Annotated in this window: 56 protein-coding genes and 1 riboswitch (1 of these 57 running past the window's edge); of the genes, 54 read left to right on the forward strand and 2 right to left on the reverse strand. The window is 47.8% G+C overall.

Annotated elements, in window-relative coordinates; translation table 11 throughout:
* Window positions 1-275: 275 nt before the first annotated feature.
* On the forward strand, window positions 276-716 hold the full coding sequence (locus GUA98_RS27465; RefSeq protein ID WP_236146670.1) for a hypothetical protein: 441 nt from the start codon (window positions 276-278) through the stop codon (window positions 714-716).
* A gap of 646 nt (window positions 717-1,362) precedes the next feature.
* Here the strand turns inward: GUA98_RS27465 and GUA98_RS27470 are convergent.
* Window positions 1,363-1,887: a hypothetical protein gene (locus GUA98_RS27470; protein ID WP_153976412.1), complete on the reverse strand. Its 525-nt coding sequence runs from the start codon at window positions 1,885-1,887 to the stop codon at window positions 1,363-1,365.
* A 454-nt stretch (window positions 1,888-2,341) separates the two neighbouring features.
* Here GUA98_RS27470 and GUA98_RS27475 point away from each other — a divergent pair, with 454 nt between their 5' ends.
* From GUA98_RS27475 to rsmI, 12 genes are all read left to right on the forward strand, one after another.
* Window positions 2,342-2,527, forward strand: a complete 186-nt coding sequence (locus GUA98_RS27475) for a sigma factor G inhibitor Gin (RefSeq protein WP_095293335.1) — start codon at window positions 2,342-2,344, stop codon at window positions 2,525-2,527.
* A 282-nt stretch (window positions 2,528-2,809) separates the two neighbouring features.
* Complete coding sequence (locus GUA98_RS27480) at window positions 2,810-4,489, forward strand: aminotransferase class I/II-fold pyridoxal phosphate-dependent enzyme (protein ID WP_193725058.1); 1,680 nt, start codon at window positions 2,810-2,812, stop codon at window positions 4,487-4,489.
* A 213-nt stretch (window positions 4,490-4,702) separates the two neighbouring features.
* The gene (locus GUA98_RS30320; protein WP_227780169.1) at window positions 4,703-5,074 is read left to right on the forward strand and encodes a CidA/LrgA family protein; all 372 of its coding nucleotides are present in this window, start codon (window positions 4,703-4,705) and stop codon (window positions 5,072-5,074) included.
* Window positions 5,050-5,742 carry an LrgB family protein gene (locus GUA98_RS27490; RefSeq protein ID WP_193725059.1) on the forward strand — a complete coding sequence of 231 codons (693 nt, stop codon included), beginning with the start codon at window positions 5,050-5,052 and terminating at the stop codon, window positions 5,740-5,742. The genes GUA98_RS30320 and GUA98_RS27490 overlap by 25 nt, the downstream gene beginning before the upstream one ends.
* Window positions 5,743-5,969: 227 nt before the next feature.
* Complete coding sequence (tmk, locus tag GUA98_RS27495; RefSeq protein WP_153976416.1) at window positions 5,970-6,617, forward strand: dTMP kinase; 648 nt, start codon at window positions 5,970-5,972, stop codon at window positions 6,615-6,617.
* 59 nt (window positions 6,618-6,676) lie between these two features.
* Complete coding sequence (locus tag GUA98_RS27500; RefSeq protein WP_017691391.1) at window positions 6,677-7,006, forward strand: cyclic-di-AMP receptor; 330 nt, start codon at window positions 6,677-6,679, stop codon at window positions 7,004-7,006.
* 284 nt (window positions 7,007-7,290) lie between these two features.
* Entirely contained in the window at window positions 7,291-7,734 is a 444-nt protein-coding gene (locus tag GUA98_RS27505; protein ID WP_153976417.1) for a YaaR family protein, read from the forward strand.
* Window positions 7,735-7,743: 9 nt separating this feature from the next.
* Window positions 7,744-8,715 carry a DNA polymerase III subunit delta' gene (gene holB / locus GUA98_RS27510; protein WP_095293341.1) on the forward strand — a complete coding sequence of 324 codons (972 nt, stop codon included), beginning with the start codon at window positions 7,744-7,746 and terminating at the stop codon, window positions 8,713-8,715.
* A 118-nt stretch (window positions 8,716-8,833) separates the two neighbouring features.
* Window positions 8,834-9,634, forward strand: a complete 801-nt coding sequence (locus GUA98_RS27515; protein WP_095293342.1) for a stage 0 sporulation family protein — start codon at window positions 8,834-8,836, stop codon at window positions 9,632-9,634.
* A 28-nt stretch (window positions 9,635-9,662) separates the two neighbouring features.
* Complete coding sequence (yabA, locus tag GUA98_RS27520) at window positions 9,663-10,031, forward strand: DNA replication initiation control protein YabA (RefSeq protein ID WP_095293343.1); 369 nt, start codon at window positions 9,663-9,665, stop codon at window positions 10,029-10,031.
* Window positions 10,032-10,130: 99 nt separating this feature from the next.
* Window positions 10,131-10,919, forward strand: a complete 789-nt coding sequence (locus GUA98_RS27525) for a tRNA1(Val) (adenine(37)-N6)-methyltransferase (RefSeq protein WP_193725060.1) — start codon at window positions 10,131-10,133, stop codon at window positions 10,917-10,919.
* Window positions 10,920-11,801 (forward strand): 16S rRNA (cytidine(1402)-2'-O)-methyltransferase, encoded by an 882-nt coding sequence (gene rsmI, locus GUA98_RS27530; protein ID WP_193725061.1) that lies wholly within the window; start codon window positions 10,920-10,922, stop codon window positions 11,799-11,801.
* Between the two features lie 280 nt (window positions 11,802-12,081).
* Here the strand turns inward: rsmI and GUA98_RS27535 are convergent, their stop codons facing one another.
* On the reverse strand, window positions 12,082-12,336 hold the full coding sequence (locus GUA98_RS27535) for an AbrB/MazE/SpoVT family DNA-binding domain-containing protein (RefSeq protein ID WP_024633700.1): 255 nt from the start codon (window positions 12,334-12,336) through the stop codon (window positions 12,082-12,084).
* 318 nt (window positions 12,337-12,654) lie between these two features.
* Here GUA98_RS27535 and GUA98_RS27540 point away from each other — a divergent pair, with 318 nt between their 5' ends.
* The 41 genes from GUA98_RS27540 to GUA98_RS27740 form a co-directional block, all read left to right on the forward strand.
* Window positions 12,655-13,932 carry an HD domain-containing protein gene (locus tag GUA98_RS27540; protein WP_193725062.1) on the forward strand — a complete coding sequence of 426 codons (1,278 nt, stop codon included), beginning with the start codon at window positions 12,655-12,657 and terminating at the stop codon, window positions 13,930-13,932.
* Between the two features lie 311 nt (window positions 13,933-14,243).
* On the forward strand, window positions 14,244-15,014 hold the full coding sequence (locus GUA98_RS27545) for a TatD family hydrolase (protein WP_193725063.1): 771 nt from the start codon (window positions 14,244-14,246) through the stop codon (window positions 15,012-15,014).
* Between the two features lie 242 nt (window positions 15,015-15,256).
* A riboswitch (cyclic di-AMP (ydaO/yuaA leader) is annotated at window positions 15,257-15,510 on the forward strand.
* A gap of 271 nt (window positions 15,511-15,781) precedes the next feature.
* Entirely contained in the window at window positions 15,782-16,966 is a 1,185-nt protein-coding gene (locus tag GUA98_RS27550; RefSeq protein WP_153976422.1) for a 3D domain-containing protein, read from the forward strand.
* Between the two features lie 152 nt (window positions 16,967-17,118).
* A complete protein-coding gene (rnmV, locus tag GUA98_RS27555; protein WP_153976423.1) occupies window positions 17,119-17,664 on the forward strand; it encodes a ribonuclease M5 in 546 nt (181 codons plus the stop codon).
* Between the two features lie 13 nt (window positions 17,665-17,677).
* Window positions 17,678-18,571 carry a 16S rRNA (adenine(1518)-N(6)/adenine(1519)-N(6))-dimethyltransferase RsmA gene (gene rsmA / locus GUA98_RS27560; protein ID WP_415753063.1) on the forward strand — a complete coding sequence of 298 codons (894 nt, stop codon included), beginning with the start codon at window positions 17,678-17,680 and terminating at the stop codon, window positions 18,569-18,571.
* 62 nt (window positions 18,572-18,633) lie between these two features.
* On the forward strand, window positions 18,634-19,530 hold the full coding sequence (gene yabG, locus GUA98_RS27565; protein ID WP_153976424.1) for a sporulation peptidase YabG: 897 nt from the start codon (window positions 18,634-18,636) through the stop codon (window positions 19,528-19,530).
* Window positions 19,531-19,683: 153 nt separating this feature from the next.
* Window positions 19,684-19,959 carry a biofilm formation stimulator Veg gene (gene veg, locus GUA98_RS27570; protein ID WP_095293350.1) on the forward strand — a complete coding sequence of 92 codons (276 nt, stop codon included), beginning with the start codon at window positions 19,684-19,686 and terminating at the stop codon, window positions 19,957-19,959.
* Between the two features lie 235 nt (window positions 19,960-20,194).
* A complete protein-coding gene (locus tag GUA98_RS27575) occupies window positions 20,195-20,371 on the forward strand; it encodes a small, acid-soluble spore protein, alpha/beta type (protein WP_153976425.1) in 177 nt (58 codons plus the stop codon).
* Between the two features lie 148 nt (window positions 20,372-20,519).
* Window positions 20,520-21,374, forward strand: a complete 855-nt coding sequence (gene ispE, locus GUA98_RS27580) for a 4-(cytidine 5'-diphospho)-2-C-methyl-D-erythritol kinase (protein ID WP_153980510.1) — start codon at window positions 20,520-20,522, stop codon at window positions 21,372-21,374.
* A gap of 98 nt (window positions 21,375-21,472) precedes the next feature.
* The gene (gene purR, locus GUA98_RS27585) at window positions 21,473-22,300 is read left to right on the forward strand and encodes a pur operon repressor (RefSeq protein WP_095293352.1); all 828 of its coding nucleotides are present in this window, start codon (window positions 21,473-21,475) and stop codon (window positions 22,298-22,300) included.
* Between the two features lie 189 nt (window positions 22,301-22,489).
* Window positions 22,490-22,774 (forward strand): septation regulator SpoVG, encoded by a 285-nt coding sequence (spoVG, locus tag GUA98_RS27590; protein WP_017691372.1) that lies wholly within the window; start codon window positions 22,490-22,492, stop codon window positions 22,772-22,774.
* 399 nt (window positions 22,775-23,173) lie between these two features.
* Window positions 23,174-24,565, forward strand: a complete 1,392-nt coding sequence (gene glmU / locus GUA98_RS27595) for a bifunctional UDP-N-acetylglucosamine diphosphorylase/glucosamine-1-phosphate N-acetyltransferase GlmU (protein WP_164764365.1) — start codon at window positions 23,174-23,176, stop codon at window positions 24,563-24,565.
* Between the two features lie 100 nt (window positions 24,566-24,665).
* The gene (locus GUA98_RS27600) at window positions 24,666-25,619 is read left to right on the forward strand and encodes a ribose-phosphate diphosphokinase (RefSeq protein ID WP_017691370.1); all 954 of its coding nucleotides are present in this window, start codon (window positions 24,666-24,668) and stop codon (window positions 25,617-25,619) included.
* Window positions 25,620-25,761: 142 nt separating this feature from the next.
* Window positions 25,762-25,947: a hypothetical protein gene (locus GUA98_RS29860; protein WP_227780168.1), complete on the forward strand. Its 186-nt coding sequence runs from the start codon at window positions 25,762-25,764 to the stop codon at window positions 25,945-25,947.
* Between the two features lie 115 nt (window positions 25,948-26,062).
* Window positions 26,063-26,623 carry an aminoacyl-tRNA hydrolase gene (pth, locus tag GUA98_RS27610; RefSeq protein WP_095293354.1) on the forward strand — a complete coding sequence of 187 codons (561 nt, stop codon included), beginning with the start codon at window positions 26,063-26,065 and terminating at the stop codon, window positions 26,621-26,623.
* Window positions 26,624-26,723: 100 nt separating this feature from the next.
* A complete protein-coding gene (locus GUA98_RS27615; protein WP_095362254.1) occupies window positions 26,724-26,954 on the forward strand; it encodes an anti-sigma-F factor Fin family protein in 231 nt (76 codons plus the stop codon).
* A 276-nt stretch (window positions 26,955-27,230) separates the two neighbouring features.
* A complete protein-coding gene (mfd, locus tag GUA98_RS27620; protein WP_193725065.1) occupies window positions 27,231-30,758 on the forward strand; it encodes a transcription-repair coupling factor in 3,528 nt (1,175 codons plus the stop codon).
* Entirely contained in the window at window positions 30,742-31,917 is a 1,176-nt protein-coding gene (locus GUA98_RS27625) for a peptidylprolyl isomerase (protein WP_193725066.1), read from the forward strand. The genes mfd and GUA98_RS27625 overlap by 17 nt, the downstream gene beginning before the upstream one ends.
* A 281-nt stretch (window positions 31,918-32,198) precedes the next feature.
* Entirely contained in the window at window positions 32,199-32,741 is a 543-nt protein-coding gene (spoVT, locus tag GUA98_RS27630) for a stage V sporulation protein T (RefSeq protein ID WP_095293358.1), read from the forward strand.
* A 204-nt stretch (window positions 32,742-32,945) separates the two neighbouring features.
* The gene (locus GUA98_RS27635) at window positions 32,946-34,655 is read left to right on the forward strand and encodes a polysaccharide biosynthesis protein (RefSeq protein ID WP_193725067.1); all 1,710 of its coding nucleotides are present in this window, start codon (window positions 32,946-32,948) and stop codon (window positions 34,653-34,655) included.
* 150 nt (window positions 34,656-34,805) lie between these two features.
* Window positions 34,806-36,302, forward strand: a complete 1,497-nt coding sequence (mazG, locus tag GUA98_RS27640; RefSeq protein WP_193725068.1) for a nucleoside triphosphate pyrophosphohydrolase — start codon at window positions 34,806-34,808, stop codon at window positions 36,300-36,302.
* 309 nt (window positions 36,303-36,611) lie between these two features.
* On the forward strand, window positions 36,612-36,884 hold the full coding sequence (locus GUA98_RS27645; RefSeq protein WP_017691362.1) for an HU family DNA-binding protein: 273 nt from the start codon (window positions 36,612-36,614) through the stop codon (window positions 36,882-36,884).
* Window positions 36,884-37,162: an RNA-binding S4 domain-containing protein gene (locus tag GUA98_RS27650; RefSeq protein WP_095293361.1), complete on the forward strand. Its 279-nt coding sequence runs from the start codon at window positions 36,884-36,886 to the stop codon at window positions 37,160-37,162. Before GUA98_RS27645 ends, GUA98_RS27650 begins: the two co-directional genes overlap by 1 nt.
* 173 nt (window positions 37,163-37,335) lie before the next feature.
* A complete protein-coding gene (gene yabP / locus GUA98_RS27655; RefSeq protein ID WP_193725069.1) occupies window positions 37,336-37,620 on the forward strand; it encodes a sporulation protein YabP in 285 nt (94 codons plus the stop codon).
* On the forward strand, window positions 37,617-38,186 hold the full coding sequence (gene yabQ, locus GUA98_RS27660) for a spore cortex biosynthesis protein YabQ (RefSeq protein WP_095293363.1): 570 nt from the start codon (window positions 37,617-37,619) through the stop codon (window positions 38,184-38,186). Before yabP ends, yabQ begins: the two co-directional genes overlap by 4 nt.
* Before the next feature lie 12 nt (window positions 38,187-38,198).
* On the forward strand, window positions 38,199-38,534 hold the full coding sequence (locus GUA98_RS27665) for an FtsB family cell division protein (protein WP_153976432.1): 336 nt from the start codon (window positions 38,199-38,201) through the stop codon (window positions 38,532-38,534).
* Between the two features lie 199 nt (window positions 38,535-38,733).
* Entirely contained in the window at window positions 38,734-39,258 is a 525-nt protein-coding gene (locus GUA98_RS27670; protein ID WP_095293365.1) for a S1 domain-containing RNA-binding protein, read from the forward strand.
* A 529-nt stretch (window positions 39,259-39,787) separates the two neighbouring features.
* The gene (gene spoIIE, locus GUA98_RS27675; protein WP_193725070.1) at window positions 39,788-42,295 is read left to right on the forward strand and encodes a stage II sporulation protein E; all 2,508 of its coding nucleotides are present in this window, start codon (window positions 39,788-39,790) and stop codon (window positions 42,293-42,295) included.
* 85 nt (window positions 42,296-42,380) lie between these two features.
* Complete coding sequence (locus tag GUA98_RS27680; protein WP_095293366.1) at window positions 42,381-43,133, forward strand: VWA domain-containing protein; 753 nt, start codon at window positions 42,381-42,383, stop codon at window positions 43,131-43,133.
* Window positions 43,117-44,064 (forward strand): serine/threonine protein kinase, encoded by a 948-nt coding sequence (locus GUA98_RS27685; protein ID WP_193725071.1) that lies wholly within the window; start codon window positions 43,117-43,119, stop codon window positions 44,062-44,064. Before GUA98_RS27680 ends, GUA98_RS27685 begins: the two co-directional genes overlap by 17 nt.
* A 44-nt stretch (window positions 44,065-44,108) precedes the next feature.
* Complete coding sequence (tilS, locus tag GUA98_RS27690; RefSeq protein WP_193725072.1) at window positions 44,109-45,548, forward strand: tRNA lysidine(34) synthetase TilS; 1,440 nt, start codon at window positions 44,109-44,111, stop codon at window positions 45,546-45,548.
* A 52-nt stretch (window positions 45,549-45,600) separates the two neighbouring features.
* Window positions 45,601-46,140: a hypoxanthine phosphoribosyltransferase gene (hpt, locus tag GUA98_RS27695; protein WP_095293369.1), complete on the forward strand. Its 540-nt coding sequence runs from the start codon at window positions 45,601-45,603 to the stop codon at window positions 46,138-46,140.
* A gap of 101 nt (window positions 46,141-46,241) precedes the next feature.
* Entirely contained in the window at window positions 46,242-48,287 is a 2,046-nt protein-coding gene (gene ftsH, locus GUA98_RS27700) for an ATP-dependent zinc metalloprotease FtsH (RefSeq protein WP_127540874.1), read from the forward strand.
* A 293-nt stretch (window positions 48,288-48,580) separates the two neighbouring features.
* Window positions 48,581-49,519 (forward strand): quinolinate synthase NadA, encoded by a 939-nt coding sequence (gene nadA, locus GUA98_RS27705; RefSeq protein WP_095362242.1) that lies wholly within the window; start codon window positions 48,581-48,583, stop codon window positions 49,517-49,519.
* A gap of 35 nt (window positions 49,520-49,554) precedes the next feature.
* A complete protein-coding gene (gene nadB / locus GUA98_RS27710) occupies window positions 49,555-51,174 on the forward strand; it encodes an L-aspartate oxidase (protein WP_193725073.1) in 1,620 nt (539 codons plus the stop codon).
* Entirely contained in the window at window positions 51,171-52,037 is an 867-nt protein-coding gene (nadC, locus tag GUA98_RS27715; RefSeq protein WP_193725074.1) for a carboxylating nicotinate-nucleotide diphosphorylase, read from the forward strand. Before nadB ends, nadC begins: the two co-directional genes overlap by 4 nt.
* 6 nt (window positions 52,038-52,043) lie before the next feature.
* Window positions 52,044-52,814, forward strand: a complete 771-nt coding sequence (locus GUA98_RS27720) for a type III pantothenate kinase (RefSeq protein ID WP_193725075.1) — start codon at window positions 52,044-52,046, stop codon at window positions 52,812-52,814.
* A 157-nt stretch (window positions 52,815-52,971) separates the two neighbouring features.
* Entirely contained in the window at window positions 52,972-53,859 is an 888-nt protein-coding gene (gene hslO / locus GUA98_RS27725; protein ID WP_193725076.1) for an Hsp33 family molecular chaperone HslO, read from the forward strand.
* Window positions 53,860-53,882: 23 nt separating this feature from the next.
* Window positions 53,883-54,833 carry a peptidyl-prolyl cis-trans isomerase gene (locus tag GUA98_RS27730; RefSeq protein ID WP_193725077.1) on the forward strand — a complete coding sequence of 317 codons (951 nt, stop codon included), beginning with the start codon at window positions 53,883-53,885 and terminating at the stop codon, window positions 54,831-54,833.
* Window positions 54,834-55,181: 348 nt separating this feature from the next.
* The gene (gene cysK, locus GUA98_RS27735) at window positions 55,182-56,120 is read left to right on the forward strand and encodes a cysteine synthase A (RefSeq protein WP_127540883.1); all 939 of its coding nucleotides are present in this window, start codon (window positions 55,182-55,184) and stop codon (window positions 56,118-56,120) included.
* Between the two features lie 140 nt (window positions 56,121-56,260).
* Window positions 56,261-57,671: the 5' portion of an anthranilate synthase component I family protein gene (locus GUA98_RS27740; protein WP_193725078.1), read on the forward strand. The gene runs 161 nt beyond the window's last position; only the first 1,411 of its 1,572 coding nucleotides appear in the window; its start codon is at window positions 56,261-56,263; the stop codon falls past the right edge of the window.

The following is a 57,671-nucleotide window of genomic DNA, read 5'->3' on the forward strand; positions in this document are numbered from 1 at the left end:
ACACGACCGTTAAGCCCTCTAGCGCCGATGGTACTTGGACCGAAGGGTCCTGGGAGAGTAGGACGCTGCCAAGCAAAGAACCACTGCCGAAGATACTCGGTGGTGGTTTTTATTTGTTTTTAAAGCTGTATTAAGCGAATGCAAGCGTCAACAGAAGGTAACAGTATTGTTACAGAATATAAGTAGGAAATCAGTATAATAGGACTATGTTAAATATGCTAAAAGTACCTGACCACAGAGCTGTGAAATGTGCAGCTGTGAAAAGGAGGGTGTGTGTGTTAAGTTGGCGGAGACTTGGGCTTTATTCATTTCTTATGATTGGTTTGTTGGGTGTGCTTACAGGATGCGGTGATGCTGGACCTTCCTGGACTTCATATGAAGGCGCAGTCAACGAGAAGAGTTTCCCTGTACCGAAAGTAGCGAATAAATCGGACCAATCCGGAAACAATTCGGAGATGGACTATGTTCGATATACATTGTCTGGTATTAGTGAAAGTACCAGCTTGCCTGAAGTATATCTAGACGAGATTAAAAGCTGGGGCTGGACGGAGACACAAGCCAAGAGTACATCAAATACCTCAAACTCTCTTCGTGTGTTTGCTAAAGAGGGGCATATTGTGCATCTAGCTGTACATGATGGATTCTTTACGCTAATGGTACCTCGGAATGATACTGCGACAACAACGGTGAAATCCCTTGCTGATGATGAAGAGTAAGAGTACGGTTTGTTTTGTAACATTGTAATGTTCAGACGATACAAGTTCCCGTAAGCCTACGGGGGCTTTTTTTATTTCATTGATGAGAAGATACTGTGCGTTGCTGTAGAAGTCTAATGGAGTCCTTTCTAGAACCTGGCCTAAGATAAGATGAGTTGAGTTTCATGAGCTGCCTAGATTCTGCATGTACTACCAGGGGCTCCATGGAATTTGGTACTCCTATATTAGAGGGAGGGGGTTAAAGCAGCATTTATGAGCTTGTACGGATCTCAGTTATGGGAGAGCAAGACACTAGATAATGCGTAAAGACATGAACTGAGAATAGGTTTGCGGCGAAGAGAAGTAGGTATACTGCTTAATGGGGTACCGTTTAAACGGCTACAATGTCTGATCAATAGATAGAGGATGGAAACGGGAATAAAATATGTGGGGATAACCTTGATAGCTTGTACCCATGCTGTGGATAAAAGGAAGGCAACCCAGAACGAACAAAGGTTATCCACTGTGGATAACCTTGTTCGTTGTTAAAGAGTAGGAGAATGCTCGATGGCTTACGAAGATCATAGTTCATTTCCTAAGTCAAGTTGGAGCATGTTTTATGTATTGCACTCGTGCATATTGCTGTTTCATAAAAGAGGTAAAGGCGTTATTGCAGATAGTACGAAACGTCCTCTTCATTTAGTTTAATTAATCCGTCTTTGCGTTCACGTGAGAGAATCATAACCACGTACAGACGAGGGAAGAGCAACCACAGATGCCAGAAAATCAGTGATAGCGTGAAGGACAGCGGAGACCAGATCAAGCAAACCGTAATGATACATAGTCCAATCCAGCTCATGTTCAAATGTACTCTGACAAACATACGGTAGCTAAAGTGCTGATCCGGAATATAACCTAGCCAAGGCATGTGGAAGTTCCAGCGCCAGCGTTTGGCATAAGAGGCACGAACCAGAAGCAATACGGTTCTGGCAATGACGTAATGAATCCATAGGGTGATCGGCCCTGCCAGCAGAAAAAAGAAGAGGCCGGTCCAGGAGAATGCCAGTAAATTAAAGAAGAGCATAATGATAGGCAAGCTCAGATAGCTGTAGATGACACTGCGGGCAATAGCCTTTTTTTTCAGAAGCCGGTATTGATAAAATGTAGCTTTATTCTCCGGTTCAGCGGTCATACGATTACAAATCCTCCTTCTGGGATCACGTTTCGGGTGTGGACGTATGCTTTTACGTTGTTGTCATGCAAATGATCCATATGCGTATAGGAACCTTGGAAGCGCTATAGGGATGATGTACAAGTTTAGGAGCAGGAGACCTCATACAAGTATATCCACGAACATCCTGGCTGTCAGGTTCTGATGTATTATATATCGGCTGAAAATCAAAGTTTTTTTAAGATTATAGAATATTAGTTTTTAGTCATAAGAGGGAGGATATAACCATACGGGAAGCATCCGTGCAGAAAAGTACGAGCGGTATGCGATTTGTTGAACTTTTGAATCGGTACAGACACCCAATGGGGGGTGGGCGAATATATATATTTTACAGAAAGAAAGCACTATGAAAAGGTTTAAAATAATAGAAACTGTGCAATACTGATAGTAAACGTAAAACAAGGTGGGATGGTTGATGGAAGAACATACCGAACACACATGTATTATCTGCGAACAGAAAAAAAGAGAAGGCATTTTTATTGTATCTGAATTTATATGCGATGCTTGCGAAGCAGAGATGGTTCATACTGATGCACAGGATGCCAAATACAATTATTTTATACACCAAATGAAACAGATTTGGGTGCAAAAAAACGCATAATGACCATAAGCCGAAACATTCATTGATGTAGGTGTATTCAGGGGCCCATAGGGCCTTTTTCTGTTTTATATGGGGGATTGTAAAACAGAGGATCAGGAAGAGCCGTGGATTCGGAAAAAAGACTGATATAATAAAAATGAGGAGCAGAATAAGAGTAATCTTGTGCTTTTCACTGAATACCTAATTGAGAGAGGGACAGTTCGCAAAAGAGCCCTTATTATAATAGGAAGTTAAAGAGCAAACGTGAATCCAAATTTAATGATTATATAGGAAGGTAATTCTATGAAATACAAACCATATCATGCTCCTTTGTACGAGGCTCTGCTTCATTACAAGGAGTCGGGGAATCGTTCTTTTCATGTGCCTGGGCATAAGAATGGACAAGCTTATCGAAGTTGGATGAATCCAGAAAATAGGAAGCAGCACGGAAGTGCTGACGTTATGCCAACGGAGGCCTTTTTGGGCATGATGCAGATAGATGTAACGGAAATAACCGGTACGGATGATCTGCATCATCCAGAAGGAGTGATACTAGGAGCTCAACAGCTGGCTGCTGATTGTTTTGGTGCGGAGGAGAGCTTCTTCCTTGTGGGAGGAAGTACGGCTGGTAATTTGGCTATGCTGCTTACAGTGTGTGATGAGCCAAACAGCATCGTACTAGTACAACGTAATGTACATAAATCAGTCATTCATGGGCTGATGCTTGCTGGCGCCAGAGCTGTGTTTCTAGAGCCTCATGTTGATCCATCCAGCGGACTTGCCGTTATGCCGTCGGTAAAGACGGTTGAGGCTGCTGTCCAGGCATATCCTGAGGCCAAGGGAGTACTTGTTACTTTGCCGAATTATTACGGCATGGGCGCTGATCTGATGCCCATAGCCGACATATGTCACGCTGCTGGCATGCCACTGCTCGTGGACGAAGCGCATGGCGCGCATTATGGACTGCATCCAGATTTGCCTGCTTCAGCCTTGTCATGCGGAGCGGACGGGGTGGTGCAGTCGACCCATAAGATGCTGTCTGCCTTCACCATGGGAGCCATGCTGCACATTCAGGGACCGTTGTTGAATCGGTCCCTGCTGAGGCTGCGCCTGGCCATGGTGCAGAGCTCAAGCCCATCATACCCGGTGATGGCTTCGCTAGATCTTGCGCGCCGGCTGCTGCATGTGCAGGGCGCAGACACCTTCACGGCGGGGCTTGCCGCCGTGGATGCCTTCAAGCGCGGCCTTGCAGAGCTGCCGCGCTTTCAGCTGCTGCAGCCTGTGCAGGCGCTGCAGCAAGAGCCGCCAGCCGAGGCAGAGCCGGCTGCTGGCGGTAACATGGCCGCCGATGCATCGGGGCGGCCGACAACACCTCCCGCGGCGGCGATGCCATCTGCCGCGGGCTATACCGCTCAGGACCCGTTCAAAGCCGTCATATATGACGGGGCGGGGGTACTGAGCGGTTATGGGCTGCAGCAGCAGCTGGAAGCATACGGCTGCGTGCCCGAGATGAGCGACGAACGGTACGTCGTCCTGCTCTTCAGCCTTGGCTCAACGTTAAGTGACGCTGAGCACCTGCTGCATGCGTTAGAGCACATTAGTCAGGCTAATGAGAATGAGCTTAGGCAAGGCTTGAATGAGTCATCAGCGCAAGCTGCGAAGAAGGCAGTTCACTATATTTCCACGTGGAACAATTTACAAGATACGTCCGTGGAGACCGTCTCAGAGCCTATTTCGTTTTCCTTGCAATCTATATCAGAAAAAGATACAGCAGAAGTTAAACTGGAACACTGTGCAGGCTATCGATCCGCTGAGATGATTATTCCTTATCCTCCTGGAATCCCAATTCTATATGCCGGGGAACGAATAAGTCCTGCTGCAGTAAAACGTATACAGCTTCTGAGGGACGAAGGTGCGAGGTTTCATGGCGCAGCGGATGGTACTCTTCGATCATTGAAGATCATAAAGGAAGGGCAGAAGTGAAGTTAAACCAAAAAGTGTGGGGATGATACTTACTACTCATTACGTACTCACTAACTTTATTCACTAACTCTTTCTTTCATTAACTCATCACTCAATCATTCTATTATTCGTAACATCTAAGACATCATGTGCGGTCTGAACATAAGAAAGAAGGGAATTATTTTGGATATTCCGATAAAGAAATATACAGGAATAGTCCTGCAAGTCATGTTAATGTATGGCTTTTATTGGATAGGAACCTGGATACAGTCTATATTACATCTACCTTTAACAGGCAGCATTGTGGGCATGCTGCTATTGTTCATGGTCATTCAAATGGGTTGGATCAGAATCAGCTGGGGAAATGAAGGTTCATCCTGGCTCCAGTCCAATCTGCAGTTATTGTTTATCCCACCTACGGTAGGCATCATTAATCACTTTGATTTTTTTACTGCAAGTACAATCCTGCTTGTGTTGGGATTGATCCTCAGTACCCTAATCACTTGCTTGCTATCTGCCAAAATTGGTGAGTGGCTCATGACGTGGATAAGATCGCATCGAGACAAGAAGGAGGCGATCCCATGTCAACATTCATCATCGGAATAGCTATGATTGCTCTGACTGTGGCCTTGTATATCCCGGCGACTCGTTTATATAAGCGGATAAAGTGGCCTATTCTCATGCCAGTACTCACAACAACGGCAGTCATTGTAGTCATTCTGCTTATTACAGGAATTAATCTAGATACCTATATGCTGGGTGGCAAATGGATACAGGATCTTCTGGGGCCTGCGGTCGTTTCCTTAGCCTTCCCTTTATCCAAACACATGGATGTGCTGAAACGGAACGTCATTCCCATTCTGGGTGGTACGCTTGGAGGAAGCATCGTAGGGATGTTTACCGGAGCATCGGTAGCTCTGCTGCTTGGTTACCCCAAAGATATCGTGATCGCCTTACTGCCAAAGTCAGTCACTACACCTGTTGCCATCCAGTTGGCAGATCAGGCAGGAGGCAATGCTTCATTTACGTCCTTATTTGTAATGATTGCCGGTTTTTCGGGGATTTTACTTGGGCCGCTGATGATGAAATGGATTCGAATAAAGGATAATAGTGCCTATGGCATTGGACTCGGTTCAGCTTCTCATGCACTTGGTATGGCCAGATCTTTTGAATATGGCGAGAATGCTGTAGCATTAAGCTCCGTCTCCATGATTGTCAGTGCGATAGCCGGATCATTGTTCCTTCCCTTATGGGTATCCATTATCTATGGTTGACCGGTTATCTCTATTGAAAATATTGGCGGAATAGCTGACCGCTATCGCTTGATCATGTATAGTATTATAGTAAGAAGCTTGTACAATATGGCCCAAGCGACGATACCATGATCATGAACATACACCTCTGGGCGTGTCATTTCATAATCTGAAGTAGAAAGATCAGAGCCATATAACATTCACAGCAGAGTAAGATGCCATTATCGACATAGAAAGCAGGGAAGCATATGCAGGGCAGAGGTAAATTCATTACGTTGGAGGGGGGAGAAGGGTCCGGTAAAACGACGATGATCAGCAGATTGGGTTCTTACTTCGAGGAACAGGGTATACCTTACGTAGTTACTCGGGAACCTGGCGGGATCGAGATCGCGGAGAAAATACGTGCTATTATCCTTGACCCTCTCCATACGGCAATGGATGCGCGTACCGAAGCACTGCTCTATGCAGCTGCACGCAGCCAGCATTTAGCCGAGAAAGTGGAACCGGCGCTCAAGGAAGGCAAGACGGTCATCTGCGACCGCTTTGTCGACAGCAGTCTGGCATATCAAGGTTATGCACGCGGGCTCGGAATAGAGAATGTCTGGGCCATTAACCGGTTCGCAATAGGTGAGCTCATGCCGGATGTTACACTATATCTGGACATCGAGCCTGAAGCAGGTCTTGCCCGGATCGATGCCCATGATGGACGTGAGGTAAACCGTCTCGATCTAGAGAGTCTGGAATTCCATCGTAAGGTTAGGGAAGGGTACTTCCTTTTAAAGGAACAATTCCCGGAACGAATCCAGGTTATTGATGCTTCCAGACAGCCTGATGAAGTCGCAGCAGCATTGATTTTGTCGCTGGAGACAGGGATTTTGAAGGATTTTGGCGAGTAATTGTCTAATATATAGACAGGGCATTTCTAAGGTGCTTATTCTGAAGGAGGTTATGCAGGATGAAACTGATTGTTGCGATTATACAGGATAAAGACAGCAACCGATTATCCAGCGCATTGGTCAAAGCTAATTTTCGGGCAACGAAATTGGCCAGTACCGGTGGATTTTTGAAGGCAGGCAACACGACGTTTATGATCGGTGTCGATGATGGTCAAGTCGAGTCCGTAATGAATGTCATTCGCAGCAGCTGTAAGGTTCGTGAACAGCTCGTGACTCCGGTCACACCGATGAGCGGAACAACCGACTCTTACCTGCCGCTGCCTGTTGAAGTCCAAGTGGGCGGAGCTACTGTGTTTGTTCTGCCAGTGGATCGTTTTGAACACTTCTAATCATGCGTTTTGTGTCTATGATGCAAAATGATTGCTAGTGTTCTTAGGCGACTTATATGCGTCCTTCCTGATAGCAGGAATCGGCGCTTTCCGTCCGAAATTAGGCCATCTTATGAAGGGAATGCTTTCTTTCGGGCGGAAGTTGATTACCAAGCAGGTTAATGGTGGCAAGTTTTATCTACCATTATATATAGAGACTCATACAAGGGTATCTTCCACGCACAGGCGCAGCGCGCACTGTGCTGATGGTCGATGGTCTACTATAATAGAAAGCGGGCATATCGATGAAAATCAATCCTGGATTTAGACCGATGCAGAGCGGAATCAATTCTACTGACTCCAGTTCCAAACCGGTTCAATCCAAAAGCTTCTCTGACATGATGAACCACCAGGGCGAACGAGCCTCACAAGCCGAGCTTAACCGCCGACTAAGTGAAATTCAGATGCAGGGCGATCGCTTGGCTCGTTCCATGACGATTCGTGAACTGAAAGCATACAAGCAGCTTGTCAAAAGATTTCTGGAAGAAACGGTTCGCCGGGGTGTATCCATGAAAGAGACCAGAGGATGGGATCGACGGGGCAGAGGCAAAAGATACAAGTTAATTGATGAAATCGACTCTGCGCTGTTATCCATGGCTGATGAACTGCTCGAAACAGAAGAAGGTAAAATCACGTTATTACAACAAGTAGGAGAAATTCGGGGAATGCTTATTAATTTAAGCTTCTGAGGAGGAAGTATGTCCTTTCAACAAATTATGGGTCAGCAGGCAGCCAAGCAGATGTTGCAGAGCAGCTTGAGACGCCAGGCAATCAGCCATGCGTATTTGTTTAGCGGGCCAGCGGGCAGCGGGCAGCTGAAGACAGCGGTCACGTTTGCCAAAGCCATATTCTGTACAGAGCTTGAAGATGATGCCTGCGGACAATGTCTGGAGTGCCGTAAGGTCGAGCATGGTAATCATCCGGATTTAACGATGCTTGCACCAGATGGAAACAATATTAAAATTGATCAGATTCGGGATCTGCAGCGTATTTTCTCATACCGTTCAGAGGCTGGCCATCCCAAAGTTTATATTATAGAACAGGCAGAAAAAATGACCGTACAGGCAGCGAATAGTCTGCTGAAGTTCCTGGAAGAGCCACAGGTGCCTGCGGTAGGAATTCTGATTACGGACAATGGTCAAGCCATGCTTCCGACCATCCGTTCACGCTCACAGCTTGTTCCTTTCAGTGCACTGAATCCTGAAGAAATGCTGCAAGCTTTGATTGCGGAGGGGCATCCGGCCAATCTTGCACGTTCAGCGGTTCATTTGGCGTCAGGACTCGAATCATGTAGAGAAATTCTCCAGCAGAATTGGTTTGCAGAAATTAGAAACGTAATGTTACAATTAGGGAAGGAGTCCCTGGGTAGAGGCAGCACATCATTAATCTCTGCACAGCAGAAGCTTTTTAAAACCGGACTCTCAGAACATCTGGATATTATGCTTAGTCTATTCCATTTATGGTTTAGGGATATGCTGTATGTCCAGCACGGTAGGCATGAACATATCGTTTTTATAGATCAGTTGGACATGCTGTCTCAGTTGGCTAATACCCGCAGCACGGAGCAGTGGGTGTCCTATATGGATTTGGCCGCAGCATGCAGAAAAAAATTGCGTTTCAACGTCAATGGCCAGCTTTGTCTGGAGCAATTTTTGATCGGTTTGGCATAAGGCTGGGGAGAGGACAGTTTTTGTTCCATTCATATGCAAACGGTTATTACTTCGGAGGGTTCCCTAAGAAGACAGGGCTTCAGACGAAGTGGGATTGGCTTACAAGGGGGTTAATTTTTTGTATAGTGTAGTGGGTGTCCGTTTCAAAAAAGCGGGCAAAATTTATTACTTCGATCCCCTGGACCTTCCCATTGAGAAAGAAAACTGCGTTATTGTGGAGACAGCGCGGGGGGTAGAGTACGGTAAGGTAGTTGTTGGCAAGAAGGAAGTAAGCGAGTCCGATGTGGTGCTGCCACTCAAAAAGGTCATTCGGGTTGCGGGAGATACAGATGCCCGTGTGGTGGATGAGAACAAGCGGGCAGCCAAAGAAGCATTCGGTACTTGTTTAAATAAAATCAAAGACCATGGCCTCAAGATGAAGCTGGTCGATGTGGAATTTACGTTTGATCGCAACAAGATCATTTTTTATTTTACAGCTGAAGGAAGAGTGGATTTCCGGGAGCTGGTTAAGGATCTGGCAAGCATTTTCAGGACACGGATCGAGCTGCGGCAGATTGGTGTACGGGATGAGGCCAAGATGCTTGGAGGAATCGGACCTTGCGGCCGTGTATTATGCTGTTCTTCCTGGCTGGGAGACTTTGAGCCGGTATCCATCAAGATGGCCAAAGATCAGAGCCTGTCACTGAATCCGACGAAAATTTCAGGGTTGTGCGGAAGACTCATGTGCTGTCTGAAATTTGAGCATGATAACTATGAAAGTGTGAGAGAAGAACTGCCGGCTGTAGGCAAGTTGGTCGTCACCTCTATGGGTGAAGGGAAAGTTGTCGGCATCAATGCCGGTAATCGCACAGTCCATGTTCAACTGTTCGACATCAGTAAAGTCAAAGAACTTCCGCTGGATGACGTCGTTATCAAGTAAACCATAAAGGTTGCTTCGGGGTGGAAACTTGGAAAAGAAAAATCTGTTTACGCACATTCATGAAATGGAAACCCAATTGGGTCAGTTGCACAGTGATTTAGGAGAGTTAAAAATGATTGTCAAAGAGCTGCTTGAAGATAATCAGCGGCTTACGATTGAGAATGAGCAGCTACGCAAACTGCTCAAGCGTGAGGCTCCGGTAGATCTGCCTGTTTCATCTGCTCTGGCCCCAGCTGCTAGACCGGCAGGTCCAGCTACAGGTGAAGATGTGGTAGGTGAAGGATATGATAATCTGGCCCGGCTGTATCACGAAGGATTCCATATCTGCAATGTCTATTACGGACATTTGCGGACGGAAGGCGATTGTCTGTTCTGCCTGTCTTTTTTGAATAAATGAAGTGACCGTAGGGAAGATCCCCTACGGTTTTTTTTCAAGGTTATAGACCTAAACTAATGCTAAAATGCGATATAGAGTACCGGAGGATGAACGTATCATATGACAGCCAATGAAGCTAAAGAAGTAATTTTGCATGAATCAGAACGGATTGATGATCTGCTCTCTCATGATTTGAAAATCATTCAAAGTGATGAAGTATTCAGTTTTTCCATGGATGCCGTATTGCTAGCACGATTTGCTTCTGTTCCTAAACGAGGCCGTGTACTCGATTTATGTACAGGAAATGGGGTTGTTCCCATTCTGCTGACAACGCGTACGCAGGCTACCCTGGAAGGAATCGAGATTCAGCCAAGGCTGGCTGATATGGCACGGAGAAGCGTGAAGCTGAATGCTCTGGACCAATCGATCACAATTCATGAAGGCGACCTGCGGGAACTGGTGAAACAGACAGGACATGCTGTCTATGACGCGATTACTGTGAATCCGCCATATATGCCGCTGAATGGAAGTGACCTTAAAATGAATACACACCAAGCCATGGCACGTCATGAGTTGGGATGTACATTGGAGGAAGTAATTCAGGCATGTAATCGTCTCGTGCGTAATGGAGGAAAGGTATCCATGGTTCACCGCCCTCAACGGCTCGGGGAGATTATCTCTCTGATGAGGGAGTACAGGCTTGAGCCGAAGCGGATCCGAATGGTTCATCCACGCGCTCACCTCGAAGCCAATATGGTGTTAATCGAAGCGCTGAAGGATGGCAAACCCGAAGTGCGCATGCTTCCGCCCCTCATTGTCTACAATGAAGAAGGAACCTACTGCGATGAAATTATGGATATTTATTACGGATCACAACAACCAACGGGTACTACGGAAGGAGGAGTGTAAATGACACTGCACATTCAAAAAAGTTATACGGAAACCCATGATGGTCAGGGTAAATTATATTTGGTTGGAACACCGATTGGGAATCTGGATGATATGACATTTCGAGCAATTAAGACACTGCAGAGTTGTGATATTATTGCGGCAGAAGATACAAGGCAAACCCGAAAGCTGCTCACTCATTTTGAGATCACCCCTTCCATGTTGTTTAGTTATCATGAACATAATAAGGCGGCAAGTGGCCCTGAACTGATACGCTATATAATAGAAGGAAAAAATTTGGCACTGGTCAGCGATGCTGGTTTGCCAGCCATTTCAGACCCGGGTTCTGATCTGGTACAACTAGCCATTGAGGCAGGAATTCATGTTATTCCGATTCCGGGTGCCAATGCAGCATTGTCTGCTCTAATTGTATCCGGACTACCGACGGAACGCTTTACGTTCGGCGGCTTTTTGCCGCGCGAGAAAAAGGATATGCGAAAAGTGCTGGAGGGTTTTGACGAATCTAACGGTACCTTGTTGTTTTATGAGTCTCCGCATCGTATTCGCAAAACGTTGGTCAATCTGGAAGAAATTCTGGGGGATCGTTCGGTTGTGCTGGCTCGTGAGCTGACGAAGCGACATGAGGAATTTGCACGTGGCACGGTTCGCGAGTGCATAGACTGGCTGGAGGAGCATCCGCCGCTTGGAGAGTACTGTTTGCTTGTAGAAGGCATTAAGGAACAGGAGCGTAAAGCAGAGCGTGAAGCCTGGTGGCAGCCATTGTCCCTGGAGGACCACGTCAGCCACTATGAAGGCGAAGGACTTCACCGCAAAGATGCGATGAAAAAAACAGCAGCAGACCGAGGGTTAACGAAACGTGATGTATATAACGCGCTGATCTAATCCTCTGCATGATCCAAACATACGGTTAAATAGGGGAACATAACCTGAAAAGTTTCTTATTGGAAACCTTAGCGAAATATTAAAAGTCCAAGGCGGTGTAAAAATTTTTTTTGGATTTTTCACCGCTTTCCAAGTTATAGATGAGCTGCATCAGGGTTTGTCCCAAATGGGGTAATAAAAAAAAGACCTTCCAACGGTGGGGTTCACACCGGGAAGGCAAGTAAGGAATATAAAAAGGTTAGAATTAACAATTCAATAAGTCCATTATACCTGAAATTTCTTATTTTGTCACAGGTGCAGGAATTTCGGAAATACATTCGTTACAAACGATTTTACCTTTGAAGTATGTAACGTTCTCAGCGTTACCACAGAAGATACAAGCTGGCTCGTATTTTTTCAACATGATGCGCTCACCGTCAACATAGATTTCCAGAGCATCTTTTTCACCGATACCCAGTGTACGGCGCAATTCGATTGGAATAACTACCCGTCCCAGTTCGTCTACTTTTCTAACAATACCTGTTGATTTCATCATTATAATCAGTGCTCCTCTCAGCTACTTATCTTTGTCATTATTCGACATTATTTTATGTTTTATGATACTCATCATACCAACGATTCCCAAAACAGTCAACCTTAAAATTAGCTTAAAATTAAGGCTGTTTTTGATAAGATTACGGTTGGCAAGGGGTTAAGGGCGATTTTTCATATTTAAACCTCAATGTCAGGTTTGTCGATTTGGAAAACATTAAAAGTACCTTATTCGACAAAATTCGTCATTATGTGTCGAATAATCGGGCTAATTAAGGCTGAAAGCGACAAACACAACTCAAAAACAAGGGAGCGAAGCGACATGGAACAGCGTTTAACCGAAGAGAAAGTGTTTAAAGATCCGGTACATAATTATATTCATGTGCAAGATCCGATAATATGGCAGTTAATCAATACCCCAGAGTTTCAGCGCTTGCGACGGATCCGTCAATTGGGAACATCCTATCTGACTTTTCACGGTGCTGAACACAGCCGGTTTTCACACTCATTGGGCGTTTATGAAATTACACGGAAGATTATCTCTCAATTTGAAAGAAGTCACTACTCCGATTGGCCTAAGGAAGAAAAAGCCGTTGCTCTCTGCGCTGCATTATTGCATGACTTGGGTCACGGGCCATTCTCTCACTCCATTGAAGAAGCCTTCGACATGAATCATGAGGATTGGACCTGCCGAATTATTCTTGGCGATACCGAGGTGGGGGCGATCCTGAGACGGTATGCTCCCGATTTCCCGGAGAAGGTGGCATCTGTAATTCAGAAAACTTATGAAAAGCCAATCGTCGTGAATTTGGTCACTAGCCCGCTTGATGCAGACCGGATGGACTATTTGCTTCGGGATGCTTACTTTACAGGTGTAAACTACGGAACCATCGACCTTGACCGCATCCTGCGAATGCTTCGTCCTTATCACGGGAGAATTGTAGTCAAGGAATCCGGTATGCATGCCGTGGAAGACTACTTGATGTCACGTTACCAGATGTACTGGCAAATTTACTTCCATCCGGTGACTCGAAGCTCCGAAATTATTCTGAGACAAATATTTAAGCGTGCAAAAGAGCTGGTAAAGCAGGGGTTCCCATTCCGTTTCATGCTGGAGCCATTGCCGCAGCTGTTTGCAGGAGTGCTCTCTGTTGATGAATATCTGCAATTGGATGAGGCTTTAATCCAGACCACATTCATGCAGTGGCGTAAAGAGAACGATTCTGTTCTAAGCGAGTTATGCGAACGTTTTATGGATCGCAGGTTGTATAAGTATGTAGAGGTTGAACAGATCGATGTGGAAACGATTGAAGAAATTCGGGCTGCCTTTGCCAAAGCGGGTCTTCATCCCGAATATGATCTGGAAATTGATTTTCCGACGGATCTTCCGTATGATGTTTTTCGTCCGGATGAATCAACAGACAAACAGATTCTGCTGCTGGATAGACAGGACAAGCTGCATGAATTATCCGAGGTTTCGGACATCGTCCGTTCAATCAGCGGAATACATCGGGGTAAGCATCATCTGTACTATCCGCAAAACAAGGTGGACGCCATCATTCACGAGCTGCCATCTCATATTCGCCCATACTTCTCATGATCATGAAGTGAGCTGTGAGGAGCAAAATTATTACAAATTAGCTATGGCAGAAAGAGTTTCTATTTCGAGATATTATCATGATACAGTAATCTGCTTTAATGGAGAGTATATGTAGATCGACATAATTTTGTAATGTACACTTTTTTTTGAACAAATTGAGATCATAAGGGCTCCTATATATAGTAGAAATTAAATTTGTTAATTCCACATGTTGTACTCTAAAAAATCAATGATGATGATAAAATGAGCGCATTTTATAGAATTTTGATTGGGATCGAAAACAGTTATTCGACAGGAAGGGAGAAATACAAATGATGTTATTCGACACACATACACACCTGGATGCACCGCAATTCGACGAGGACCGCGAGGAGATGATTCAACGTGCTGTTGACGCCGGGGTTGGCCGTATGATCAATGTTGGTTTTAACCGGGAGACCATTCCATCCACGATGAAGCTTGCCGAAACGTATGATTTTATATATGCTGCTGTAGGCTGGCATCCTCAGGATGCCATTACGATGCAGGAGGGCGATCTCGAGTGGATTGCGTCTCTGTGCAAACATGAAAAAGTCGTTGCCATAGGCGAAATTGGCCTGGATTATTATTGGGACACTTCACCGAAGGATGTGCAGCATCGTGTTTTAAGACAACAGATCGGACTGGCTCGTGAACTCAATATGCCTATTGTCATTCATAATCGCGATGCTCATGAAGATATTGTCAGAATTTTGCGTGAAGAGAAAGCAGGAGAAGTCGGGGGTGTGATGCACTCTTTCTCAGGAAGCTGGGAAACGGCAAAACTCTGTCTGGATCTAGGGTTCCATCTATCCTTCGGTGGACCAATTACGTTCAAAAACGCCAAGCAGCCAAAAGAGGTACTGGCGAAGGTGCCAATGGACCGATTTTTCATTGAAACCGACTCCCCATATCTTACACCACATCCTTATCGTGGAAAACGAAACGAAACAGCGCATGTACGTCTGGTTGCAGAAGCAGCTGCGGAAATTAAAGGCATTTCGGTAGAGGAAATTGCTGCAATAACGACCAAAAATGCCATGGAACGATTTGGGATTCGTTAAAAAACGAAGCAAATGCGGTGAAAAAGAGAGGTAGACGGAGCGAATTTGCTTTTTGATCCAAATAAATGAAGAATATTACAATATTTTAACCAAATATTTAGAAAAACGTACTTGAACAACGCTTTACAACATGCATCGAAACAGGATATCATCTTTTCAGTGAATTGTTGTGAGGAAAATTGGACAGATGTTCGGGGGATGAACAAAGGGACACTTTCCGATGACACAACAATACTTTTCATGAACCGATCTCGCTGAGTCTCCGTTAACGGAGAGCGGGGGAACCAATAGGGCTTAAACATCAGTGTAAGTAGCTGATGCGCATCGTTCGCTGACCCAAAAGCAGCGGATGCACTTGCGAAGCACTATTTGATTTCTTCTTTGGGTCTCGGGGTGAATTCAAGGGCATCCGCCATGAGCGGGTGACCGGAGATAGGGCGGCTCTCTTTCGCCCGAACCCGACAGCTAACCTCGCAAGCGGAAAAAGAGAGGCAACCTCGTGCATGAATTTCCGATATTCAAAATCATTCGGAAGCCACGAAAGAGTTCCTCTTACACTCTTTCTTTGGCTTTTTTGTTTTTGAATAAAAGAAATAAGGTCATCATACGGTAAGAATTCAGGTGGTGACATCATGTTGCGAAGAGTGGTTCATGGTGCAGAACCGGTCATTGAGATATCGATCAGTTCTGTAGAAAATTTGGTATAGTCGCGTCAAAGACATCATGCATTAACTTTAGACGGCGAGGCTATGAAGGAGGACGGAGAAGTGGGCACATTCCAACCAGAAGAGACCCATGAGTCACGATCATCCAGTAAGTCTTACGCGTTGCGGTGGAAGCATGAGAACATGCGTCAAATGGCACTGATCGCTATTTTCTCAATCGCGCTTACAATCATGATCTTGTTAGTCGTTTACGGTCAAGCCGGGAAACAAATTTCGCTGGTTATTGATGGCAAAGCTCAAGCGGTAGAGACTCGTACAGGAATGCTTCAAGAAATGCTGGAGGAGCAATCAATCACAGTCAGCCCCCATGATGAGGTATCCATGCCTTTGAACGGGGCAATCGCAGATGGAGACCGCATCGTTATTGAGCGGGCCGTTCCAGTCAACATTACGGCAGACGGAGACACCAAGACTCTGTATACAACCGATTCATCGGTAGAAGATGCAATTCAGAAATCTGGAATTGAAGTTGCAAGTGAGGATAAGGTTTATCCTGCGCTCGCAACACCAATCAAGGCAGATATGAAAATTCGCGTAGTGCGTGTAACAAAGCGTACAGTGGAAGTGGAACAGCCGATTGCGTACAAAGTAATCAAAACGGCTGACCCTAGCTTGTACAAAGGTGACAATCGCGTCATCGTAAACGGCAAAGAAGGTACACTTGTACAGCATATCGAAAAGGTGTTCCAGGATGGAGAGTTAGTCTCCAAAAAGATGGTGGGCAAATCGGTATCGACCAACCGTGTCGATAAAGTTATTGCTGTCGGAACCAAAGCAAAACCTGTTGTGAAGAAGCCGGAGATTCAGACGGTATCGGCCCAAACCTCCACAGCAAAGAAAGAAACGACAACGAACTCGAAGAAAACCGCTGCATCAGGCAGCAAAGTGATTACCGTCTCAGGCACTTCTTTTAAATATTCCAAAGTACTTAAAAATGTATCGATGACCGCGTACTCTTCTGAGGAGCCTGGCATTGGTACAAAAACAGCTTCCGGTACCCGGGTAACTGAAGGACGGACCATTGCGGTCGATCCAAAAGTGATTCCGATCGGCTGGTGGGTGTATATTGAGGGCCTCGGCTTCCGTCGTGCGGAAGATACTGGCGGCGCCATTAAAGGCAACAAAATCGATGTGTATTATGACAGTGTAAAGCATGCCCTGAATTTCGGACGTAAGAAAGGCAAGACGGTATATGTGATCGGTCCGGTTAAGCCGGAAGCGAACTAAAATCGTTTTACTTTGAAATGGGAATGCTATAAAATAGTTGCATGAATGAATCATGCGGAATATGCGGCGGTGGAGTCTGAATAGGCTCGCCGCCGTTTGGCAGAGAAGAGGATATTCCTCTTCTTTTTGCGTTAGAAAGGAAGAAATGGAACATGATAAAAGAAGTCATTGTGGTAGAAGGACGCGACGATACCGTCGCCATCCGGCGGGCTGTTGAGGCAGACACCATAGAGACCGGCGGATCAGCCATTAACCAGCGAATCCTGAAGCGAATTGCACTGGCACAGGAAAGACGCGGTGTAATTGTTCTTACCGACCCGGATCATGCCGGTGAGCGCATTCGCAAAATCATTGCAAACAAGGTTCCAGGCTGCAAACATGCTTTTATTCCGGAAGCGGACGCAACCCGCAAAGGGGATATCGGGGTCGAGAATGCCTCACCTGAGGCAATCCGCCATGCGCTGGAGCGTGTGCATACCTCGTACGAGGGTGTACCGAGCCAGATCGATTGGGATGACTTGATTGCAGCAGGACTGATTGTGCACCCGCAGGCAGCTGCAAGGCGTATGGAGATGGGGAATCTGCTCGGCATAGGTTACTGCAACGGAAAGCAGTTCCACAAGCGGCTGGGTGTATTCCAAATTAGCCGGGAAGAGTTTTCTGCAGCATTATCGCAAATTGAACGTGAAGGATTGTGAGCGTATGAATGGCATGGATGAGACTTTGGAAATTGCAACACCCAAGCGAACGAAAGAGATAATTCAGAGACACGGTTTCTCCTTTAAAAAAAGTCTAGGTCAGAACTTTCTGATTGATCAAAATATATTGAACAAAATTGTAAATGCAGCAGATCTGGACGAGTCCAAGGGCGCACTCGAAATCGGCCCGGGGATTGGAGCACTTACGGAGAGACTGGCCCGAGCAGCCGGCCCTGTAACCGCGGTGGAAATCGATCAGCGTTTGTTACCGATCCTTGGAGAAGTAATGGAGCCTTATCCCAACGTTCGGATACAGCACGGCGATGTGCTGAAGCTGGACTTGGCAGAGCTTTTCCGCACAGACTTTGCTAGTGTGGGCAAGGTAAGTGTTGTAGCCAATCTGCCGTATTATGTGACGACTCCTATTATGATGAAACTGCTGGAAGAGAAACTGCCGGTAGACAGCATTGTTGTTATGATCCAGAAGGAAGTAGCAGAACGTATGGCAGCTGCACCCGGCTCGAAGGACTACGGAAGCTTGAGCATTGCTGTCCAATATTACAGTGTGCCTGAATTGGTTTGCATTGTGCCGCCAACCGTATTTATTCCGCAGCCCAATGTGGAATCAGCTGTCATCAAGCTCAAGGTTCGTGAGCAGCCCCCTGTCGAAGTGCCGAGTGAAGCGCACTTTTTCGAAGTGGTACAAGCCTCGTTTGCCCAGCGCAGAAAAACCATCTCGAACAATCTGAAAGCTCGCTTCTTCACCAAGGAGAATCGAGAGCAGGCGGATCAGTTACTGGAGCAGGCTGGCATTCAGCCGTCCAGACGGGGTGAGACACTTAGTCTGCAGGAATATGCGGCGCTAAGCACGGTAATGTGGGATGCAGGAATTCGTGCCGGCCTGTAAATAAATTCGGATGAACCAAACCGGGTCTTTGCCCATACGATGGGGTAGAGGTGATTATGTTGATGAATATCGGAGACTTGGTCGTTCGTAAGTCATACGGTGGAGATGTGACTTTTCGGGTGGAAGGCCTCCAGTTGGATAGCGCGGTCATTAAAGGGACCGAATTCCGGCTGCTTGCCGACTCCCCGGTGGACGATTTGATACAGGTTCCTTATGAACCGCAGAGTGCCAAGACCAGGCAGGCACATGTAAAAGCGCATCAGACACTCTCCAGGCTGCAGCAGAACCGGATTGAACAGGCGGAGCGCAACCGTGAAGGCCTGACGCTGGACTGGGCTGCACAGCGGGAGCCGGCTTATTTTGAAATGCCAGGCAAGGTGCTCCACTTGGATGGGGATCCAAATTACCTGAAGAAAAGTATGGCTCTCTATGAGCAGCTTCGTGTCCCGGCAGAGGGTCAATATGTCCATGAGTCAGCCATGGCTGATGCCCTGTATCGTCTTCTTCCCAAAGTTCAGCCTGACATTGTAGTCATTACGGGCCATGACGGAGTTCTGAAGACCCGTCAGCCTTACGACTTATACAGTCTCGGAAGTTACAAGAATTCGCAAAATTTTGTGGCAGCGATCCAGGTTGCAAGACAATATGAGCGCCATTTGGATGCACTAACGATCGTTGCAGGAGCATGTCAGTCCCATTTTGAGGCACTTCTGCGGGCAGGTGCGAACTTTGCCAGCTCACCAGGCCGAATTCTGATCCATGCCCTTGACCCTGTATATGTGGCCGCCAAGGCAGCCTTTACATCCGTTAGGGAAACGGTAAATATGAATGATATTCTGCATAACACGATTAGCGGCAGCCAGGGTGTAGGTGGTGTCGAAACACGCGGCAGTTACCGCGTTGGCCTCCCTGGTTTGAACGATTTATCTACACTTAAAGTTAACCCATCAGTCATCTGATATAGGTCAATTAAAGTCCCAATTTGGGGCTTTTTTCATTTGCAAAAAAATTCATTGACAGCAACTTTTCCATGCTGATATAATATTTAGTTTTGATTTGACATTGACTGTAAATTCAGGTATAATGGACAAGAAAAGAGGTGGTCGTCGACAATGGCTAAAAATACGCTGTTGGATATCAAACGCAATCTCGATGCTCATATAGGTCAAAAAATTATGTTGCGGGCTAATGGTGGCCGCCGTAAGACTATCGAGCGTACGGGTGTATTGGAAGAAACGTACCCTTCTGTTTTTATCGTCAAGCTTGATGAAGAGCAAGAAACGTTCAAGCGAGTCTCTTACAGTTATGCAGATATACTTACGGAGTCGGTGGAAGTCATGGTATTTAACCCAGGCGACCAGACGCCTAACTCCTATATGGAGACGTAAGCATCGTTTTACAGGCAGTTTGCCCCTTGGGGCGAACTGCTTTTTTATTTGTTTAGAATTACCGTCCAGACAGGCATCTGCAGGAATGAGGTTTAACCAGAAACGGCATACTATTTGAACAGGCCCATACTGATATTGCTGAACAGTTCATCGAAAAGGGTGGCTCTGAAGCTTTCAGGAAGAATCCTGGTGTAAATGGACTAATCAAAACTGCTACTTCAAGGAGGATGGTTTCATGAGCCGCAGAAGAAGAAGTGTGATGTCAGAAGAGCTCAAGTATGAGCTGGCAAAAGACCTGGGATTTTATGATACCGTACAGCAGGAAGGCTGGGGTGGCATCAAAGCCAAGGATGCAGGCAATATGGTGAAGCGTGCCATTCAGCTTGCTGAAGAGGCAGCACGCAAATCGTAATTCGATCTAGACGGTTTGGAGAGCGGGGCCTTCCACGAGGTTGACCTCGCTTTTTCCCCATGAATTCGGAATAAAAATGACTTGACAGCCCCATTTTGATATAATATGTTAAGTTGTCTTAGGGAAAAGGTGAGGACGGGTGAACGCCTTGAAAATTTACGAAAAAGCGCCTGCTAAAATTAATTTGATGCTGGACGTTTTACATAAACGAAGCGACGGGTTCCATGAAGTCGAGATGATCATGACCATGGTCGATTTGGCAGACCGGCTGGAAATGTCAGAACTGCCTCGCGATACGATATTTATCTCCAGTCAGGCGGGGTATATTCCGCTTGATGAGAAGAATCTGGCATTCCAGGCGGCCAGATTGATCAAAGAACGCTACGACGTGCGTACTGGAGTGCACATTCATCTGGACAAAAAAATTCCGGTGGCTGCCGGTCTGGCAGGCGGCAGCAGTGATGCTGCAGCTACGCTGCGCGGCTTGAACCGCCTCTGGCGTCTGAATATCCCAGATCATGAGCTCCAGGAGCTTGGAGCAGAGCTTGGTTCGGATGTACCTTTTTGTATTACAGGAGGTACAGCGCTCGCTACAGGCCGTGGAGAAAAACTGAAGCCAATACCTAACCCACCGCAATGCTGGGTCATCTTGGCGAAACCTCCAATCAATGTGTCGACAGCCGATGTGTACGGAAGATTCCGCAGCGATAAGATTGTTCGCCATCCGAGTGCGGCCAAGATGGAGCAGGCCATTCGTAATCATTCCTTTGCAGAGGTATGCGGACAGATGGGGAATGTGCTTGAGGATGTCACGCTTAAGCTGTATCCGGAAGTCCAGCATTTGAAGGATGCCATGATAAAGCTGGGTGCAGATGGGGTACTCATGTCGGGTAGTGGCCCAACCGTATTTGGGTTGGTCTCCAAGGAAGCGAAGGTTGCACGGATCTATAATGGGCTGCGCGGCTTCTGCAAAGAAGTGTATGCAGTACGCATGTTGACTTAGAATTCGCTTTTATAATGTACAAACACGTATAAAGGTGGTATATTTTTAAATAATTATTCGGATTTGGATGTTTTCCGTGATCGTGAGGATGGATCTCTGTGAAGAAATTAAAACGAAGCGCTAGGCTGGTTGAAATGACGCAGTATTTATTGTCAAGACCGCATACGGTTATTCCGTTAACCACTTTTGCCGAACGTTATGGTGCCGCGAAGTCGTCAATCAGTGAGGATTTGGCGATTATCAAGGAAGTGTTCGAAGAAGGCGGGTCGGGAGAACTGCAAACACTGGCAGGGGCTGCTGGGGGAGTTAAATGGATTCCGAAGGTGTCCAGAGAACATGCTCTGGCTTTTGCCGAACGACTAAGCAATCAGTTGGAGCAGCCTGACCGTATCTTGCCCGGTGGGTATCTCTATATGTCTGACCTGCTTGGACAGCCTGCATTAATGAATGAAGCAGGTAAAATATTTGCGACTGCTTTTGGCAACATGGATATCGATGTAGTCATGACGGTAGAAACGAAGGGCATTCCTCTGGCGTATGCGACTGGAGCCCAGCTTAACCTGCCTGTAGTGCTCGTGCGCAGGGACCATCAGGCTACGGAAGGATCGGCCGTAAGTATCAATTATGTATCGGGGTCCCATAAAAGTCTCCATACCATGTCCCTATCCCGCAGGGCGATGCGTGAGCATTCGAGGGTTCTGATCGTGGATGATTTCATGAAAGCCGGTGGAACGGTACAGGGCATGATTGATTTGCTCGCCGAGTTTAATGCAACGGTAGCAGGTGTAGGGGTGTTGGTAGAATCTGGTTCAGTTGATTCGGAAGAGCGTTTGCTGACCGATTACGTATCTCTTGCGCAGCTGACAGCCGTGGATGCAAAAAGCAGACACATTTCGGTGAAGCCTGGTAACTATTTTGACCTGTAGAAAGATGACGAATAACATGTCGGGAAAGGTTCTTTTCCATCGACCTGGCACTAACGTTGTCGAATTGTGTATTAAATAAAAAAAATTCCTGAAATTAGGACATTTTTGTGGTTATAAAAAGAAGGAGTTCGTATAGGCTGTGTGGAATTATACACCAAGTTCTGATGGAAAAAGGTGGTGAACACACACATGCAAATTACGGATGTCAGACTCCGCCGCGTTAACTCGGAAGGGAGAATGAAGGCTATCGCATCCATTACCATCGATAACGAATTCGTCGTTCATGACATTCGCGTCATTGATGGGAACAACGGAATGTTTGTTGCTATGCCGAGCAAGCGGACTCCTGACGGAGAATTCCGTGATATCGCCCACCCGATCTCTTCCGGTACTCGTGAGAAGATTCAGGCTGCTGTTTTGACTGAGTATGACCGCGCTGCAACTGAGGAAGAAGTCATTGAAGAAGGTGCCTGAGAACATTATTGGGGTTCGAAGGAAAAGAGAGCCATGTCTTATGGCTCTCTTTTCTTTTTGACCGGAATAAGATATATTCAGTATTGAGTTTATTCAAACAGGAACATTTAACAGCGTTATTGCTGGAAAATGTTGAAGGAAACATTAGCGCAGCGTGCGCTTGGTGACAGGGCGGCATCTTAAGAGTCATTGGGATTCGGTTAAGGCTCACAGGTACACGGCGTATACATATAGGTCACGATTTGCTCGTGTCCGCGTTGTTACGTGTGATAACAGAGACAGTAGGCGATGAACAAGACCGGCTTCAGGCCGGCTGAACGATACTTATCAGGGATGATCCATTAAGGTAGGTCTTCCAGATGGGGTTTTCAGAACAGGAGGTCGTGAAATTTGAAACGAATGGCAATTGTACTTGCTGCAGGGCAAGGCAAACGAATGAAATCTAAATTGTACAAAGTACTGCATCCCGTATGCGGTAAACCTATGGTAGCTCATGTGCTGGATGCAGCTCTACGCGCAGGCGTTGAGCGCAGTGTGGTCGTGGTCGGTCATGGTGCCGAAGCGGTGCAGTCATTTTTGGGTTCCAAAGCAGAGTATGCACTTCAGGCTGAACAATTGGGTACGGGTCACGCGGTGAAGCAAGTGAAGTCTTTGCTTGGAAGTGAGCAAGGCTCTACTATAGTCGTCTGTGGAGATACACCACTGGTAACCAGTGAAACGCTGGAAGGTCTGATGAAGCTTCATGAGAGTCGCGGAGCTGCTGCAACCGTGCTAACGGCTCAATTGGATAATCCAAAAGGCTACGGCCGCGTCATTCGCGGAGAAGACGGTTCTGTACAACGCATTGTGGAACAGAAAGACTGCAACGAGCAGGAAGATGCTGTGAAAGAAATTAACACAGGGACTTACTGTTTCGATAATGCGAAATTGTTTGCTGCACTGGAGAAAGTGACCAACCAGAACGCCCAAGGAGAGTACTACCTGACAGATGTTGTTGGGATTTTCCGTAATGATGGTGAAGTGGTTGAAGCTTATATGTCAGATGATATCGCGGAATCCATCGGAGTTAATGACAGGCTCGCTCTGTCCCAAGCAGAAGCATATATGCGTGAACGTTTGGCAGTAAAACATATGTTGAACGGTGTTACGATCATTGATCCGTCATCGACATATATCGGAGCGGATGTTACGATTGGATCAGACACGGTATTGTACCCGGGAACCATTCTGAAAGGGACAACTTCCATTGGTGAAGCTTGCCATATTGGTCCTCAGGCCGATATTGAAGACAGTGTTATTCAGAACGGTGTAACGATTAAACATTCCGTGTTGTCCCAGGCCGAAGTAGGCGAAGAGACAACGGTAGGACCATTTGCTTACCTGCGTCCTGGCACCAAGCTGGGCCGGAAAGTAAAAATTGGTGACTTTGTCGAAGTGAAAAATGCTACAATTGATGAAGGATCCAAAGTATCACATCTCAGCTATATTGGGGATGCTAAAGTTGGGAAGAACGTAAATGTTGGATGCGGGGCAATAACGGTTAATTATGATGGATATAATAAAGCTGTAACGACAATCGAAGATGATGCGTTCGTGGGCAGCAATGTCAATCTGATTGCACCGATCACGGTAGGAAAAGGCGCTTATGTGGTTGCCGGCTCAACCGTTACACATTCCGTTCCGGAGAATGATCTGGCTATTGCTCGTCCTCGCCAGGAGAACAAACCTGGTTACGCGGAGAAAATTCGCGGACGTGCCAAAGCCAAGAAACAAAATGCCAAACCCGAATAAGGGGTATTGATATTCTGATTGCCTCCCGATCTTCGGGAGGTGCCGACATGTCGCAGACGCTTATAGATTCCAATGAACCAGCACGGAGGGTTTTTATTTTATGACTTATTTTGATTCGAAATTAAAAATATTTACTTGCAATTCTAACCCCAAGCTTGCCCATCAAATTGCTGATTATATCGGAATTCCTATGGGTGAATCTCACACAACCAGCTTCAGTGATGGTGAGATTCAAGTGAAGCTCTCCGAGAGCGTTCGGGGCTGTCACGTATACATTGTGCAGTCCACTTGCTTGCCGGTTAACGACAACCTGATGGAGATGCTCGTCATGATTGATGCACTGAAACGGGCATCAGCCAAGACAATCAACGTTGTAATTCCGTATTACGGTTATGCACGACAGGATCGTAAGGCACGTTCGCGTGATCCAATTACAGCGAAACTGGTAGCCAATCTGATCGAAAAAGCAGGAGCTACACGCGTAATTGCGATGGACTTGCATGCCATGCAGATCCAGGGCTTTTTTGATATTCCAGTGGATCATCTGCTTGGTGTGCCGATTCTGGCTCAATATTTCCGCTCCAAACAGATCGAAAATCCGGTCGTTGTCTCTCCTGACCACGGCGGTGTAGTACGTGCACGGAAATTGGCTGATTTCCTGAATGCACCTCTGGCGATCATTGATAAACGTCGTCCGGAGCCGAATGTAAGTGAAGTTATGAACATTATCGGTAACATTGAAGGTAAAACAGCAATCCTGATCGATGACATCATCGATACGGCAGGAACCATTGTACTGGGTGCAAACGCACTGATGGAAGGCGGCGTGAAGGAAGTATACGCATGCTGTACTCACCCGGTATTGTCCGGACCAGCGATGGAGCGTTTGGAGAATGCACCACTGAAAGAAGTTATCGTAACGGATACGATTCCAATCACGCATGCCAATCCGACAAGCAAACTTAAAGTGTTGTCTGTAGCACCTTTGCTCGGGGAAGCCATTATCCGGGTTCATGAGGAATTGTCAATCAGCAAGCTGTTTGAAATTGAATAAGGATGTCTGCACAAAGTAGTAGAGGGGTTACGTTTTCCGGTCGAACGGAAAATGTAACCCCTGTCGGCGTGCCATTATAACGATGCTTGAAGAGGCTGGATGATTAATATCCTGGCCGTGAAATGAAGCGAAAACGCCGCCGATGAAAAAGAGTGTCGGCAATTTCGACAAATTGATTATCGAAACGTGTAATCAATCCGATCTCAATATGGGTGTCGCGATCATATACCTGTACGGGTACATGGTATTCGAGATGATAGATAAAATCACTATGTTGAGTCAGCTGTCCGTTATCGTCGCGCAAAACCCGCTCACCTTCCTGGGTTAATAAGATAATAATCGTGAAAATTACAGTAAATAGGCAGTTCACTTTCTTGATATTATATGAAATATAACATTCGAAGTCTATGCCTCACCTCATGTGATCCGAAGGAGGGAATACGATGAAGTGGATTGTAGGCCTGGGTAATCCGGGCTCAAACTATGCCAAAACACGACATAATATTGGTTTTATGGCACTGGATCAACTGGCCAGTCGTCATGGGATTTCCATCACTCAGAGCAAATGCAAAGCGTTAATTGGAGAAGGAAATATTGGCGGTGTGAAAACCGTGTTGATCAAACCCATGACATTCATGAATCTGTCCGGTGAATCGGTACGGGCATATATGGACTTTTACAAAGTCAGTCTGGAAGATCTGATTGTCGTTTATGATGACATGGACACGGAGATTGGCAAAGTCAGACTGCGTTATCAAGGTAGTGCTGGCGGCCATAATGGAATCAAGTCCATTATTCAGCATACTGGCACACAGCAATTCAACCGTGTACGGATGGGTATTTCACGCCCGGAGCCTGGACACGCCATTGTTGATTATGTACTGTCTACATTTATGAAGAAAGAGAAGGAAGCGCTCGAACATACCATTGAGCAAACCTGTGATGCTTTGGAGCACAGCCTGAATCATACATTCGAGCAGACTATGGCCAAGTTTAACGGCTAATACTTGTTGGAAGACATGCTGGGAAAAATGATCAAAACCGGGTTCAATTCAGTCATAATGGGCATACTGGACGTATAAACCATGTTCAGGAGGCATAAACATGTCAGTGAATTATGTGTGCAGGCACTGCCGTACCTTTATTGGACGAATCGATTCTGCCCGAATATCAGAAGCTCAGTTAGGCTTTCATTTCTTGACCCCCGACGAGCGGAGGGATATAATAGCGTATAATTCCGGTGGGGATATTACCGTTCGGATTACATGCGATTATTGCAAAGAAGCGCTTGAACTCAATCCTGAGCTCAGCCTGCTGGCGAGCCCGCTTCAATAATAAGTCTGGTTCGCAGCGAAGATGGATAACAGATGATGGGGGCTGCGGAATACCGCTCCACCCTTATAGCCTTGGCAGCCTGCTGAGGCTTCTTTTCAATTTGGGAATGAAAATGCTCATGAGGGAATTTAGGTTATTATGTTAACCTGATGTGGTAATGAAGCGAGTAATCCGATATGATGAAACAGGACAAAAAGGAATTTGTATCCAATTCAATATGATAATACTGCGCTTAGGCGTGAACTAATCAAGTAAGTTATAAGAGAGGTGCCCCTTTTGTTACAAGCACTTATACAGGCTTTTTCCAAAGATCCCGATTTTGGATCCATTACTGCCGGTATTACGTCCGGTATGAAAGAGCAGCTGGTCTCAGGATTGTCCGGATCAGCGCGCCAGATCATGCTGGCAGCTCTGCACCAAGAGATGAACCGACCACTGCTCGTCGTTACACACAATATGTTTTCCGCACAAAAAATCGCAGAAGATTTGCAGGAAGCGCTTTCACCAGATCAGGTGCTGCTCTATCCTGCGAATGAACTTGTTGCCGCTGAGGCCGCTGTTTCCAGTCCGGAAACACTGGGTCAGCGTATTGATGTGTTAGTTCGTTGCGCCCAAGGTTTTAGGGGCGTTGTTGTTATTCCATTTTCCGGCGTGCGGCGTTATGTACCTCTTCCGGAAGTGATGGCCAATGCTCAGATTACCATTAAACAAGGGAATACACTCGATCTGGACTCGTTCCTTCTGGAGATGGTGAAGCTTGGATATGAACGTGTGGAACGGGTTGAATCTCGCGGCGAGATGAGCGTGCGCGGAGGAATTATCGACTTTTATCCAGTGACTTCGTCCATTGCTTACCGGGTGGAATTGTTTGACGATGAAATTGACTCCATACGAACATTCGACCCAGCGGATCAACGCTCCATTGAACGTATCGATGAAGTTACGGTGCTCCCGTGCAAGGAATTGATCGCAGACCGTGAACGCATGGAGAAGGCTGCGGATGAAGCTGTCGTTTTACTGGAAAAACAGCTGGAGAAAATGACTGACCGTCAGGCCAAGCTGCGTCTCCGTGAAGAAATTCACCGCGAGATTGAGCTGCTGCGAGAGCATGTGTATTTCTCTGAAATGTATAAATATATATCGCCGCTCTATCCGGAGCATAAAACCATCTACGATTACATGCCAGAGGACACGCTGCTTGTTCTGGACGAACCTGCACGACTGGCTGAAACGTCCAAACAGCTCGACCGGGATGAATCGGAGTGGAACCTGCATTTGATGCAAAATGGAAAAACGCTGCCTGACCTTCATTTGTCGGCAGATGGGGATGAGCTGTTATATGAACGTCCATTCCAGACGCTGTTTATGTCGATCTTCTTGCGTCAGGTTCCACATACACAGCCTCAAAATATTTTGAATTTTATCAGTCGGGGGATGCAGGATTTCCACGGACAGATGAATGTACTTAAGGCCGAGATGGAGCGCTGGCAGAAAGCCGGAGTGCATGTGCTTATGCTGGCGAGCGGGGAAGAAAGACTCGATCGGATGCGGCGCGTCCTCATGGACTACGATATACCGGAACCGGAGATGCTTATCGGTAACCTGCAGACCGGATTCGAACTGCCTTCCATTCATTTAGCTGTCGTAACTGAAGGTGAGATGTTCTCCCAAAAGCAGCGCAAGGCACGCAAACAAAGCCGTAATGTGGATAATGCAGAACGGATTAAATCGTATAGTGAGCTGAAGGTGGGCGACTACGTTGTCCATCAGAACCACGGAATTGGTAAATATCTAGGCATTGGTACGCTTGAGGTTGGCGGTATTCATAAGGACTATATGCATATTCTCTATGCTGGTGGGGATAAACTGTCGGTACCGATCGAACAGATCGATCTGATCCAGAAATATGTCGGGTCAGAAGAGAAAGAGCCCAAGATCTACAAGCTGGGTGGTAACGAGTGGACACGGGTTAAAAATAAAGTTCGATCATCTGTACAGGATATCGCTGACGATCTGATCAAGCTCTATGCGGAGCGTCAGACCTCAAAAGGTTTCGGCTTCGAGAAGGACTCTGCCGAGCAGCAGGAATTTGAGGCCATGTTCCCTTATGATGAGACTCGTGATCAGGTCCGTGCGATTGAAGAAATTAAAAAGGACATGGAACAAAATCGTCCCATGGACCGTCTGCTATGTGGAGACGTCGGATACGGAAAAACCGAGGTTGCCATTCGTGCTGCATTCAAAGCGGCTATTGAAGGCAAACAGGTTGCGGTACTCGTTCCGACCACGATCTTGGCACAGCAGCATTATGAGACATTCCGTGAACGTTTCTCGGGGTATCCATTCAATATTCACGTCCTAAGCCGGTTCCGTTCCCGTAAGGAACAAAATGAGACCGCCAAAGGCATTAAAAGTGGAACAGTCGACATTGTTATCGGGACGCACCGGTTGTTATCACAGGATCTGGTATTCAAGGATCTTGGACTGCTTATCGTTGATGAAGAGCAGCGCTTCGGTGTAACTCATAAGGAGAAACTGAAGAAGCTGAAAACAAATGTGGACGTGCTCACACTGACGGCTACACCAATTCCGCGTACCCTCCACATGTCCATGCTGGGAGTCCGTGATCTTTCGGTTATTGAAACACCACCAGAGAATCGTTTCCCGGTGCAGACCTATGTCGTGGAACATAGCCAGGCGCTTGTTCGGGAAGCCATTGAGCGGGAACTGGCACGTGGAGGTCAGGTTTATTATCTGTATAACCGTGTTCAAGGAATTCAGGAGATGGCTGCCGAAATTGCTGACCTGGTTCCTGGAGCCAAAGTGGGCGTGGGCCATGGACAGATGTCGGAGACAGAGCTGGAGAAAACAATCCTGGACTTCCTGGATGGCGAATATGATGTGCTCGTAAGCACAAGCATCATTGAGACAGGGGTAGATATCCCGAATGTAAATACCCTGATTGTTCATGATGCAGACAAAATGGGCCTTTCCCAGCTGTACCAGCTGCGTGGGCGCGTTGGACGGTCCAATCGAATTGCCTATGCGTACTTTACGTACCAACGGGATAAAGTGCTGACCGAGGTTGCAGAGAAACGTCTGCAGTCTATTAAGGAGTTTACCGAGCTGGGGTCGGGATTCAAAATTGCGATGCGAGATCTATCGATCCGCGGAGCAGGGAACCTGCTGGGTGCAGAGCAGCACGGCTTCATTGCCTCAGTCGGATTCGACCTGTATTCTCAGATGTTGGCCGAGGAAATTAATAAACGCAAAGTCACCATGCTCGGAGAGGAGCCGGTACCTTCCGATCAATGGAACACCACGCTCGATCTCAGCATCGATGCCTACTTGCCGGGTGATTATATCTATGACAGTATACAGAAGATTGAGATTTACAAAAAAGTGGCGGTTATTACCTCTTTCGACGATGCCATGGAGCTGGAAGACGAGTTGGTTGACCGCTTCGGCGACCTTCCGGAAGCTGTCATTAATCTTATGGCTGTAGCCAGATTAAAAGTATATGGTAAAATGTACGGAATTGAGTCCATTACACAGCGTGGTGACGACCTTACCGTGAAATTCTACGAAGGCCGTGAGCATGCGTTTGAGCTCTCGAAAATTGCCCACATTGGAAATCAGTTCGAAAGACGTGTACAATTTGAACAAGGACCCCATATGCTTATTCATGTCAAAGGCAAAGGGCTTGGGGACAAGCAACTGATGGAGCTGGTAGAGAAATTTCTGGAGTCCATGAAGAGTGCTTTTAAATCAAAGGGGGAACCAAAGGATGTTACCAAAGTATAAAAAAGTAGGGAAAGTACTCTCCGTGAGTATGGTTGCAGTACTGTCCTTATCACTGCTTGCTGCATGCGGCAAGAAGGATGAAGCTGCTGCACCAGAAACTAATGATACAAGCGCTGTTGTAGCGACCTACGATGGCGGTACAATTACAGCCAATGAATTCGATATGGAGCAGCGGGTCATGAAATTCCTCTATCCGGAATATGCACAAATGATGGAGATGGACGATTTCAAGGACTACCTGGTGCGCCAGGAAGTTGCTTATGAATATTTGAGTGGCAAGGCGAGTGAAGAAGCCAAAACAGAAGGTGCCAAAGTGGCTACCGAGCAGTTCGACAAAATGAAGGCTTCTGTTCAAGCTGATCAATGGACTGAAATGTTGAAGGCTCAGAACCTGACAGATCAGAACATCAAGGATTACATGACTCGCATCATGACCGTAATCAAGGATAAAGAGACTGGCGTTACGGAAGATGCAATCAAAAAAGAATTTGAAACAAACAAGGATCAGTTCACAACCGCTTCGGTTCGTCACGTCCTGATTAACTTCACGGACCCAGATACGCAAAAAGAGCGTAAAAAAGAAGATGCCTTGAAAATTGCAAAAGAAGTTAAGACTAAACTGGATGCCGGCGAAGACTTTGCAAAAGTGGCAAAAGAATACTCCGAAGATCCAGGCTCTGCAGATAATGGCGGATTGTACGAAAATACCCCTGTATCCAACTGGGTAGAAGCGTTCAAAGAAGCTGCCAAAACATTGCCAATTAACAAAATCAGTGATCCGGTTGAAACGGAATACGGCTACCACGTGATGAAAGTAGAATCCCGTACCGAAGCAGACTACAGCAAATTGACAGATGAGCAAAAAGAAACACTCAAAAGCCAATTGGCAGCAGCAGAGATCGATACGTTCATGACGAATGAACTGGATAAGATCGTGAAAGAAGTAAACCTGCCGAAGACAGACAAGGCTGAAGAAGGTACTACGGAAGGCACTGAAGGCACTGAAGGCACAACGGGTACTGGAACTGGAACCGAAGGTGACAAATCTACAGAAACCAAAACGGACGAGTCCACAGGTACTGACGCTAAGACAGATCAAGGTACTAAAACAGAGTCCGATGCAACAACAGGCGATAGCGGTGATACAAGCAGCAAGTAAGAAACGAGCCGCAGCACACTTACTTTCTGGACAAGCTTAGAGAAGCAAGGGGAGGACTTATGGCCTGCCCCTTGCTTCTTTTTGTACAGACAGCAGCATAATGGGTACATGGTCACCTTCTGCGAAGAGAACACAACTATATTCTTCAAAGTATGTATAAGGAAATGGGAACAGATGAATACTATGGTCAAGATATCACACTAAACGTTCTGGGACTTTCCTCTACCCATTAAGGAACAGTAGTTGAAAAATCTTCTCGAGAAAGTGGGGCAACATGTGAAATGAAAGCTACTGGTATTGTCCGCCGTATTGATGACCTCGGCCGTGTGGTCATTCCAAAAGAAATCCGTCGTACGTTACGAATTCGTGAAGGAGATCCGCTTGAGATTTTTGTGGATCGTGATGGAGAAGTCATTCTAAAAAAATATTCGCCAATCGGCGAACTGGGCGATTTCGCCAAAGAATATGCTGAATCGTTGTATGAGAGTACAGGTCACGTAACGATGATCTCTGACCGCGACACCATTATTACGGTAGCGGGCGGCTCCAAGAAGGAGTATCTGGACAAGCAGGTAGGCCAGCTGGTAGAGAGCTGCATGGAAAATCGCAAGACCATTGTTGAGACAGGTAGTGGCTCCTATGAAATCAGCAAGGATCATGATGAAACATTATCCTCTTTTGTCATTGCACCCATCATTTCGGGTGGGGACCCTATTGGAACCGTCATTCTGTACAACAAGGATGAATCCGTGAAAATGTCCCAGATGGAAGTTAAAATGGCTGAGACGGCTGCTGGCTTCCTTGGCAAACAGATGGAACAATAAACAGCAGATCAACTCCTGGTGCCTTTCCGGCAGACAGGAGTTTTTTGCATTTAAAAAGGCATAATTCTCAGGCTGAATGAAGAGCAGATGGAGGGGACTTCAAAGGGAACTTCAACAGAAGGTTAGTCTGTGCGGCTTCAGGCAGGTATAATAGCAAAGTATGCTTACTGGATATAATCGCTTGGATAACTGCAGGAGGGACTTATGAAACAGCCGTCTACTACTCGCTCAAGATTGCTGCAGGGTGCATTTGTGCTTGGCCTTGCTGCCATTATTTCTAAAATCATCGGTGCTTTTCAAAAGATTCCGTTACAGAATCTAGGGGGCGATGGTGTTTTTGGCATTTATAACACGGTATATCCGTTCTATATGCTTATCATTACGATTGCTGCCGCCGGACTGCCTGTTGCCGTATCCAAATTTGTTGCCGAACAACATGCGCTGGGAAGGCCCGAGGAGGGCAAACGGATTATCCGTCTGTCTTCGATACTTCTTGGAAGCATCGGATTAATCCTGGCCATACTGATGTACATCGGTGCACCACTTATAGGTCATCTGATTGGTAATGGACATGTCATTCCTTCGATTCGGGCTGCTGCGTTTGCACTGCTATTTGTCCCGCTAATGACTGGACTTCGTGGATATTTTCAGGGTTTACAGCAGATGGTGCCAACCGCTGTGTCACAGGTCGTAGAGCAGACGATTCGTGTGACGGTAATGATTGTGCTGCTGCTATGGCTGATGAAGCGGGATGCATCGCTGGAGACCATTGCGGCAGGAGCCATGCTGGGTTCTGTTGCCGGTGGAATCGCGGGATTACTCACCATGCTCGCTTATGTGTACGGTAGGCGGCGAAAGAGCAGGAAAACGAGTTTATCCCAAGAAGAACTGGATGGCTTGCAGAGATCGGGAATCAGGGAGGGACAACCGGAGCAATGGACAGGAGAAGGGCTTCAAGCGAAGAAGCCTCCCACCAATGGTCAATGGATACGAACCTTACTGGTATATGCCATTCCCGTCTGTCTGGGTTCACTCGCTGTATCTCTGATGAACCTGGTGGATACCTTCACGGTGCCCCGGCTTCTAAGAACTGAAGGGCTGGATGAGGTCGAATCCATGGTGTCGTTCGGTATTTACAATCGGGGCTTGCCGCTTGTACAGCTCGTGACAATGCTTGCTACGTCGCTATCCGTGCTGTTCATTCCGGCGATGGCCGAAGCTCGCCTGAAGGGCGGGCCGGAAGCCGTCAGGCAGCAGGCAAGCATCGCGCTGCGCTGGTTCTGGTTAATCGGTCTGGCTGCATCCGCCGGTCTGGCGGTGCTGGCAGAACCGATCAACCGCATGCTGTACGGTGATGCCGCAGGCACCGAAGCTCTGCGGTATATGGCGCTGACGGCAGCAGGCAGTACCGTCAGCATCATTGCGGCGGCGCTGCTGCAGGGCCTCGGCGCCGTGCGCGCCCCCGCGTTCAGCATGCTGGCCGCCGCAGGCGTCAAGGCGCTGCTGAACGTCATGCTTGTGCCCGCGCTGGGCATCAGCGGCGCGGCCCTGGCAGGCGCAGTCGCCTATATGCTGGCGGCTGGCCTGAATGTGGCCCTGCTGGCGCGGCGTACCGCGATGCGCCCTGCCCCTGGCGCCGTCCTGGTGAAGCCGGCGCTGGTGATCGCCGCCTTGAGCGTGGCGGCGGCAGGCATGGCCTGGGCTGCCGGAGCAGTGCTCGGCGGCATAGGCATCGCGGCCGATCGCAGGCTGGCCGCGGTAGGCATAAGCCTGCTTGGCATCGCCGCAGGCGCAGCCGTGTTTTTGCTGGCGTCAGCCCGTACCGGACTGCTGACCGCCACAGATCTGGCCGCGATCCCGAAGCTTGGACCGCGCCTGGCCAAATGGCTTCGCAGGCTGCACGTCCTGCGGTAGCCCTATCTCACCTTTTGCTTGTGAAATTATTGGATATCCACGGATTCTGTTATAATACGTGTAATTATAGAGCGCTGTCCTGCGTATGTTCCTCCTGTCAATGTAACAATGGGAGGCATTCTGCAGAATGGTTCGGATGGAGGCTTGAAAATGAGCGCAGCAGCTTTGACCGTCGTTGGTCTCGGATCAGGAGATGCAGATCAGCTGACAGTAGGTATTATCAAGAAAATGAAACAAGCAGCCACGCTGTATGTCCGCACATTGGATCATCCTGTGTTGAATGATCTGAAGCAGGAAGGGCTGGAGATGACATCGTTTGATGCAATCTATGAGGCGAAGGCATCGTTCCCAGAGGTCTATGACGAGATTGCGAATCGCCTCATTGAGGCTGCCCGTCAGGGAGAGCCGGGAACCGAGATTGTCTACGCTGTGCCAGGCCATCCGATGGTGGCAGAGGCGAGTGTACGGCTGCTGAAGGAACGCTGTCCGCAAATGGGCATCTCACTTCGTGTCATGGGGGGTGAGAGCTTTCTGGATGAAGCCTTTATCCGTCTCGGATTTGATCCCATTGAAGGCTTCCAACTTCTCGATGCGAGCAGCCTGAGCACGGAGCTAGTGCAGCCCCAGCTGCATACCTTGATCGGGCAGGTTTATGATGTATTCACTGCGTCTGATGTGAAGCTATGCCTGATGGATGTATATCCAGATGACTATCCGGTATTTGTTGGACACGCCCTCGGTGTACAGGATCAGGAGATCATCCACAAGGTACCGCTTCATGAGCTGGACCGGATTGAAGGTTACGGAAACCTCTCCCTCATTTACGTGCCGAAAAACACGGATGATGCCCTGCGACGTCGCTCTTTTGCAAGGCTGCATGAAATTGTTAATATTCTTCGCAGCCCGGGCGGATGCCCATGGGATCAGGAGCAGACCCATCAGTCGATTCGCAAGAACCTGATTGAAGAGACGTATGAGGTCATTGAAACGATCGATGAAGATGATCCTGACCACATGAAAGAAGAGCTTGGGGACTTATTGCTGCAGATTCTGCTGCATTCCCAGATGGAAGAGGAAGTGGGCACCTTCAATGTGTATGATGTCATTGAAGGGCTTAATGACAAGCTCATTTTCCGTCATCCTCATGTATTTGGCGAGCATCAGGCCGAGAATGCGAATGAAGCACTGCAGAACTGGGAACAGATGAAGGCAGAGGAGAAGAAACGCAAAGGGATCGATCAACAGACCGTTTCGGTGCTGGATGGTATTCCCCGCGATCTGCCTGCCTTGATGAAAGGATACAAGCTCCAGAAGAAAGCTGCCAAGGTTGGTTTTGACTGGGATGATGTGAATGGCGTATTTGCCAAGATTGAAGAAGAACTGGCAGAACTGAAAGAAGCAGTGCGTAGCAATCAATCGGCTGAAGAGCGGAAGCTGGAACTTGGCGATTTGCTGTTTGCTACGGCTAATGTAGCTCGCTTTATTGATACGGATCCGGAGGAGGCCCTTGCTGCCACCAATCGCAAGTTCACTCAGCGGTTCCGATATATTGAGGAGCGGCTTCGTGAACTTGGACGGACACCTGCAGACAGCAACGTCGAAGAGATGGAGCAATTCTGGCAAGCGGCGAAGAAGGCTGGACTGTAACTGGGTAGACCAAGTAAACTGTTCAAATATCCTTGTTCCATGTTTTTCAATGGTATGATATGCTATACGAACATGTGTTCATATTTGGATTAGGGTTATTCCTGATTGATCGGACAACATTCCGGGTATTGGACTTAGACTTTCTATAGGGGCAGGTTCAACATAAGCCAAAAAAAGTCGAAGGCCGAGGCAGGAATTCAGAATCCAAGCCAGAATACATGTGTAGTAACCTTGCGCGAAAGCCGCGGCAATCAAGCAGATTGCCAGGATTCGCAGATACTTTCTTTTTAATTTGGGAGGCTTTTAAAAATGAACAAAACAGATCTGATTAACAACATTTCCACCAAAAGCGGTTTGACTAAAAAAGACGTTGAGTCCGTATTGAACGGCTTCTTGGGAGAAATTACAGATGCACTCGCAAGCGGAGACAAAGTACAACTGATCGGCTTTGGCACTTTTGAAACCCGCAAACGTTCCGGTCGTACCGGACGTAACCCACAAACAGGGAATGAAATCGTTATTCCTGAGTCCACTGTTCCTGCATTCAAAGCAGGCAACAAACTTAAAGAAGCCGTAAAATAATGCGTCTTGATAAATTCCTGAAGGTTTCCCGGCTGATCAAACGCCGCACTGTGGCCAAGGACGTCTCCGAACAGGGACGTGTTCTGATTAACGGACGTGAAGCGAAGCCAAGCGCTGCTGTTAAAGTGGGCGATGAGCTGACGGTTCAGTTCGGTCAGAAGCTGGTCACCGTGAAGGTGGAACGTCTTGCTGAGAGTACCAAGAAGGACGAGGCGAGCAGCCTCTATACCTTGGTTAAGGAAGAGCCGATCGCCAAGGATAACGGGCTGAACTGGTAATCATCTGCCCGATATGCTCTTTTATGAATGAAAGTAAGTGAGATAGAAGCACCTTTCCTAGTTCGGAAGGGTGCTTTTTTGTTTGGGTAGGCAGAAGCAATTCCTTCATGATCCCTGGTTCTATTCCCGCCTTTGCCTCCATAAGCTAGGTGTAAGAAGGAGGGGTACATGCCATGGTTGAGCACGGTAAACCGAAACAGCATCATTTGAGCATGCAAAATCGCAAACTGCTGGATCTGACAGGTGTCTCCAATGTAGAGAGCTTCGACAGTGAGGAGTTTTTGCTGCAGACTGAGCTTGGGCATCTGACCATCCGGGGGCACAATTTACATATCAAAAACTTGAGCCTGGAGGAAGGTCTGCTATCCATTGAAGGCACCGTCAGTTCTCTGCAATATCTGGACCCCGGTTCCCAGAACAAGAATAGTAAAGGCCTGTTCGGCAAGCTGTTCCGATGAGTCTGGACACGCAGTGGATCACATTAACATGGATGCTGTTGTCGGGAATCGTAATGGGTATGGCCTACGACAGTTACCGGGTACTGTCCGGTCAGCTGCGCTTCCCGAGATGGAGCATGCACACGCTTGACCTGTTGTACTGGGTTGCTTCCGCGCTGTTCGTATTCCGGATGCTGTACGCCGGAAACCACGGACAGCTGCGGTTTTATGTCTTTTTGGGGCTAATTATAGGGGTTTGCTTCTATTTTTGGCTTTTAAGTGTTACAACCCAGCGTTTTGTGGTAATGTTAATTAAACTCGCAAGAACACTTATTCATTGGTGTGGACATGTCCTTAACATCCTGTTCGTTATGCCAGCGAAGGGACTATACAAGCTAGTTCGCGTGATATTGGGTTTTGTGCTCGCGATACTGATATTCCTGGGCAAGCTGGTACTGCAATGTTTGGTACCTTTCGGCAAGTTGTTCCGCTGGATGTTTAGGCCGCTCCTGAAACATTGGGTAACGCCCCGTTGGATAATCCGTGCGGGTTCAAGTATTGCAGCGATTTGGAAACGCTGGTTTTAAGGAGGTCCAAAAATGGGTAAAACACCTGTGGGGAGATCTGCAGCCCCGACAGGCCAAGGGAAATCTGCCGGCGCAAAAAGACGCCTCATGCTCTGGATGACATTCGTCGTTGTATTTGTTATTTGGGCAGGATATACGTTCCTTGTACAGAATGCACAGATTTCGGACAAGAGTTCGAACTTGGCCGCACAGCAGGCTTCAAAGGAAGAGACGCAGAAGAAGCTGGATCAGTTGAAGTATGAAGTCAGTCGGTTGAAGGACCCTGAATACATAGGACAGCTGGCGCGGAAAAAAGGCTATTACTTGCCTGAAGAAACGCCAATCCAGGTTGAAGAGTCAGGGAACTGATGGAATTACGCTCATGACTGAGCAAGAATTATTATCCATATATCTGAAGTCGTTATACTGTAAAAAATAGGCTTCCCTGCGGGGTAGAGCTCTGTTGACCTTGGTTTGCGGCATAAGGTATAATTACATTTAGCACAGCATTGATTTTGGCATCTAAAAAATCGGGTTGTATATTTTTAAGGGAGGATCATTTTATTCTATGGCAATTGAAGTGGGCACCAAGTTAGAGGGCAAGGTGACAGGCATCACGCATTTTGGAGCATTTGTGGATCTGTCAGGAGGTGTCACGGGTCTCGTTCACATCTCGGAAATCGCCGACAATTATGTCAAGGATGTCAACGACCACCTGAAACTTAATGACGTCGTTACAGTGAAGGTCATCAACGTTGACAAGGATGGCAAAATCGGACTTTCCATTAAGCAAGCTGTTGACAAACCGGTGGAGCAACAAACACAATCCAGACCCCCAAGAGCTCCAAGACCGGAACGCAGTGGAGGAGATCGCGAACGATTCAGCGGTGGAGGCCCAAGTGGCGGCCAAGGCCGTGGCGGCGGCGGTGGATTTAACCGCGACCGTGGAGGCCGTTCTTTCAAGCCCGCAGCAGGCAAACCTTCATTTGAGGATAAAATGTCACGCTTCCTGAAAGATAGTGAAGAGCGGATCTCTTCGCTCAAGAAGAACACAGAGGGCAAACGCGGAGGTCGTGGAGCCAAGCGCGTGTAATCTGTATCAACCTGATTTAAAATATAAGAAAAGCCGTTAACCCGTAAGGGTCGACGGCTTTTTTGCGTTTTGTCCTTTTTTTCTTTTAGTCTGTTGGGTGCGTATATTTTTTGGGGTTTACCGTCGCCTATGCGCGTTCCACTGGATTCCTGGCTTTTCTTGTAAAGTAATACTCCACAGATGCACTTTTTTCGCACAAGGACCATAGGAAATAAGAACATTTGTCGTCTACCACTTTTTACCGACATGTTTCCATGCCATTCCGCAGGTATCCCGTTCAATTCAGGTTGAAGGCAGAACAAATGCCGTTCAAAATCAGACAACCCCGTCCTTGGTGGATTAAGCTGTGAAGGATGGAATGACAATAAGGCCGGGGGTTTCGCTCCTCCGCGCCATGCCTGTTTCTTTTGTCGTAAACTTTTTGAACCCTGTCCACCTATTGTGACAAACTACGTCTTCTAATCTATCTATAATCAGAACCATCGAGAATGAAACACGAAAACAAATAATCGAATGGGGTGCCTTTGGGATGATGGAAAAGTGGAATGTCATTCAATTTCCGGGAATGAAAGCTGGTAAAGAGAGTACAGAAGCTCGGGAGGAGCTGTCCGTACGTCTCAAACAGTGGATTACCTCCCGCAAGGCTGTCCAGTTCGTTGCTGCACGTAAATGGGTGCTGCTCCTTACATTTATGGGATTCTTATTGGGGAAGGCCATGATCCTGAATGAACTATCGCCCTTTGCCATTGCGTACTTCGCGGTGATTGCCTTCATGCGAAGGGATTACATTATTCCCGTTGGGGCCGCTTTGTTGGCGGGGAGCCTGTTTGCTCCGTTTCCGGTTCCACTTATCGTTGCGTCTGAGATGGCGATCTTCTATCTCTTGTTCAGAGGGCTGGAGTCTTATGACCGTGCTGAATTATCTTATGCACCAACCATGGTGTTTACGACTACTTTTATGGTCAAGTTGTTCGCAGTCGTCATTGGGCCGTCTTTCAGCTGGTACGCCATGTTAATGCTCACGATGGACTCTGTACTCAGCTTCGTGCTTACCCTGGTTTTTATACAAGCCATACCGATTTTTACGTACCGCAAAAAGAAATTCAACCTAAAGAGCGAGGAGATCCTCTGCCTCATCATATTACTGGCCTCCGTTATGACAGGCGCGGTGGGCTGGACTATTCAGTCCCTTTCCGTGGAGCATATGCTCTCTCGTTATTTAATATTGATCTTCGCGCTGGTGGGCGGAGCCCCCCTTGGGGCATCCGTCGGGGTCATTACGGGGCTGATTTTGAGTCTGGCTGACATGTCAGCCGTATACCAAATGAGTTTGCTCGCTTTTGCCGGGATGCTGGCGGGTATGCTTAGAGAGGGCAAACGTGCAGGCGTTGCACTAGGGATGCTGCTGGGCTCATCCATTCTATCCATTTATCTGGGCGGTCCAGGTGACGTGATGAATTCCTTATGGGAGACGTGTGCAGCCATTGTTCTGTTCATGCTTACACCTAAAAGCATGATGGCGGCTATATCCAAATATGTGCCAGGTACACAGGATCATACCAAATCGCAGCATGAATATGCGAAGCGAATTCGGGATATCACGGCAGAACGGGTGACCCGCTTCTCGCAGGTATTCCGCCAGCTTTCCCGCAGCTTCGATCAGATGTCCGGTACGGGGGAACCAGTACAGAACGAAGGCGGCATGGAGCATTTCATGAATGCGGTAGCAGAGGGAACGTGCGCAGGGTGCTTCAAACGTGGACAGTGCTGGGATGCAAAGTTTATTCAAACCTATAAATACATGACAGATGTGATGAGTTCCATTGAGGCCAATCCGGAGATGTCGGGCAAACAAATTCCTGTGGAGTGGAACAGGGTATGTGCCAAACCGGAGGAGGTGCTTGAGGTTATGCGTGCCCAATATGGGCTCTACCAGCATAATATGCAGTGGAAACGTCAGATTGTGGACAGCCGGCAGCTGGTTGCCGAGCAATTATCCGGAGTATCCCAGGTGATGGAGGACCTGGCCAGAGAAATCCAACGGGAAAGTGAGGAGATGGTACAGCAGGAGGAACAGATCCGGGATGCGCTGGAGTCGCTGGGCCTGTCCATTCATTCGATTGAGATTATCAATCTGGAAGCAGGCAATGTGGAAATCGAGATTGTTCATGCCTATACGAGGGGATTTGATGAATGCCGGAAGATGATTGCGCCGCTGATCTCGGATGTTCTGGACGAGCATATTGCTGTTCTTCATGAGACGATGACGGATCCCCGTCAGGGTCTGGCCACCGTTACCTTTGGATCAGCCAAAACCTATGAAGTGACTACAGGGGTAGCTGCGGCTGCAAAAGGGGGAGATTTGTTATCCGGGGACAGTTTCAGCACGGTTGAACTGGGGAATGGTACCTTTGCGGTGGCACTCAGTGATGGTATGGGCAACGGGGAACGTGCGCGCATGGAGAGCAGTGCCGCGTTAAATATTCTGGAACAGCTGCTTCAATCGGGCATGGATGAGAAGCTGGCGATCAAGTCCGTGAATTCTGTGTTAATGCTGCGCTCTCCTGAAGAGATGTATGCCACAGTGGACATGGCTCTAATCGATGAATATACGGCAGAGACCACATTTATGAAAATCGGCTCAACTCCGAGCTTTATTAAACGCGGACAGGAGGTTATTCAGGTATCGGCCAGCAATCTACCCATTGGCATTATTAAAGATATCGAAGTGGATCTGGTCACTGTACAGCTTCAACCGGGCGATATATTGATTATGATGACGGATGGAATTTATGATGCCCCAGGGTACGCCGTCAACAAGGAGCTATGGATGAAACGTCTCATTCAGGAGATTGATAGTGACGATCCGCAGGAGGTAGCGGACTGCCTGCTTGAGAGCGTAATTCGATATCAACAGCATGAGATTTTGGATGATATGACTGTCGTTGTAGGCAAAGTAGAGCACTACCGTCCGGAGTGGGCCACATTGCGAGTTCCGGGAATTAACCGGATGGAGCGTCCACGTACAGTAAGTTAATTGCATCGTTCTCTGTTTGAAGTCTCTTCATTCTGGCAATGCTAGTCATAGAATTGGAGAGTAACGAAAAACGGAGGGATTTCGGATGAAGCAGATCTTGTTGATCACCGACGGTTGTTCTAATGTAGGTACAAGTCCGGTACTGGCAGCAGCAGAAGCTCGTGAAGAGGGGATCACGGTCAATGTGGTTGGTGTGATCGATTATGGAACCATTGGTGAACTGGGCAGCCGGGAGATTGAGGATATTGCAAAAGCCGGAGGGGGGATCAGCCAGATTGTCGGCACAAGGCAGCTTGCCCATACAATGCAGATGATGACAAGGAAAACGGTGGTTCAGACCATTCAGCAGGCGGTTAATAGAGAGTTAACACAAATTTTGGGAGAGAAGGTGTCCAAAACCGTAACCGACCTTGAACCTGCACAGCGTGCTCAGGTGGTAGAAGTGATAGATAACCTGGCTGAAACAGCCCCTCTGCAGGTCATCCTGTTAATCGATGTAAGTGCAAGCATGAAGCCGAAGCTCGCTGCGGTTGAAGAAGGAATCCGGGATTTGATGTTGAGCTTGCAGTCACGTGTGGGGCAGAGCAAACTCTCGGTCTTTCATTTCCCGGGTCGCCATAGTGGAGAAGAGGCTGTGATGGATATCAACTGGACATCGGATCTGGGCAGTGTCCGTTCGCTGTTTGGACGTCTGCAGATGAAGGGTGCGACCCCGACAGGTCCTGCGATTCAGAAGGTGATTGATTTTTACCGTTATGGTACACTGGAGGGACAGCAGGAAATAGAAGGGAACTATCGCATTGAAAGAGAAGGGATGCTCGGTGACAACGTTGTCTGATGCCTCTTTCCCGCCAGGAACAGTAATTACGGGAAAATGGAATCGCAGCCGTTATACGATTCGCAAGCTGCTGGGCAAAGGCGCCAACGGCATCGTTTTTCTCGTCCAGCGGGGTGAGAATGGCAAGCACTATGCACTTAAGATGGGATTTGATCCGTTCGATCTGCAATCAGAGATCAATGTGCTCAAATCGTTTCAGCTACAGCGTAATCATGAGGCCCTGAAGCAGAGTGGTATTCCTTCCTATCTCAAGGATGTGGACGATTATGCCATTCAGGGACGGGACATTCCCTTTTATGTGATGCGTTATGTTCGGGGTGAAGCTCTTCACCACTTCATCAGGCGTCAAGGGACGGACTGGACACTGCTGGTTGGGCTTAGACTCTTGCAGAAGCTGGCACAATTACATCAGGCGGGATGGGTGTTTGGTGATCTTAAGCCCCAGAACGTACTGGTATCCGATTATGGTCAAGTGGAGCTCATTGATTATGGTGGAGTAACGTCAATTGGACGAAGCGTAAAACAGTTTACCGAATGGTATGACAGGGGCTTCTGGAATGGCGGAAGCCGCACAGCAGATGGCACCTACGATGTCTTTGCTTTTGCTCTGTTACTGATTCACGTATTGGAGGGGGAAGCACTCAAGTCGCTGGCTGCCGAAGGATTGCCACAATTGCGGAGTGTCAATCAGCTCACGGCTCTGGTGGAACGCAGCGAAAGGCTGCGACCGTTTCGTAACTGGACGATTCAGGCTCTTCGGGGACAGTTCCGGGATGCCGGACATGCAGCCAAGGCCTGGAAAGACATGATGACCCGGCCTACACCTCTTCGCCGGCGTTCATCAAACTCTACACCACGCTGGCTTAAAAATGCATTCGCTGTATCCGTTATATTACTTATTGGGGTACTCATCTATGCACTGCGTTTTTGATTTTTACAGGTGCATATACATAACGCAAGGAATGAGGAACAGGTATGGAGGCTTTACGCTGGAACGAGCTGGTGAATCATGTGCTGGAGGCAGCGGAAGAGCATCAGTTATGGGTTCCCGGGGATCGGATCATCGTCGCAGTATCGGGCGGACCGGACTCGGTGGCTTTTTTGCATATTATGCATGAGATCAGTACAAGACATGTTCCGCTGGAACTGGTCTGTGCTCATGTGCATCACGGGTTCCGGGCAGAATCCGATGAAGAGGCCGAAATGGTCGGGAGAATGGCAGCACAGCTGAACATTCCGTTTGAATGGGTGAAGGCCGATATTCCTTCCTATATGAAGCTTACAGGAAAGGGATCACAGGAAGCAGCACGCGATAGACGATATGCATTTCTGCATGAGGTAGCTGACAAATATGGTGCAGCAAGCATCGCTCTGGCACATCATGCGGATGATCAGGCCGAGACCGTTATGCTTCATTTATTACGTGGCAGCGGGTTAACGGGACTGTCCGGAATGAAGTTTAAACGCCGCGAAAAAAATGTGGAACTTATTCGCCCATGTCTTCGTATAAACAAGACAGACCTTGTAGAAGCTTGTAATACTCAGGGATTTCTGTACTTTAATGATGCAAGCAATTCCCAGCGTAAATATCGGCGCAATGCCATTCGCTTGGATGTGCTTCCTTATTTGGGGCAATATAATGGACAGCTCACGCCGTCTTTGAATCGGCTTGCCGAAATTGTGGGTGATGAAGACGATTTCATGGAGCAAGGTGCATATGACGCATACAGGTGTCTAGTGCAGGTGAACGGCGGAAGGCAAACCTTTGAGGTGCCTTCCTTTTTGAAGTTACATGTCGCTTTACAACGAAGGTTGATTAAACTAATATTGAATTATCTGCCTTTGGACAGTGATTTTGTCGACTTTACCCGTATCGAAACCATTCGCCGCAAGGTGATAGAGCCTTATGCGAAGACCTGGAGCCTAGATATAGGACAGACACTCGCTTGTACCCGGGAGTATGATCTGGTTTCCTTTGGCTTACGGACAGACGTACAGGATCAATCTTTCGAGTATCGTCTCGTGCAATGGAACGGAACTTATGAGCTTTCACTCAGGGAGATTGACCGATATCTTCGGATCGTTCCTATGAGTCCCGAGGACTATCTTGTACCGGAAACGGCAGATCAGGCCGCATTTGATGCGGATCAACTGCTCATGCCGCTGGTTGTGCGTTCACGGTTACCTGGAGATACCATGAAAGTCATGGGATTAAACGGAAGCAAAAAGGTGAAAAATATTTTCATCGATGATAAAATTCCCCCCTCTGTCCGTCCGCGTATTCCCGTGGTTTGTGACGGAGCAGGCAACATTGTTTGGTTGCCGGGTGTTCGCCGGTCGAATATTGCACCGGTGAAGGAGGATACTTCCGCCATCCTGTACATGACTGTAGGCAATTCAGCGATTCAGGGGTAGTGGTTATGGTTCAGGTAAGGCTTTCATAGTATAACTTAGGAGGTTCGCACAGTTGCAGAACGACATTCAGGAAGTATTGATCAGTGAAGAAGAAATTCAAAGTAAAGTCAAGGAATTAGGCGCAACACTAAGTGCCGAATATGCAGGTCGCAATCCTTTGGTCATTTGTGTGCTCAAGGGTGCGTTTATATTTATGGCTGATTTGGTTAAAAACATAACGGTACCTGTTGAGATGGATTTCATGGCAGTATCAAGTTATGGTGCATCCACCAAATCGTCAGGCGTTGTTAAGATCATCAAGGATCTCGACGTCTCGGTTGAAGGCCGTGAGGTTCTCATTGTCGAGGATATTATCGATAGTGGACTTACACTCAGCTATTTGATTGAACTGCTTCAAAATCGCGGTGCCGAATCGGTGCGCGTGGTTACGCTTTTTGACAAACCTTCAGGCCGTAAGGTAGAGCTTGAAGCTCATTACACCGGCTTTGACATTCCTGACGCATTCATCGTCGGTTATGGTTTGGATTATGCCGAGAAGTACCGAAATCTCCCTTACATCGGGATTTTGAAACCGGAAGTATACAGCAGTTAATAAGCTTGCTAGTTCCAAGCCCAGTTCTGCTCGTGCCTTCTGTTGAGAAGCCATGTCGGGCTATGTTAAAATAATTAAAGTGTCTCGAGAGGAGGTAGGGGATGAATCGGTTCATCCGGAATTCTGGTTTTTATTTGATTCTTTTTTTAGTCGTGGTGGGCATAGTGCAGTTCGTCAGCAATGGCGGCGAAGCCACAGATAATCCTAGATATGATCAGTTGCGCACGGCGGTTAAGGCGAACAACATCTCGGAATTGACGGTTCAATTCGACGGTCAGTCTTTTCTTGTGACCGGTCAATATAGAGAGAAGCCTAGCGAAGCCAAATCAGAAAATTTCTCAACGTACATTCCTCCTACGGATGAAGCGATTAGTGAGCTTGTAGCGGCAAGTGAAGCTAATAATTTCAAGTTAAATCAGGAGCCAATGAGAGGTGACAGCATCTGGCTGACACTTCTGACATCCTTTATTCCTTTGATCATTATGTTCCTGCTGTTCTTCTTCCTGTTTAATCAGGCGCAAGGCGGCGGCGGTAAAGTAATGAACTTTGGTAAAAGCCGTGCCCGTCTCTATAACGAAGAGAAGAAGCGGGTTACATTTGAAGACGTCGCAGGTGCGGACGAAGAGAAGCAGGAGCTTGTTGAGGTCGTTGACTTCCTCAAAGATCCTCGCAAATTCGCAGCTGTAGGTGCACGGATTCCTAAGGGCGTATTGCTCGTGGGGCCTCCGGGTACTGGTAAAACGTTGCTTGCTCGTGCCGTTGCCGGTGAAGCGGGTGTGCCGTTCTTCAGTATCTCGGGTTCTGACTTCGTTGAAATGTTTGTCGGTGTCGGTGCATCCCGTGTACGTGACTTGTTCGAAAATGCAAAGAAAAACGCCCCATGTATCATCTTTATTGACGAGATTGATGCTGTAGGTCGTCAGCGTGGTGCTGGCCTTGGCGGTGGTCACGATGAACGTGAACAAACGCTCAACCAGTTGCTCGTTGAAATGGACGGATTCGGAGCCAACGAGGGTATTATCATCGTGGCTGCAACGAACCGTGCAGACATTCTGGACCCTGCCTTGCTACGTCCGGGACGTTTTGACCGTCAAATTACGGTTGACCGCCCTGATGTAAAAGGTCGTGAAGCGGTACTGAAAGTACACTCCCGCAACAAACCACTCACAAAAGATGTGAAACTGGACATTATTGCGAAGCGTACAACAGGCTTCTCTGGTGCGGATCTTGAGAATCTCCTGAATGAAGCGGCATTGCTTGCGGCACGCCGTAACAGAAGAGATATTTCCATGCGTGAGGTAGACGAGGCGATCGACCGTGTCATCGTAGGTACGGAGAAGAAAAGCCGTGTCATCAGTGATCGCGAGAAACGAATCGTTGCTTATCACGAAGCAGGCCATACCATTGTAGGATACTTCCTGGAACATGCCGATATGGTACATAAAGTGACCATCATTCCGCGCGGTCGTGCGGGTGGATATGTAATCATGTTGCCAAAAGAAGACCGTATGCTGGTTACCAAGCAAGAGCTCTTGGACAAAGTTACAGGACTCCTCGGGGGTCGTGTGGCAGAAGAATTGTTCATTGGTGAAATTGGTACTGGCGCATACAGTGACTTCCAGCAAGCGACAGGTATTGTTCGCAGCATGGTTATGGAGTACGGTATGAGTGAGAAATTGGGACCTATGCAATTCGGAAGTTCACAAGGACAGGTATTCCTTGGACGGGATATCGGCCATGAACAGAATTACTCAGATTCCATCGCTTATGAGATCGATCAGGAAATGCAGCGCTTTATCAATGAATGTTACGAGAAATGTAAGGACTTGCTCGTAAAACACTCCAAAGAAATGCACTTGATCGCTCAAACGTTGCTTGAAGTGGAGACACTGGAAATGGATCAGATCAAACAATTGATCGAGACAGGTTCCTTGACTCCAAAACCGGAGAGCGATAATGATAACGAAGGTACGCCAAGTGAAGGCGGAGAACCAATCGTCGATAACATCGGTGATGTGCGTGTTCGCATTCAAGGCAAAGACGAGACACCTGAACCACCTGCCGGAGATATCCCTAACGATGCTCCGAATCTGGATAAAGGCAACAGTAATGATCCAGATGACGGTGGTACGAAGCCAACGTCTTAACGTCTAACAGAACCTGTTCTGAGAACAGATCAAAGAGAGCCGAGAGGCTCTCTTTTTTTGTGCGTTTAGTTCAAATTGCAGAGATAATGATAACTGCGAGCTAGAGCGCGAACTACGCAGGAAACAGTTGATTAGTGTGTTGTTCTGTGCCCTTTTCATTTATTGACAGAGTCGTGAACGTTGTGTACATTAGGTGTTAAACCGCTTGTGATTCGTTTCTCAAGCGAAAATAACGACTCAGATAGTCACAGGAAACGGCGCATGGCGCCGTCCGTCAAAGGAGAGGATCACAGGTGGAAGCTCTGGCTTTAGAGCGCAAGGCTGAGATGAACCGGGAGCTGCGAGCGCGGCTGATGGAGTTGAAGAAGGAACGTAATGCTATTATTCTTGCTCATTATTACCAACGTGACGAAGTACAGGAAGTAGCCGATTTTCGTGGGGATTCATTCCTGTTGGCACAGAAAGCCGCACAAACGGATGCGGATGTCATTGTATTCTGCGGGGTTCATTTCATGGGTGAAAGCGCTAAGATTCTGGCCCCGAACAAGACGGTTATCATTCCGGATGAACGTGCTGGATGCCCCATGGCAGACATGGTCAATGTTGAGGGCCTGCGTAAACTGAAAGCGCAGCATCCCAATGCAAAAGTAGTGACGTATATCAATTCCTCGGCTGAGATCAAGGCGGAGACCGACATCTGTTGTACATCGGCCAATGCAGTCCGGGTTATTCAATCTGTTGATTCTGATGAGATTATCTGGGTGCCGGATAAAAATCTCGGACATTATGTCCAGCAGCACACAGACAAAAAAATGATTATCTGGGAAGGGTATTGCAACACTCACGATATGCTGACTGTAAAAGACGTTGTCGAGATGAGAGCCAAATATCCAAATGCCGAGTTTGTCGTACACCCGGAATGTCGTCCCGAAGTGGTGGAGATGGGAGACTTTGTAGGCAGCACGACAGCAATTCTTGAATACTGTAAAAATTCTTCTGCCAAGGAATTTATCGTAGGGACGGAAGATGGTACAGGATACCAGCTGCGACTGGATAGCCCGGATAAACAGTTTCATTTTGCCACCAAGTTCCTGGTGTGTCCAAACATGAAGGTCAACAACCTGAAGAAACTGGTTAAATGCCTGGAAACGATGAAGCCGGAAATTTACGTACCACCGGCCGTTGCCGACAAAGCCAGAGAATCGCTAGAGCGCATGTTACTGGTGAAGTAGCATGCGCTACTCTTGCTCCGAGACAGGTGAATAGGATGATACCGCAATATATAGTGGATTTTGATCTGTCCCAGCTGCCCATTGTGGAGACGGATGTACTAGTTATTGGTTCTGGCATTGCCGGATTATATACAGCCATCAGGGCAAGCAAACATAATCAGGTATTGATGATTACGAAGAAGTCATTACTAGAGAGCAATACCCGCTATGCCCAAGGAGGCATCGCTGCGGTAATCGCTGAAGATGATTCCCCTGCATACCATCTGCAGGATACACTTGTGGCTGGAGCGGGCCTGTGTCGCCGCGAGGCCGTGGAAGCATTGGTAAACGAAGGCCCGGATGGAGTGCAGGAACTAATCCGTCTGGGCACATTGTTTGATGTGGAGAACGGCGAGCTGGCATTGACGCAGGAGGGTGCGCACAGTCACCGCCGTATTTTGCATGCAAATGGTGATGCGACTGGATACGAAATCGTGAGGGCTCTTGCAGCTCAGGCAAGTGCACATTCAGGTATTGAAGTCTGGGATGAGCATTTTGTCATCGACTTGATCACGGATCACGGAGAATGTGTAGGGGCATTGGTTCAGAAGTCGGACGGTACCAAGGTGTTTGTAAAAGCACGTGCTACGGTGCTCTGCTCCGGTGGGGCGGGGCAATTGTACCGCTATACAACCAACCCGGAGGTTGCCACAGCTGACGGTGTTGCCATGGCATATCGTGCAGGTGCAGTCATTCGGGACATGGAGTTCATTCAATTCCACCCGACATCCCTATGTTATCCGGGTGCTCCTCGTTTCTTGGTTTCTGAAGCGGTACGGGGCGAAGGAGCGTTTCTGCGAAATATCAAAGGTGAGCGTTTTATGGAACGTTATCATCCACAGCTTGAACTCGCTCCGCGCGATATTGTTGCACGAGCGATTGTTAGTGAGATGGAGACGACGAACAGCACATTCGTGTATCTGGATATTACTCATGAATCGGCTGAGTTAATCAAGCACCGATTCCCAACCATATATGAGACATGTATGCGGTACGGACTGGATATGACCACAGACTGGATTCCGGTTGCACCGGCAGCACACTATATGATGGGCGGCGTCAAAACGGACTTGAACGGGGAGAGCAGCATTGGAAGGTTGTTTGCTTGTGGTGAAGTTTCCTCAACGGGAGTCCACGGAGCCAATCGTCTGGCGAGTAACTCATTGTCTGAAGCCATTGTATTTGGGCACAGAATTGTTGAACGCATTCAAACACTGCCACCGCTAAATCCAATACAAATTGAAACACCTTCGCCCCACAGTGTCGGGAATAGAGGATGGGAAGAGCAGCAGCCGATTTCGGAACGGCGTTTACGTTTGCAGAAGATGATGGTTCGTCAGGTGGGTCTGAGACGTAACGGTGCCGGCTTACAGGGAGCCCTGGATAAACTGGAGAGTGAAATGGACATCTTCAATAATTTGCTGACACATAAGGAAGAGATGGAATACGCCAACCTTTTGACCTGTGCATGGCTGGTCACCAGTGGAGCATTACATCGTCAGGAGAGTCGGGGAGCACATTACCGTGAGGACTTCCCGCTTCGTGATGATGAGGCTTGGCAAAAGCATAGTTTGCAGCAAAGAGAACAAGCGATTGTGGAGGAATTGATGTCATGATACTGAACGGATATAATGAAGGACTCATCGAATCCATCAAAAACTGGCTTCGCGAGGATGTGGGGGCAGGGGATGTCACTACGAGTGTGACGATTCCGGCAGGCCATCAATCCAAGGCAGTTATTCACGCCAAAGACCACGGGTTCATCGCAGGCATATCGGTAGCTGAACTGGTATTTCAGGTAGTAGACCCATCGCTCGTATTTAGAGCGATGGTACAAGACGGAGATGAGGTTACTCGTGGAACAACGCTGGCAGAAGTCGAAGGAAGCACCCACAGTCTGCTTACAGGTGAGCGTCTGGCACTAAACCTGCTGCAGCGCATGTCGGGGATTGCCACGCGCACACGTTCATATGTTGATGCATTAGAGGGCCTCTCTACGCGATTGGTGGACACACGTAAAACAACCCCTGGACACCGCATGCTTGAGAAATATGCAGTACGGATCGGTGGAGGGGCGAATCACCGATTCGGATTGTACGATGCGGTTATGATTAAGGATAACCACATTAAAGGGGCAGGCGGCATCACAGAAGCCGTGAAGCGGGCAAGAGATGTCATTCCTCATACGATGACTATTGAGGTGGAGACTGAGAATCTGACACAGGTGAACGAAGCCTTGCAGGCAGGTGCGGATATCATTATGCTGGACAATATGCATCCGGATCAGATGCGTGAAGCGGTTTCGGTTATTCGTAAACAGGCTCCGCATGTGAAGGTAGAGGCATCAGGCAATGTTTCTCTGGATACCATCCGTGGAATTGCCGAGAGTGGTGTGGATGTAATTTCGGTTGGAAGGTTAACCTATTCTTTCGAGAGCCTTGATATCAGCCTAGATTTAAACGAAAAGAAAGAGGGGTGAACCTCTTTGATTCTTGTTGTAGACGTGGGCAACAGTAATATTGTACTCGGTGTGTATCAAGGCCGGTCGTTGCTCCACCATTTTCGTCTGAGTACATCCCGTCAGTCCACAGTGGATGAATACGGCGTATTGATTTATAATTTATTTCATATGTCGGATATATCAACACGCGACATTGAAGGAGTCATCATCTCATCGGTGGTTCCTCCGCTTGTGCATGTGATGGAAACGATGTGTGAAAAATATGTTGGCAAAAAGCCAATGATTGTGGGGCCTGGGATCAAAACAGGCCTAAACCTAAGGTACGAGAACCCGCGTGAGGTAGGCGCAGATCGCATTGTGAATGCAGTGGCAGCCGTTGAGAAATACTGTGGTCCACTTGTGGTTGTTGATTTTGGTACTGCCACGACCTTCGACTGCATTGATGAGAAGGGCAACTACCTTGGGGGAGCCATCGTACCGGGCATTCATATTGCCACTGAAGCGCTCTATGAGCGGGCATCCAAGCTGCCTCGCATCGAACTGGAGAAGCCCAAGAAGGTTATAGGACGCAATACGGTGCATGCCATGCAGGCTGGTATCATATATGGCTATGCTGGACAGGTCGACGGAATTGTTGATCGCATTCGTACAGAGATGGGTGTACAGCCCAAAGTTATTGCAACCGGGGGGCTTGCACCGCTAATTGCAGAGGAAACACGCAGCATCGAGGAAGTTGATCCGCTGCTTACGCTGGAAGGGCTGCGTATCATTTATGAGCGGAACCGGGAAAGGTAAGGAAAGAGACGGCATGCAGCGGGCTGATTTTACAGTCTTACGTATTGTGCCGTTTTTTCTGTAAATTGAACGGATTTATAAGTTGAACAATATCACATTCAATTTATTTATCGTGTATCAGAGATACTATAGTATACGCCAAAGGAGGCTGAATGACTTGGAAAACAACAAACAGGACCGCTTGATTCGCGGTACAGCAATGGAAGGACGGGTTAGAGCCTTTGCTGTCCAAACAACAGAGTTGGTTGAGGAATTGCGCAGAAGACATGATACGTTTCCCACGGCTACAGCTGCCATGGGGCGTACGGTAACCACTGCAGCCATCATGGGTGCAATGCTTAAAGGTGAAGAGAAGCTGACCATTCAGGTCAAGGGAGACGGTCCCATTGGACAGATTGTTGCCGATGCGAACGCCAAAGGGGAAGTTCGTGGCTATGTGTCGAATCCGCATGTGCATTTACCAAGCAACAGTATGGGTAAGCTTGACGTTAGAGGAGTTGTGGGCACAGAAGGCTTCGTGAATGTAACGAAGGACCTTGGCCTGAAGGAACCTTATCGTGGCAGTGTACCAATTGTTTCGGGAGAGCTGGGCGAAGACTTCACATACTATTTTGCCAAATCGGAGCAGACACCTTCTGCTGTAGGCGTTGGTGTACTTGTAGATACCGACAATTCGGTCATTGTATCCGGCGGATTCATTATACAGCTGCTGCCAGGGCTGACCGACGATGAAATCACCGTAATTGAAAATGCGATCAGCACGTTGCCTGCGGTAACAACGCTGCTTGAGCAAGGGCTTGAACTGGAAGAATTGCTGAAGCGTGTACTGCCGGATGTACAGGTTATGGATGGAATGGACATTCATTTCCGCTGTGAATGTTCCCGGGAACGGGTCGAAAAAACATTGATCAGTCTGGGTCAGCACGAAATGGAACAGCTAATCGAAGAAGAAGGCAAAGCAGAAGTGGTGTGCCAGTTCTGCAATGAAGCTTATGATTTCAATAAAGAACAACTCGAGACCATTCTAGAGCAAGCCAAGAACTGATATAAGCGGGGACGGGACGCGGAATGACGAGACAGGAAAAAGGGCTGTGGACGGCTGTAATTGTCCTGACGCTCGGCATGCTGGTGATGGGGACGGTAATGGTGGTTCAGGGTATCAGGCCTGATCGGGATGATGCTGATGCATCTCATGAAACAGGTCAGGAGGATGGAAGCGCCATTGCCACAATCAACGGAGAGGTCATTACGGACAAGGAATGGACCGATGCGCTGAAACGGCGTTATGGGAGCGATATGCTGCTTCAGATGCTGAACCGCAAAGCGGTTTATGCGGAGGCAGTTGATCGGGATCTGACAGTCACCCCGGAGGAAATAGCGAAGGAACTGTCTGTTGCGATGGATGGCTATGATTCGGAGCAGGCATACTTTGACGAGATGAAGTCCCAGCTTGGCCTGACGAGACAAGAGCTTGAACTGGAAGCTGGTTATCGACTTTTGTTGGAGAAAATCGCAACGAGCGGCATTCAGGTCAAGGATGCAGACATTGAGCATTATTGGGACGAGCATCGCGAGGACTTCATCTCTCCCGAGAAATACGATCTGTCCATGATTATGGTGGAAAATGAAGAGCAAGCCGATTCGTTACTGGATGATTTGGAGCAGGGTGCAGACTTCGAAGATATGGCAAAAGCTGAATCAACAGACAGCTTCACCCGTGACGCTGGAGGGCGGCTTGGCTGGATTGAACAGAATGATCCGTTTCAGCCGGAAGACGTAATGGATCTGGCTGAACAATTGGATGTTGGTGATATTGCTGGGCCAGTACAGGTCGAAGATGGATATGCCATTATCAAATTAAACGATAAGCAGGATGCCCAGGTTCAATCCGCAGAAGAGGTGCGTGAAGATATCCGGATGCAGCTGGCTCTGAGCCAGGCTGATCCACTTCCCCAGGTGGAAGAGAGGCTGCGCAACAAATATGAAGCCGTGATTATCGCCGAAATTCCTGCTTCCTGATTTTCTGATTAATGGATGGGTTGTTTGGAATGCTACACTGTGATAAAAATACTCTGTCTACAGGCTTAGGGCCCAGGACAGAGTATTTTTTTGAGTACTCATATTGACAATGGCGTGCAACGTTGATAAGATAAAAATAATAAATACCTACTCGTTTACTCGGATTAAAAGCAATGTTTAACCCTAAGAAACCTTCGGAAACCTCAGATCCATTCCATGGATATGCATTTGGGCCAGATGGAGTAAAGGATTTCCGCAGTTCTTCTATAACATCAAGAGGCTGCTCCGGCCGCGCAATATAAGCAACAGGACTTAAGTATTATTCATCCCACTAAGGAGGGCATTCATATGGCTAAAGTTGTTAATAACGTAACAGAACTCATCGGAGGTACTCCGCTTGTTCGTCTCAACCGTATCGTACCTGAAGGCAGTGCTGAAGTATTCGTGAAACTTGAGTATCAGAATCCAGGTTCGAGCGTTAAGGACCGTATTGCGATCAGCATCGTAGAAGAAGCGGAAAAAGAAGGCAAGCTGAAACCAGGTGATACCATTATTGAAGCAACTAGCGGTAACACAGGAATCGGTCTTGCAATGGTAGCTGCAGCCAAAGGCTACAAGTCTGTCATTGTTATGCCTGAAACGATGAGCTTGGAGCGTCGTAACTTGCTTCGTGCCTATGGTTCTGAGCTGGTGCTCACGCCAGGATCCGAGGGAATGAACGGTGCTGTCAAAAAAGCAGAAGAATTGCTTAAGGAAAACCCATCGTACTTCATGGCTGAGCAATTTAAGAATAAAGCAAACGTAAAAATTCACCGTGAAACTACAGGTCCGGAGATCGTTGAAGCGATTCAATCGGTTGGTGGTACATTGGATGCCTTTGTTGCAGGGATCGGTACTGGCGGAACAATTACAGGTACAGGCGAAGTATTGAAAGAAGCCTTCCCTTCAATTAAAATTGTTGCTGTAGAGCCAGCTGCGTCTCCAATTTTGGCAGGCGGCAAGCCGGGTCCTCACAAAATTCAAGGAATCGGTGCGAACTTCATTCCTGAGATTCTGGATCAGGAGATCTATGACGAGATCATTCACATTGAGAATGATGATGCGTTCGAAACGGCTCGTCAAGTTGCGAAGGAAGAGGGCATTCTGTCCGGTATTTCTTCCGGTGCAGCGATTCGTGCAGGTCTGCAAGTAGCCAAACAGCTGGGTGCAGGTAAACGTGTTGTGGTTATCGTGCCAAGTAACGGAGAGCGTTACCTCAGCACACCACTATACAACTTCGAAGCTTAAGTGTAAGCATAATGATATCAATCCTCCGTACCCACATGCTGGGTATGGGGGATTTTTTGCTGAATGCTTTTAAAAGATGCGGCGCTTTAGTATACTATCAGACAATAGAACTAGCGACAGATGGAGGGCGGCTAACCGCAATGACACACCTGATGACAACATACGCCGACTGGACAGAGTGGGCCAGACAAGGATGGACCATGATGCCGTACATGATCAAGTCGGATGAGGGACCGGTTCATGGCGGTTTACCGTTAACATGGGAAGCAGCCTGGCACCAGGCTTCGCCCTATTCCATGGTGCTGGAGAACGGGAAGGGCGGAAGATATACATTTCTGGGATTGCACCCGGTATCCGTTATTTCAGGCAAGGGACATGAAGCGGTCATCTATGATCTGAAAGAAGGATTGACGTCCACAGATACGGGCAAACCACTGGACGTGTTAAAAAGGTGGGCAGCTCCGTACAGTGCCCCTAAAGTGAGTGAGGCTCCTGATTTTGGTGGGGGGAGTGCAGGTTACCTCAGCTATGACGTAGCCAGATCACTGGAGAAGCTGCCAACGCTCGCTGAAGACAATCCCGCTTTGCCTGACTACTGGTGGATGCGTTTTGAAGAGCTTTGGGCATATGACCACGAACAAGAGGCACTGTATTGTATGGTCCATCTGCCGCTACGAGCTGAATCGGATGAGGCACACCTTCAAGTCTTGTATGCAGAAGCTGAAGAGCGAGCTGAAGCCATGCGGCAGCGGTGGCTGCATATTGTGGGCTATGCTCAGGCAGAGGAACAGCAGCAAGCATTGGAGCATCGCAGCAGGCACATGCAGCTGGCGCAGAAGCAGGAAGATGCGCACAGGGAAACGGAAGGATGGCAGACATCATTTCCCCAACAGGATTTCGAACAGGCTGTACGCACCGTACAGGAATATATCCGGCAGGGTGATGTGTTCCAAGTGAACCTTTCGCTGCGGCAGGAGAAGCAACTCCAATCCACTGCCGAGCATATATACGAATGGCTGCGACTTGTGAACCCATCGCCGTATATGGGGATGCTTCGCAGTCCGGACTTTCAACTGGTGAGTGGTTCACCGGAGCTCCTTGTCAAAGTGGATAACGGCAAGGTAAGTGCACGCCCGATTGCGGGCACCCGGAGAAGAGGTCGTGACGCAACCGAGGATGAAGCCATGGCCGCTGAGCTGCTGAACAGTGAGAAGGAACGGGCTGAGCATATTATGCTGGTTGATCTGGAGCGCAATGATATTGGGCGAATTGCAGCCTATGGGTCAGTTCATGTACCCGAACTGATGACCATCGAGAAGTATTCGCATGTGATGCATCTGGTTTCCCAAGTCGAGGGGAGACTTGCCGATGGTTTATCCGTTTTCGATGTCATTGCAGCCACCTTCCCTGGTGGAACGATTACCGGTGCTCCCAAAGTACGGACCATGGAAATTATTGAGGAACTTGAGCCTGTGCGGAGAGGTCCCTATACAGGATCCATCGGGTGGATGGACTACAGTGGGAATATGGAGCTGAACATCGTCATCCGAA

The sequence above is a fragment of the Paenibacillus sp. P13VS genome, assembly GCF_015143645.1.
GTDB classification, from domain to species: domain Bacteria; phylum Bacillota; class Bacilli; order Paenibacillales; family Paenibacillaceae; genus Paenibacillus; species Paenibacillus xylanilyticus_A.

Coding starts and splice junctions, on each gene's coding strand:
- GUA98_RS27470 (WP_153976412.1), bottom strand. CDS start 1,887: ATGACCGCTGAACCGGAGAATAAAGCTACATTTTATCAATACCGGCTT.
- GUA98_RS27475 (WP_095293335.1), top strand. CDS start 2,342: ATGGAAGAACATACCGAACACACATGTATTATCTGCGAACAGAAAAAA.
- GUA98_RS27480 (WP_193725058.1), top strand. CDS start 2,810: ATGAAATACAAACCATATCATGCTCCTTTGTACGAGGCTCTGCTTCAT.
- GUA98_RS30320 (WP_227780169.1), top strand. CDS start 4,703: ATGTATGGCTTTTATTGGATAGGAACCTGGATACAGTCTATATTACAT.
- GUA98_RS27490 (WP_193725059.1), top strand. CDS start 5,050: ATGTCAACATTCATCATCGGAATAGCTATGATTGCTCTGACTGTGGCC.
- tmk (WP_153976416.1), top strand. CDS start 5,970: ATGCAGGGCAGAGGTAAATTCATTACGTTGGAGGGGGGAGAAGGGTCC.
- GUA98_RS27500 (WP_017691391.1), top strand. CDS start 6,677: ATGAAACTGATTGTTGCGATTATACAGGATAAAGACAGCAACCGATTA.
- GUA98_RS27505 (WP_153976417.1), top strand. CDS start 7,291: ATGAAAATCAATCCTGGATTTAGACCGATGCAGAGCGGAATCAATTCT.
- holB (WP_095293341.1), top strand. CDS start 7,744: ATGTCCTTTCAACAAATTATGGGTCAGCAGGCAGCCAAGCAGATGTTG.
- GUA98_RS27525 (WP_193725060.1), top strand. CDS start 10,131: ATGACAGCCAATGAAGCTAAAGAAGTAATTTTGCATGAATCAGAACGG.
- rsmI (WP_193725061.1), top strand. CDS start 10,920: ATGACACTGCACATTCAAAAAAGTTATACGGAAACCCATGATGGTCAG.
- GUA98_RS27535 (WP_024633700.1), bottom strand. CDS start 12,336: ATGATGAAATCAACAGGTATTGTTAGAAAAGTAGACGAACTGGGACGG.
- GUA98_RS27540 (WP_193725062.1), top strand. CDS start 12,655: ATGGAACAGCGTTTAACCGAAGAGAAAGTGTTTAAAGATCCGGTACAT.
- GUA98_RS27545 (WP_193725063.1), top strand. CDS start 14,244: ATGATGTTATTCGACACACATACACACCTGGATGCACCGCAATTCGAC.
- rnmV (WP_153976423.1), top strand. CDS start 17,119: ATGATAAAAGAAGTCATTGTGGTAGAAGGACGCGACGATACCGTCGCC.
- rsmA (WP_415753063.1), top strand. CDS start 17,678: ATGGATGAGACTTTGGAAATTGCAACACCCAAGCGAACGAAAGAGATA.
- yabG (WP_153976424.1), top strand. CDS start 18,634: ATGAATATCGGAGACTTGGTCGTTCGTAAGTCATACGGTGGAGATGTG.
- veg (WP_095293350.1), top strand. CDS start 19,684: ATGGCTAAAAATACGCTGTTGGATATCAAACGCAATCTCGATGCTCAT.
- GUA98_RS27575 (WP_153976425.1), top strand. CDS start 20,195: ATGAGCCGCAGAAGAAGAAGTGTGATGTCAGAAGAGCTCAAGTATGAG.
- spoVG (WP_017691372.1), top strand. CDS start 22,490: ATGCAAATTACGGATGTCAGACTCCGCCGCGTTAACTCGGAAGGGAGA.
- glmU (WP_164764365.1), top strand. CDS start 23,174: ATGGCAATTGTACTTGCTGCAGGGCAAGGCAAACGAATGAAATCTAAA.
- GUA98_RS27600 (WP_017691370.1), top strand. CDS start 24,666: ATGACTTATTTTGATTCGAAATTAAAAATATTTACTTGCAATTCTAAC.
- GUA98_RS29860 (WP_227780168.1), top strand. CDS start 25,762: ATGAAAAAGAGTGTCGGCAATTTCGACAAATTGATTATCGAAACGTGT.
- pth (WP_095293354.1), top strand. CDS start 26,063: ATGAAGTGGATTGTAGGCCTGGGTAATCCGGGCTCAAACTATGCCAAA.
- GUA98_RS27615 (WP_095362254.1), top strand. CDS start 26,724: ATGTCAGTGAATTATGTGTGCAGGCACTGCCGTACCTTTATTGGACGA.
- GUA98_RS27625 (WP_193725066.1), top strand. CDS start 30,742: ATGTTACCAAAGTATAAAAAAGTAGGGAAAGTACTCTCCGTGAGTATG.
- spoVT (WP_095293358.1), top strand. CDS start 32,199: ATGAAAGCTACTGGTATTGTCCGCCGTATTGATGACCTCGGCCGTGTG.
- GUA98_RS27635 (WP_193725067.1), top strand. CDS start 32,946: ATGAAACAGCCGTCTACTACTCGCTCAAGATTGCTGCAGGGTGCATTT.
- mazG (WP_193725068.1), top strand. CDS start 34,806: ATGAGCGCAGCAGCTTTGACCGTCGTTGGTCTCGGATCAGGAGATGCA.
- GUA98_RS27645 (WP_017691362.1), top strand. CDS start 36,612: ATGAACAAAACAGATCTGATTAACAACATTTCCACCAAAAGCGGTTTG.
- GUA98_RS27650 (WP_095293361.1), top strand. CDS start 36,884: ATGCGTCTTGATAAATTCCTGAAGGTTTCCCGGCTGATCAAACGCCGC.
- yabP (WP_193725069.1), top strand. CDS start 37,336: ATGGTTGAGCACGGTAAACCGAAACAGCATCATTTGAGCATGCAAAAT.
- yabQ (WP_095293363.1), top strand. CDS start 37,617: ATGAGTCTGGACACGCAGTGGATCACATTAACATGGATGCTGTTGTCG.
- GUA98_RS27665 (WP_153976432.1), top strand. CDS start 38,199: ATGGGTAAAACACCTGTGGGGAGATCTGCAGCCCCGACAGGCCAAGGG.
- GUA98_RS27670 (WP_095293365.1), top strand. CDS start 38,734: ATGGCAATTGAAGTGGGCACCAAGTTAGAGGGCAAGGTGACAGGCATC.
- spoIIE (WP_193725070.1), top strand. CDS start 39,788: ATGATGGAAAAGTGGAATGTCATTCAATTTCCGGGAATGAAAGCTGGT.
- GUA98_RS27680 (WP_095293366.1), top strand. CDS start 42,381: ATGAAGCAGATCTTGTTGATCACCGACGGTTGTTCTAATGTAGGTACA.
- tilS (WP_193725072.1), top strand. CDS start 44,109: ATGGAGGCTTTACGCTGGAACGAGCTGGTGAATCATGTGCTGGAGGCA.
- ftsH (WP_127540874.1), top strand. CDS start 46,242: ATGAATCGGTTCATCCGGAATTCTGGTTTTTATTTGATTCTTTTTTTA.
- nadB (WP_193725073.1), top strand. CDS start 49,555: ATGATACCGCAATATATAGTGGATTTTGATCTGTCCCAGCTGCCCATT.
- nadC (WP_193725074.1), top strand. CDS start 51,171: ATGATACTGAACGGATATAATGAAGGACTCATCGAATCCATCAAAAAC.
- GUA98_RS27730 (WP_193725077.1), top strand. CDS start 53,883: ATGACGAGACAGGAAAAAGGGCTGTGGACGGCTGTAATTGTCCTGACG.
- cysK (WP_127540883.1), top strand. CDS start 55,182: ATGGCTAAAGTTGTTAATAACGTAACAGAACTCATCGGAGGTACTCCG.